This window comes from Halococcus sp. IIIV-5B, from assembly GCF_003602035.1.
Taxonomy (GTDB): Archaea; Halobacteriota; Halobacteria; order Halobacteriales; family Halococcaceae; genus Halococcus; species Halococcus salsus.
The window spans coordinates 1-55115 of the sequence record NZ_QZWE01000009.1 but is presented as its reverse complement, the minus strand read 5'-3'; the positions used below and the strand labels follow the sequence as shown (position 1 = coordinate 55115).

Below are 55115 nucleotides of genomic sequence, written 5' to 3'. Positions count from 1 at the left end.
TCACTGGGCGCACCACGATGGGCGCGGCGCTGTGTGTCGTCGCCGGGCTGATGATCCTGCTCAAGCAGTACGTCACGACCCCCGACGACGTGCCGACGGCGGCGGCCGAGAAGGCGGTCGGTGCGGTGGCGAAAGAGGAGGAGAAGGACTAGTCGGCGGCGGGGACTTCGGCCTCGGCGAGGACGTCCTCGACGGTGGTTCCCGAGGGTTCGTTGTCGAGGAGGACGTCGACCGGGAGCGTCGGCGCGCCGCTCACGAGGTTTTCGAGTATCACGAGCCGTTCGCGCGCCCGGCTCATCCCGACGTAGAACACCCGGCGCTCGTTGTCCGTCAGTAGGGGCACCGGGTCGGTGGTCTCGGCGAACGCCGCGGCGTCGGCCGAGCCCTCCTCGACGGAGGCGGCCATCTGTTCGACCACCTTCTCGGTGAGGTCGGTCGCCACGAAGACGTGGTCGGCCTCGCGACCCTTCGCGGAGTGGATCGTCCCCACTCGAACCCGGTCGCGGTCGACGTCCTGGTAGTCGCCCCCGAAGTAGGCCTTCACCGACTTCTTCTGGAACTGCGAGGTCTTCCTGAGCATGTCCTCGGCGGAGGCGGGACCGGGCATGAACGGTGCGTGCTCCTTGATGAGGTCGGGTTCGATCGTGAGGTCGACGAACTCCTCGGCCCCGGCCTCCTCCTTCAGGTCGTCGAGCGTCTCGTAGAGCGCGTCGCGGCTGTTGGTCCCGAAGGCGGTGTTCATCAGCATGTCCGCGAGCCGGCGGGCTTCGAGCCCGGTGATGGACTCGCCGGCGGCGACCTTCTCGACGGCGTTGACGTAGTCGTTGAGTCGGTCGGTCCACATCCGCTGGTCGGTGAGCGCCTGGAACGGGATCCCCTCGCCGATGAACTCGTCCATGAACTGGAAGAGCTGGTAGCGCGCCCGGAAGAGCACCATCACGGTCTCGTCGGTGTTCTCGACCGTGGCCCGGACGTTGCGCACGAGGTCGAGCATCGTGGGGCTCTCGACGGCCTCGACGCTCCCGCCCTCGGTTCGGGGTCGGAGGTTCTTCTCCTGGCGTTTCTCGATGTGGCGAACCTCCCGATTCACGACCGAGAGCACCCGGGACGGCAGCCGATAGGAGGTGTCGAGGATCACGTCCTCGCCGCCCTCGTCGAGGAGGAGCTGCGGGTCGGCACCCTGCCAGGCGTAGACCACCTGGTCGTCGTCGCCCGCGATCAGGACGCGCTCGACGTGGGGTTTCCACTCCTCGTAGACGCGGTACTGGAGCGTGGTGATGTCCTGAAACTCGTCGATCACGAGGTAGTCGACGCTCGGGATCAGCGAGCGCTGCTCGACGCGTTCGAGCATGTCGGCGAAGCCCACGAGCCCCTCGTCGCCCTTGTAGGCGCGCCAGGCCCGGATCGCCTCGGGGATGTCGAGGCGGTCGTCGTCGCTCGGCCACGTCGGGGTGTACTTGTTGCCCTGCTGGGCGTTGTCGTCGATCTCCGGCGGCAACCGGACCTCCTCGTCGTTCCACTGGAAGGGGACGTCGTACCAGTCGGCCACGTCCCTGGTGGTGCGCTGGAGCCACTGGCTCGTCGCGATGACCTTGTTGCCGATGGTGGTCGAGCGCGCGCTCCGACGGCGCGACCCCTCGTACTCGTCCTCGAACTCGAGCCCGAAGTCCTCGCAGAACCCCTCCTTGTCGCGTTCGCCGACGACGTCACCGCGCGAGAGGTCGAGGAGTTCGTAGGCCTTCGCGTGCATCGTGGCGACGTTGCCCCGGAGCGAACGCGGGCTGACGTCGAGGCGCTCGGCCAGTCGCTCGCGGATCTCGGTGGCCGCCGCCCGGGTGTACGAGACGACGAGGACGTCGTTGACGTCGACGCCCGGCTGGTCGAGGATCTCCTCGACCCGGTCGAGCAACGCCGTCGTCTTCCCGCTTCCCGGGCCGCCGAACAGCCGCGTCACGTGGGAATCCGTGGACATTGCCCACAGCAGGGACCGGTCCACTATAAACGACGTGGCTCCCGGGCGCGAACGCCAGCCTCATTCGACGAGCGCCCGTACGACGACTATGTTCACCGGCATCGTCGAGACCACGGGGGAAGTCACGACCGTTCGCGACGAGGAGGGCGGGCGGCGAATCGTCGTCGAGTGCGATCTCGAAGGGCTCACTCACGGCGCGAGCATCGCGGTCGACGGCGCGTGTCTCACCGTCGAGGAAGTCCGAGAAACGGGTTTCGAGCTGTTCTGCTCGACCGAGACGCTCGACCGGACGACGCTCTCGGAGATCGAGGAGGGTGTCGAAGTGAACCTCGAACGGGCGCTCCCCGCCGACGGCCGGCTCGACGGCCACTTCGTGCAGGGGCACGTCGACGCCACGGCGGAGGTCGTGGGAGTCGAGCAGGTGGACGACGACTGGGAGTTCGAGTTCTCGGTGCCCGAGAGCGTCGCGCGCTACGTGGTCGAGAAGGGGTCGATAGCCCTCGATGGAGTGAGCCTCACGGTCGCCGAACGGCGGGAGGACACGATCACCGTGGCGGTGATCCCGACGACCTACGAGCTGACGACGATGCACGACCTCGACCCCGGCGACGGGGTGAACGTCGAGGTCGACGTGATCGCGAAGTACGTCGAACGGCTGCTCGACGGCCATCGGTGACGGCGAATGTGAATCTGATGTGGCGGTCGTGGCTGTGCAGTACAGTTGCGGTCGTGGCCGTGCAGTGCGGTTGCGGTCGGAGCGGTTGGCGCGCGCTGGCGAGCGGTGACGAGCGACAGCGAGCACCGCTCGCGAACATTGTGCGAGGGATGAGCACCGGAGTGAGCCGAAGGCGAGCGAGGAGCGCAGTCGGTTGGGGAGGCGTGTGGCGGTTGCGGGATGGAGGCGGCGCTGGGTGGGATATGAGTGATTGTACTGCGAGCGAACGGAGTGAGCGAGCAGCCCTTTTTAGTCCACCGGAAGACGCGAAGCGTCTTCCGAGCCTTGCTTCGTTGCACTCAGCAAGACAGGTTTTTGGGCGGGGGTTGAGCGCGAGCGAAGCGAGCGCGATTCCCCCGCCCAAAAAAGTGGGTTAGCAAGATTCTTTGACGCCCACCGACAGGACTCACCAATGTACGATTTCGTCGTCAGCGGGGCGGGCCCCGCGGGCTGTCGGTTCTCCCGGCGCGCCGCGGAGGCGGGTCACGACGTGCTGGTGCTCGAACGCGGCGAGGTCGGCACGCCGCTCGCGTGCTCGGGCCACGTCAGCACCGACATCTGGCAGTTCACGCCCGAGGGCGCGCGCGAGGAGCTGCTCCAGAACGAGATCTCGGGCGCGCGATTCCACGTCGGCGGGCCGGGCGGCGACGGCCACCTGTTCTACAAGGACGAGACCATCTCGAACGTCATCAATCGCGTCGAGCTCGACCGGACGCTCGCCCGCGCCGCACGCGAGGCCGGGGCCGATATTCGGGAGAATCACAGCGTGACCGGCGTCGAGGAGGGCGCGCGTTCGGCGACGGTGACCGCCCGAACGCCCGAGGGAACCGAGGTATTCGAGACCCGGCTGGTGGCGGGCTGTGACGGACCTGTTTCACGAGTTCGGCGCGAACTCGGGATGCCCGAACCGGGCGAGAAGCTCCAGGGTGTGCTCGGTTTCTCGACGGAGGACGACCCCGGTGACCACGTCGACGTCCACCTGACGGTTCCGGAGTTCTTCGCGTGGCGCATCCCTCGGGGATCGGCGGGCGTCGAGTACGGGCTGGCGGCCGCACCGGGCGAGAACGCGACCCAGCTGTTCGAGGCGTTCGTGAACGACTACGGGGTCGAGACCGGCGAGACCCACGCCGGGATGATCCCGATCGGGCCGGCCGACCGCGTCACGAGCTACCGTGGCTTCCTCGTGGGGGATGCGGCCGCCCAGACCAAGCCGTTCACCGGCGGCGGGCTCGTCTACGGGATGACCGCCGCCGACCACGCCGTTCGCGAGATCGACCCCCACGACCCAGGGACGCTGAAGGACTACGAGAAGGCGTGGCGGGCTGACCTCGCGCGCGACATCCAGCTGGGTCACTGGGTTCGTCGGGCGTACTCGCTGCCCGAACCCGTCAAGCAGGCTGGCCTCGCGGCGTTTTCGGGCGAGATCGGGGTTCACATGGACAAACCCACCACGCTGTTCTCGCCGGAGAGCCTGAAGACGCTCCTCTCGCGCTCCTGAACGGACTTACTCGTAGGTCGGCAGTCGGGCCGACCGGTCGCTGCCCTCGACGAACGGGAGCGACTCGACACGCGCCGCCCGTTCCTCGCCGTCGATCCTGACCGTCAGGTCGTCGGTATCGAGGTCGAACTCGACCAGCGCGAGCGCCAGCGGTTCGTCGCGGGTCGGGCTCTCGACCGCGCGGGTGACCTCACCGACCGTCGAATCGCCGGCGAAGACCGCCGCGCCGGCATCGGGGAGCGTCTCACAGGCAAGCCCGACCAACCGGCGGCTCGGCTGCCCTCGGTTCTCGACGCGCGAGACGACCTCCTGACCGACGTAACAGCCCTTCTCGAAGTCCAGCGCGTTTCGGAGCCCGAGGACGTTCGGGATCTCGTCACGGAGTTCGGAATCGAATAGCGGCGTCCCCGCCTCTAGGGTGAGGCTCTCCCAGGTTCGCACGCCGAAGGGGGCGGCGTTGAGCCCGTTGTTGATCAGGGCGTCGAACACCGATTCGGCGACGTCCGCAGCGCAGACCACCTCGTAGCCTTCCTCGCCGGTCAATCCGTCGCCTCGGATCACGGTGACGCCGGCCTCGTCGATCGAGCCCCGGACGAACGAGAGGTGGGCCTCGGACGGCGTCGCGTTCGTGAGCACGCTCGCGACCTTCTCGGTCGCCTGCGCACCGTGGACGCCGAAGACGCCGAACGACTCGGTCGCGTTCTCGATTTCGACGTCCTGGATGAACGTCCTCTCGGACCACTCGCTCGCGACCGCCGCGGCGCGGTCCGGTGGGGTGAACACCAGCAGGCGGTCGGTGGTCGTGTAGATGTAGAGGTCGGTCTCCACCCGGCCCTGCGGGTCGAGGAGGAGCGCGTAGCAGCCCCGGCCATCCTCGGCGGGTACCCGGTTGGTGACGGCGTTGTCGACGAACTCTATCCTGTCCTCGCCGGTGATCGTGAGTACGCCGTAGGCCATCTCGGTGACGCCGGCGACGTTCCTGACCGCCCGGTGGGCGGTCTCGGGGCGGCCGTAGTGGTCGGCGACGCGCGTGCCGCCGCGCTCTGCGAACGTCGCGCCGTGGGTCTCGTGGACGGCTTCGACCAACGTCATTGTGGAATTTCGGGCGCGGCGGCGGATAAAGCGTGTCCTCTACGGATTCGATCTTCAGAGAAGATCGAAACCATCACTGCGTTCCCTCAGAACACACCCTCGTTGCAGTCGTAAACCGAACCGGACCCGGAGTAGCGACTCTCGACCTCCACGTACGTCAGGTCTCCACCGCAAGTCGCCGTCACTAACGAGACGATACCGTCGCTACGGTGAACGCTAACGACGACTGCGAAGTCCTCCAGCGGACTGCTGATGTTGCTTGCGTTCGTCTCTCCAGGCTTTAGCGTGTAGCGGCCGTGAAGTCGAGCTGAGTCTGGGAGTTTGACTTTTGTATAAACTCCTTGAATACCGGGATCAGATGTGCTTAAGCCCGGACCGATCTCACCACGGCCTATTCGCCCATCCGGTAATTCGAACGAGGTATTTGCTGGTAACTCGACGACGGATACTTCGAATATTTGTGTGACGTTCGCCCCGTTGGTGACGTTGAGATGAACCGGGCCACCCTGACCGGACGGTTCGGTGAGCGTTCCAGCTGAACAGCCCGCCGAGACGACAAGAGAGATGACAACGAGTGCCGAGAGCGTCTTCACAGTGGCCGAGCAGTGGACGCTACGGGGTGACATAGAGGTAATTTCGAACCTATCTATGTTTTATTTTCGACTCGGTTGACGTCGCACTCTTTCTTCGACGAACCGTGAGTCGGTTGAACCCGAAGTGGTGTGCGGATAGTACTTGGATGTGTTACAATCCGAGCCGTTCGCGAACACTGTCGAAGAACGACTCGTCGGTCTCGTTCTCGGGTTCGTCGGGCACGACACGGTCGTCGGGGAGGATATGCAGTCGTCCGCTCTCGGTTTCGGTTTCGATGAGGTCGTCCTCCTTGAGCGCTGCGAGGGCGTCTTCGAGGGCGTCGATGCCGATGTCGGCGTGGGTCCGGAGTTCGAACACCGTCATCCCGTCGGGATGCTCCACCAGCGCGTCGAGCACCGCCACCTCCGTGGGGTTGCGGTCCCGGAACGCCCGCTTCGCTTTCATGTTTGCCCGTTCGCTCGGATCGGTCTTATACTGTCGGTCGGGGTCCGTGGTACCTGGTCGTTCGGGCAAGTATCGCCGCTCGAACACGGACGTTTATATCGACCGCTATAGAAGTACGTCCCGATGGGAGTCATGTGTTCGTTGCTCGGGCACGATTACGACGACCCCGAGGTCGAGCGCGAGCGCGTCGAGAACGGCGACGAAGTGGTGTTGACCGCCAAACGCGTCGAGCGGTGTCGGAGCTGCGGACACGAACGCGTCATCTCCGAGAACACCGAGGTCACGGCGCTCTCGGCCGCCGCCGGCGTGGTTCGGGAACCCGACGGCACCGTCGTCATCGCGCCGGACGGCTCGGACGAGGGGGCCGACGACCCCTCCGACGCACCGGACCGGACGGTGACGGCCGTCGAAACGATGGAGGACGACCCCGCCGACGCGGAGCCCGAACCGACCGTGCGAAACGGTGGCCCACGGGAGGTCGTCGAGGCCGAGCCCGACGAAATCGAGCCAGCCGACGCCACGGAACCAACGGACGGGACCGAACGAGCGATCCGTGACGACGGGGCCGCCGCCGACGACCCCGCGCCCGATCCGGCCGGCTCGGGGAGCGTGGAGATCGCGGAGTCGGTGGTGGCCACGAGCGCGCTCGACCGGTCGACGGGCGGGGGCGAACCGGCGGACGACCAAGGCGACGATACCGGATCGATCGACCGCATCGGCGACGAGCCGACGCGCCGCGACCCCTCGGAGCGCGCGCCCGGTGAGTGGCCGTCCGAGCCGTCCGGCCCGGTGACCACCGAGGCGGCACGGTCGGACGGGAGCGCCGCTTCGACGGCTCAGTGGCCCGACGGTTCCGGTCGCGACGGCGAATCGGCGAGCGAGGGTTCGGATGAGGAGCCCGACCGGCTCACCGGTGGCTCGTTCGTCTGCACGTCGTGTGGGTTCGACGCCGCGGTCATCGACTCGCCCCACCGGGCGGGTGACATCTGTCCGAACTGTCACCGCGGCTATCTGGCGTGGGAAACGCGAAAGGGCTAACCCTTCGGCTCGCAAACGAGCGCCCCATGCGCGAATACAAGATGCGCCGTGGAGAGCACTTGGAGGACCGGATCCCCGACATGGAGGGCACCATCGAGTCCTACTTCGGGTCGCCGACCGCGACCGAGAGCTACAACGGGAGCGACCTCTACGTCGTCGAGGAACCCGAGAACCCGGTCTTCGAGCGCGTGGTCGCCGGCGCGGTCGACTACGGTTCGAAGAAGGACACCTTGGCTGTGGACTTCACCGAGCGCCCCGCCGAGGAGGTCATCGCCGAGGGCAACGCCGACGCCGCTGCCGACGCGGTCGACGCGAAGAACGAGTTCCTGCTCGAAGCCACGGGCCGCGACGCCAAGAGCCGTCGTGAGTCGATGAAGCGCACTGTCGAAGACGACGCCGAAACGCCCGACGGCGTCTGAGAACTACTGCCCGAGTTTGGTGCGGCTGATGCCGACCGAACCGGGGGTGATGATGAGCTGGTCGTCGGCCTTCTGAACGATGTCCCCACCGACCTCGCGGACGATCCCCTGGAGGTCCTGGGTGATGCGCTCCATCGTGCGGTCGGTCGTCGAGTGGCGGGTGATATCGGCGACCACGATGTCGCCGTCGTAGATCGCGTTCTTGATGTCTATCACGTCGCGCTGGCCCTCGATTTGGGCGATATGTACCTTCGTCGCCGGCTCGTCCGCCGAGGCCTCGATGTCGTCGGGGCCGAGTTCGACGTAGTCGCCGCCGGGCCCCGGTCGGCGGCTGCGCGACCCGCCACCACCGAGGATGTCGTCCATCAATCCCATGCGGCCACGCCGGTCGGACCCGGTATATCTCTTACGGCAAGGCCGCCGCGTGGGGTGGCTTTTTCCGCTCACCGCCCGATGTGGGGACATGGCAGACGACGTACTCATCTACGGGTCGTACGGCTACACCGGTGCGCTGATCACCGAACGCGCCGCCGAGGAAGGACTGTCGCCGACGCTTGCGGGTCGACGCGCCGAACCGCTCGAACGCCAGGCCACCGACCGCGACCTCGACTATCGCGTCTTCACCCTCGACCATCCCTCGGTCGTCGCGAACCGGATCGAGGCGTTCGACGCCGTGTTGAACTGCGCGGGGCCGTTCTCCGCGACCGCCGACGCGTTGGTGGCGGCCTGTCTCGAAACGGGAACCGACTACCTCGACATCACCGGCGAGATCGACGCCTTCGAGGCGACCGCCGAGCGCGACCGCGACGCCGAGAAGGCCGACGTGACCCTCCTGCCGGGGGTCGGCTTCGACGTGGTTCCCACCGACTGCCTCGCGGCGCATCTCGCTGGCAAACTCCACGACGCGACCCACCTCCGGCTCGCGATCGACGGGCTCAGCACGTTCTCGCCCGGCACGCTGAAGTCCGTCGTCGAGGGGCTCTCGGAGGGTGGAGCGGCCCGGATCGATGGCCAGATCGAGACCGTACCGCCGGCGTGGAAGACCCGCCGGATCGACCTCGGGACGGGCCCGAAACCCGCGGTGACGATCCCGTGGGGTGACGTCTCGACCGCCTACTACTCGACCGGGATCGGGAACATCGAGACCTACGCCGCTGTGCCGGGGTTCGCGGCGCGGGTGATGCGCCGGACCGACCGTCTCGCGCCGCTGCTCGGAACCCAACCGATTCAGACCCTCCTGAAGGAGCTCGTGGACGCGACCGTCACCGGACCCACCGCCGCCCAGCGCGCCCTGAGCACCACTCGGGTCTGGGGCGAAGTGGAGAACGACGACGGCGACCGAGCGGCGGCACGGCTCGAACTCCCCGACACCTACGACTTCACCGCGCGGACGGCCTGTGAAGTCGTCCGGCGGGTGCTCGACGGCGACGTCGAGTCGGGATTCCAGACGCCGGCGTCGGCCTTCGGGGCGGATTTCGTGCTCGACTTCGACGGGGTCCTCCGGACGGATATCGACGGCTGACGAAGCCGGCGGCCAGTCAAAAGACCCATGCTCCTCCTCCGAAAAGTCCGAGGAGATCATCGATGGCTTCGCGTTCCGGCAGCCGACCGAACACCGACAGACGGTCGTTTCTGGTAGCCACCGGCGCGACGCTCGCCGGCGGCGCGCTCGCGACCGGCACGGCCAGCGCGGTGGAGTCGGCTCCGTACCACCTCTCACAGGGCGACCAGTGCGTTCCGCTCCAGCCGCTCCAGGGCGACGACCCGGTGGAGGCCTTCTACGACTACCGGCGGGACCGCGACAGCTCGTACGGGACCCGCTCGCTCCAGCAGCCGAACACCAGCGTTCTGTTCCTCTACGAGGGTCCTGACGGCGTGAGCCTCGTGGCCGTCCACGGCGCGCTCGGCGGCAACGGCGACGGCGGGTCGATCACCTTCGATATCTCGGGGTTGCCCTCGTCGGGCGACTGGATCGTCCGGGACGACAGCTACGACGGCCCGAACCGCTACGATCGGTGGGAGATCGACGGGGACTCGGCCACGGTGGACTGGACCTGGGACGGCCGGCGGGCCGACGGCGCGGTCTACGGCCCGCTCGGCGACGACGTCTCGGTCGGGATCGACCCGGCCTTCAACGAACGGGCCGCGCTCTACGGCGACCACTACGAGGGCAACGTTTCGGACTGGCAGGCGCTCTCGGGCGACCTCGACGACCCGACGCGGACCTCGCTCGACCGCTCGACACCCCTCCGGATCGAGTCCGGGTCGTGCCCGACGACGAACACTACGGCGACGTCCAGCACCACCAACGAGACCACGACGGCGCGCTCGTCGTCGGGGGAGTCGACGACCGCCGCAGGGACGGACACGACGGGGGGCGAGAGTTCGGGGAACGGAGACGATCTTCAGCGGATCCTCGACGGCCTCGCGCGTCTGTTCGACCGGCTCTCTCAGCTCTTCGATCGACTCGCGCGATTCGTCGAACGCTACCTCTGACGGCCGTCTCGGACGGATTCGAGCGGCGACGCGGCTCGCCGCGTGCCGCGTGGTTTTATGCCCTTGGTCACGTATCAGGTGTATGGATTTCGACCTGCCGGACGAGCACCGGATGATGCGCGAGACGGTGCGGGAGTTCTGTGAGGCGGAGATCGCGCCGCTCGCCCAGGATATCGAGGACGAGCACCGCTACCCCGCCGAGGTCTTCGACCAGCTCGCCGGCCTCGATATGATGGGTGTGCCGGTGACGGAGGAGTACGGCGGGCTCGGCGGGGATCAGTTGCTCTACGCGCTCGTCACCGAGGAGCTCGGCCGGGTCTCGGGCTCGATCGGGCTCTCCTACGCCGCCCACATCAGCCTCGCCTCGAAACCCATCGAGAACTTCGGCACGCACGAGCAGAAGGAGGAGTGGCTCCGGCCGCTCGCGGAGGGCGAACACATCGGAGCATGGGCGCTCACGGAGCCCGGTAGCGGCTCCGACGCCTCGCACATGGACACCACGGCCGAGAAGGACGGCGACGAGTGGGTGCTCAACGGGACGAAGCAGTTCATCACCAACGCCAGCGAGGCGGGGTCGGTGCTCGTGAAGGCCGTCACTGATCCGGACGCGGGCTACGGCGGGATCTCGACCTTCATCGTCGACCCCGCGGACGACGGCTTCGAGATCTCGACGATCTGGGAGAAGATGGGGCTCAACGCCTCGCCGACGTGTGAGATACAGCTCGACGACGTTCGACTATCCGAGGACCGACTGCTCGGCAACGAGGGTGAGGGCTGGGAGCAGACGAAGAAGACGCTCGACGGGGGTCGGATCTCGATCGCGGCGCTCTCGGTTGGGCTCGGACAGGGAGCCTACGAGGCCGCCAAATCCTACGCGACCGAGCGCGAGCAGTTCGGTCAGCCCATCTCGGAGTTCGACGCGGTGCGGAACAAGATCGTCGACATGGACCGGAAGCTGGAGCGGGCCCGCCTCCTGACCCACAAGGCCGCGACGACCTACGACGCGGGCGAGGACGTCACTCGACTGAGCGCGCTCGCGAAGCTCGACGCCAGCGAAGCCAGCCGCGAGATCGCAGAGGACGCGGTGCAGGTCTTGGGTGGTTACGGCTACACCACCGACTTCGCGCCCCAGCGCTTCTACCGCGACGCGAAGCTGATGGAGATCGGTGAGGGAACGAGTGAAATTCAGCACCTCGTGATCGGGCGAGAACTAGGCTTGTAATTCACGCCACTCGTCTTCGAGCAGGCCGTAGCGGTGGACGTCGACGTACTCGCCGTCGACGAACGCTTCCTCACGGTCGACGCCTTCCCCGGTGAAGCCAACTTTTTCGAGCACGCGCTGTGAGCCCGTGTTGTAGTCGAAGACCTTCGCGCTGACCTTGTGGAGGCGGCGCTGGTCGAAGGCGTGCCCCACGAGGAGTCGCGTCGCCGTGGTGGCGTAGCCCTCGCCCCACGCGTCGGGCGCTATCCAGTAGCCGAGTTCGCCGAAGCCGTGGTCCGCGTTGATGTCCATGAGGCTGATGGTCCCCACGGTATCGCCGTCGGCACAGATCAGGAGCGAGACGTCGTCGCCCTCGCTCATCGACTCGAACCACTCGCGTTCGTCGGTCGCGTTGACCGGGGTCGTCGCGCCGATCGGTGTGCGGACGGCCGGATCGTTGATGTGGCGCTGGAGGAAGTCGAGGTCCTCCTCTTCGATGGTTCTGAGCGTGACGTCTTCGCCGTCGAGGAAGACTGAACCGGGCATGAAACGACCAATTCCACGCGCCGTAATCAGGATTGTGTCGTCGCGGCGGTGCGGTCGCGGTGCGGCGCGGCCGCCGCGCGGTTGCGGTACGGATGCGGGGCGGTGGCGGTAGCAGTGTAGTCCTGGCGGATGAAGGGCGAGGTCCGAACGAAGTGAGTGGCCGAGGGCTTCAGCGGAGGCGGTGCTGTGCGGGGCGGTAGAGGTAGTGATGTACCGTGAGCGAGGCGGGGCCGAGCGAGCGGGCCAAGGAACCCCCGAGCGAAGCGAGTGGGGTGACGCAGGCTTTTGATCCACATTTTGCCAGCGAGCGACCAACGGGAGCGAGCGCAGCAAAAGGTGGGATCTTAGTACTGATACCGCCGGACGTCGTCCTGGTTCGCCTGGGGCTGGTAGCTCCCACCGGTCATCTCGTCGTAGGTCATTCCTGAGAGGTACTCGTCGTAGGTCACGTCGTAGCCGCTCCGGAGGTGGAAGTCCAGTCGACCGGTCTCGACGGTGGTCTGGAAGAACTGGTGGAGCGCCCGCCGGAGGATCTCACCTGTCTCGTCGGGGTCGAGCGCGCTCTGGAGGAGCGCCAGTTCGTTGCGGCTCTCGCGGTCGAGCGCGAGGGTGAGCTCGTCGCCGAGGTCGGCGTAGCGCGCGTCGACGTCGTCCGAGAGGTCGTCGAGGCTCATGGCGCGGGGTCTGGGACGTGCGCGCAAACCCCTTTCGGCTCCGCGACCGCCACGCGTATGGTCCGCAGGTGGTTCCCTCCGGCAATGAGTTCCCCCGAGTCCAGTACCGATGTCCCGCTCCCCGAGGACCTCGATACCGAGGCGGTTCGCCGGGCGCTCGTCGAGTGGTACGAGGCCGACCATCGCGCCTATCCGTGGCGCGAGACCACCGACCCCTACGCGATCTGGGTCTCGGAGGTGATGAGCCAGCAGACCCAGCTCGACCGGGTGGTCCGGGCGTTCGAGGCGTTCGTCGAACGCTGGCCCGACGTCGACACGCTCGCGGCGGCCGACCGCTCGGACGTGGTGGGGTTCTGGAGTTCTCACAGTCTGGGCTACAACAACCGCGCGCGCTACCTCCACGAGGCGGCGGGGCAGGTCGTCGAGGAGTTCGACGGGAGCTTTCCCGAAACCCCCGACGAGCTTCAGGAACTCCAGGGCGTCGGGCCGTACACCGCGAACGCGGTGGCGAGCTTCGCGTTCAACAACGGCGACGCGGTCGTCGACACCAACGTCAAGCGCGTGCTCTACCGGGCCTTCTCGGTGCCCGACAACGACGCGGCCTTCGAGGATGTGGCGACCGAACTCATGCCGGACGGCGAGTCGCGGGTTTGGAACAACGCGGTGATGGAACTCGGCGGCGTGGCCTGCGAGAAGACGCCCGCGTGCGATACGGCCGAGTGCCCGTGGCGCGAGTGGTGTGACGCCTACGCGACCGGCGACTTCAGCGCGCCCGACGTCCCAGTCCAGTCGGCCTTCGAGGGCAGTCGCCGGCAGTTCCGGGGTCGGGTGGTCCGGGTGCTCGGCGAGTACGACTCCCTCCCGCTCTCGGAGCTCGGCCCCCGGGTCCGCGTCGATTACGCCCCCGACGGCGAGCACGGCCGCGAGTGGCTCTCGGGTCTCCTGTCGGACCTCGCGGACGACGGTCTCGTGACGCTCGACACCGACGGCGAGACCACCGCTCGACTCCGGCGGTAACTCGTTTTTCGGACGCCGAACCAGCGCGACTTTGGCTTCCGAACGTCTCCGGGTCACCAATGACCGAGCCCCCACACGTCGTCGCGCTCTGCGGCAGCCTCCGGGAGGCGAGCTACACCCGGATCGCGCTCGAACACGCGCTCGCGGAGGCCGACCGCCTCGGCGCGACCACGGACCTCGTCGACCTCCGAGCACTCGACCTCCCGATCTTCGACGCCGACGACCGCGAGGCCGGCGACGCGCTCGCGATGAAGGAACGGATCCGCCGGGCCGACACCGTGCTCCTCGGGACCCCCTCTTACCACGGCTCGTACTCCTCGGTGCTGAAGGCCGCCCTCGATTACTGTGGCTTCGACGAGTTCGAACACACAACAGTAGGATTGCTGAGCGTCGCCGGCGGCGCGTTCCCGATCACGCCGCTCGACCACCTCCGGTCGGTGGCGCGGGCGCTCAACGCGTGGGTCATTCCGCACCACGCCGCGGTGCCGAAGGCCCGCACCAAATTCGAGAACGGCGAACTCGTCGACGAGTCCTCACGCGAGCGCGTGGCGACGCTCGGCCGGCGGGCGGTGGAGTACGCGACCATCGAACCCGACCCGCCGAGCATCGAGAGCACCGAGAACCCCGGCGCGGACGACTGATCGTGAACCTACGTCGTGTGCCACGCCGACCGAAGCATCCAGCTGGAGTGTCCGAAACACGGTGATTCGGTCCACCTACCGAGTCTCCGAGGGGAAGAAAAGCGACTACGACATCTCGGAACGAAGACAGATATATGAACACGTCACCTCGTTTGATACCCATCGGGTATGCCCGAATTCGAGTTCCAGAATGGGTTTGTTTCGATCGGTGAACAGGAACTAGATATCACCGCAAGACCGACTACCGGTATCAAGCAGTGGTATCGGGAGAGAAAATCGACGCTCATACTCTTGACAGTAGCGTTTCTCTTCTACGTTGTAATTGCTCTATACGACATTGGACCGGCAAGGTCGTTCCTCGCTGCGATACTCAGCGGTACCGCGGTCCTACTCTTCCTCTGGTCGCTCGTCTACTTCGATATCGTTGAAGGACAACCAACGACCATCCCTCGGGAAGCAATAAAAGAAGCTCACTACCGTTCCAAGGATCGATTCGGTTGGTCGAAGGTGACGATCGTTTATATTGAGGAAAAGGGCGATGAAGAGCAGATCAAAGAGCGAGATATCCAGACTTCGTTTCCCCTCTTGGGGGGGAACAATAGGCTGGAACCAGCCATCGAGGCGCTCGAAAAAGCGGGCATAGAAACCCGACGAAATCCGGACTGAAGCCGTGTTTTCGTCCTTTTTGAAACGGTCGCGTTTAGAAATCCCTCGTCGCCCGGTCGCAGGTCGTGAGCGTGTCGAAACCTGAATAATCCCCGGTGTGGTAGTCCGTGTGTGACGCAGTGGGTCGAGAACCCGACCGGCGGGCGCGACAGGGGGCCGGGAGCGCTCGCGCGCGCGTGGCTCGAAGTCCTCGTCCGTCCTCGGCGGTTCTTCTCGACGGGGGTCGCGCCGGGCGACCAGGCCCCCGGACTCGTCTTCGTCGGCGCGGTCGTCGCGGTCGAAGAATGTTCGCGATTCCTCCTCGTTCCCGGTGCGCTCCCGGTGATCGCGGACCAGCGACTCGCCTCGCTCGTGCTCGTCCTCGTGCTCGCCGTGGGCCTGATCGCGCCGCTCGCCCTCCACTTTGCGGCCGCGCTCTGTACCCTCGGGCTCGCGCTCCTCGTCTCCGAGCGCGGCGGGATCAGCGAGACGGTGCAGGTCATCGCCTACGCCACCGCTCCCTGTCTCCTCGCGGGACCACCGATCCCTGCCCTCAGAGTCGTCTGTGCGGTCTACGGTGCGGTGTTGCTCGTCGTCGGCATCAGTGAGATCCACGGGACGAGCCTTGTCCGGGCCGCACTCGCCGCGGCGGTCCCTGCGGCCTTCGTTTTCGGCTACGCCTTCCGCGGCTTCGCGGCCGCTGGAACCGTGCTCGGACTCAGTTGATAGAAATCAGTCGAGCGCGCTGCCGACCCCGCCGCTCGACTGCGCACGCCAGAGCTGCGCGTACGACCCCTCGGCGTCGAGGAGGTCGTCGTGACTCCCACGTTCTTCGATCCGCCCGTCACGGAGCACGAACACCCGGTCGGCGTTCGTCACGGTCGAGAGCCGGTGGGCGATCACGAACGTGGTTCGGTCCTCCGTGAGGCGTTCGAGCGAGCGCTGGATCGCGGCCTCCGTCTCGGTGTCGACGTCGGAGGTCGCCTCGTCGAGCACGAGCACCGGCGGGTCCTGGAGCATCGCCCGCGCGATCGCGAGGCGTTGGCGCTGTCCACCCGAGAGTTTGACCCCGCGCTCGCCTACACGTGTGTCGTAACCCTCCGGGAGCGCGGTGATGAACGCGTGTGACTCGGCGGCTTTGGCGGCCTCGACCATCTCTTCCTCGGTAGCGTCGAACGCGCCATATCGGAGGTTCTCGGCGATGGTGCCGTCGAAGAGGTAGGTGTCCTGGGCGACGTAACCGATCGCCTCGCGGAGCGATTCGAGGGTCAGGTCCCGAATATCGTGGCCGTCGAGCGCTATCGAACCCTCGTCCACGTCGTAGAGCCGCAGCAGGAGTTTGAGCAGGGTGGACTTGCCCGCACCCGTCGGGCCGACGAGCGCGATGGTCTCGCCGGGGTCGGCACTGAACGAGACGTCGTCGATCACGACCTCCTCGTCGTAGCCGAAGGTGACGTCCTCGTAGCTCACTTCGCCCGCCGGATCGCGGAGAGTGGTCGCATCGTCGGCGTTGGTGATGCTTGCGGGGATGCGCATGAGGCCGAAGACGCGCTCGCTCGACGCCCGCGCGTTCTCGTACTGGTCGATGATCGTCGAGACCTCCGAGAGGGGCGTGACGAACCGCTGGCTCATCAGGAGGAAGGTCACGAAGGTCCCGGTCGTCAGACTTCCCGTCAGGAAGAGGGGCGCTTCGCCCGTGGCGAGCCACCACCCGCCGACGACGAACGTCGCGCTGAAGGAGAGGCCGGCGAGGAGCTCCATTCCCGGCCGATAGAGGTAGTTGAGCCGGAGCATCGCCATCGTCCGCTCGAAGTAGGTGTAGGAGGCGTCGGTGACGCGCTCGGTCTCGTAGTCCTCGGTACCGGTGGTCTTGACGAGGCCGATGCCGCTCAGACTGTTCTCGAGTCGGGTGTTGAGCGCGCCGACGGCCTTTCGCTGGGCGACGTAGCGGGGTTCGACCGCGCGCATGAACCACCGGGTGAGCAGCGCCATCGCGGGCACCGCCACGAGGGTGACGAGCGCGAGCTGGGGGTTCATCCAGACCAATATCGCGGCGATACCGCCGATCATCACTACCAATCGAGCGGAATCGTGGAGCGCGTCGTCGAGGAAGCGTTCGAGGTTGGTGGCGTCGTTGTTGAGTATCGCCATCACCTCGCCCGTCTGCTTGTCGTCGAAGAAGGGCATATCGAGGTTCTGCATCTTCGCGTAGCAGTCGGTCCGGACGTCGTGCATCACGCGGTGGGCGAAGTTGTTCGCCGTCACGCCGTAGACCCAGGTGAACACCGCCGTCACGAGGAAGGCCCCGACGATCAGGCCGACCGAGAGCGCGAACTGGCCGCCGTCGGTGGTCGGCAGCCACGTCTGGGGCACGAACGGGAGTTCGTAGGGCGCGCCGGAGCCCGCGGTCGGGAACACCGCGTCGATGGCGACCCCGAGCACCAGTGGGGGCAGGAGGCTCGCACCGCGGGCGATCACGTTCGCGGTCATGCCCGTTGCGAACCAGCGACGGTGGTCGAGACCGTAGTCGGCGAACAACCGATAGATCGGCCGGTCGACGGCCTCGCGATACTCGTCGAAGACGCTCTCCCCACCCGTCGACATTCGTCGGTCCCTACCCACCGAACGAGCAAAAACACCCGACATTCACCCCGTTCGGCCGACCCCTCGAAACGGGACGCACGGACGTCTATGTAGCACAATATATAGTCGAGAGGAAGAATTGATAGTCCCCCGTGAATTCCGAGCCGATATGGAACGCGGTCCCGCCGAGCGAGTCCCTCCGACGACGCAGCGCTCGGACGACCTCCTCTCGATCGCCCACCGAGGCTTCGCGGGCGTCGCCCCGGAGAACACCCTCACCGCGATGCGGGCGGCCTGTGAGAACCCGGGAACCGACATGGTCGAGATCGACGTCCAGCCCGCGGCGAACGGCGAGCCGGTGGTCTTCCACGACCTCACGCTGGGCCGACTCACCGACGTCCCGCCCGCCGAACGACGCCGGCGAGTGTCCGAGACCCCGCTCGAAACGCTTCGCGACTGTTCGGTGCTCGGCAGCGACGAGCGGGTGGCGACGTTCGCCGAGGTGCTCGACGCCATTCCCCCGAACGTCGGGGTCAACGTCGAACTCAAACACCCCGGGACCGGGCAGCCGCGCCGCGAACTCGACCCCCGCAACCGGAGCCGGGGCCGCGACCGCTGGAGTCCGCTGGTCGAACGGGTCGTTCGGGCGCTCGACGACCAGGGCAACAGGGCGCTCGTCTCGTCGTCCTACGAGGGCGCGCTCGCCGCGATGCGGGAGGTCGCCCCGGAGATCCCGCTCGCCTATCTCTTCTGGAACTCGATCGAGGGCGGGCTCGAAATAACCGACCGCTACGACTGTGAGGCCGTCCACCCCTCGCTGGACATGGTTCGGGGGGCGGACCTCTTCAACTCGGGCTACGTCCCGACCGGGCCGTTCGCCGACATCGACCTCGTCGAGCGGGCGCACGAGACCGGCCGGCCGGTCAACGTCTGGACCGTCACGGACTGGCACCAGGCCAGCCAGCTCCGCGCCGCCGGCGTCGACGGTCTCATCGCCGACTACCCGGGGCTCGCGCGGGTCACGCCACCCCGAACCGCGGCCGACGCCGGCCCGTCGGCCGCCGACGCGTCGGCAGCGGTGTCGGACGACTGATCACAGGAAGTCGTCGAGGTCGGCGACGCTTTCGGCGACCAGCGTCGGTGAAAGCGGGCTCTCCTCGACCGCCTCCCGCGTGGCGTCGCCGGTGAGCACGCAGACCGACTCGCAGCCGAGGCGGTCGGCGAGGCGGATCTCGGTTTCGAGCCGGTCGCCGACCACCGCGACGTCCTCGGGTGCGAGGTCGTGTTCGTCGAGCACGTGATCGAGCATTCTCGGGTCGGGTTTCCCGAACACCCGGTCGGGCTCCTCGCCGGTCGCGGCGGCGACGAACGCGCCGATCGAGCCGCAGTCGGGGATCGGCCCCTCCGGTGTCGGACAGACCATGTCCGGGTGGGCGAGCAGGAACTCCGCGCCGTCCTGTATCGCGAGCGAGGCGCGCTCCGCCTTCTCGTAGGTGAGTTCGGTGTCGAAGCCCACCACCACCGCGTCCGGGTCGTCGGCCTCGGTCGCGAGACCGGCATCGGTCATCGCGCCGCGCATCGCGCGCGTGCCGACGACGTAGGCGTTCGCGTCCTCCTCGTCGAGGTATTCGATCACGCCGTCGGTCGAGAGCACGATGTCGGCCTCCTCGGCGGGGATCCCGAGGTCGTCCAGCTTCTCGGCGTAGGCGGTCTTCCAGCCCGAGGAGTTGTTCGAGAGGAAGTAGACGGCGACGCCGGCCTCGCGAAGCGACTCGACGACCGCTTTCGCGCCCGGCAGGAGGTCGTCGCCGAGGTAGAGCGTGCCATCGAGGTCGAAGAAGACCGCGCCCTTCTCGGAGAGGGATGACAGGGGCGAGAACACCCGATCGGCCCGGTGGAGGTCGTCGAAGTCGTCGACCTCGACCCACCGCGCGCCCGCGATGTCGAGGGGTTCGACGTCGTGGTCGCCGGGCGCGAGGAGCGCGTCGATGGCGACCTCGGTCCAGTCGCCGGTCTCGGCCGCGAGTCGGTCCTCGATCTCCGCGAAGAGCCGGGTCGAGAAGTCGGCGGAGAACCGGTAGACGTCGATGCTCGTGGCATCGGCCTCGGCCGCGGCGACGTCCTTCGAGAGATGTTCGACCCGATCCCGACCGTCGAGGGTGAGCTTCATCGACTCTTCGTCGTAGGTCTCCATGTCGCACGCGACGGCGCTGCCGGAGCCCGTGGCGAGTTCGGCGGCGACGCGCGGGTCGAACACCACGTCGCCGTTCGAGAGGCAGAACGCCTCGCCGTCGACCGCCTCGCGGGCGAGCGACAGCGAGTACATGTTGTTGGTGGTGTCGTAGTCCTCGTTCTCGATCACCGTGATCTCGAGTTCGGGGCGCTCCGCCGCGACCGCCGAACACAGTTCGCGGACGTCGTCGGCGAGGTAGCCCGCGACGACGACTATCTCGACGATGCCGGCGTCGGCGTAGGCGTGGAGCTGGTGGGCGAGGATCGGTCGCGATCCGACCGTCACGCAGGGTTTCGGCTGGTCGGCGGTCACGGGGCGGAGCCGGGAACCGACCCCGGCCGCGAGCACCACTGCCGTGCCTATCGGGGTGGATACTGCAGCAGTCATACCGACGATTTCGGGTCATTCGTTGTAGCTGTTCGCCCTGAGAGTGAAAGCAATGGATTTTTCGACCGTTCTATGGAGATATTCGAACCTTTTTGTTTTCGTGGTCTCGGATGGTTCGGAAAACCCGTTCCGCGCGGTCGGGGCGAGTATCACAGAACCGTTCGCGGACTCGGGTGCGCTCGGCGGCGAACTTGTCCGCCTCGGGCCCGAGGATCCGGTCGAGGGCCGCGAGGAGTTCCGGGTTCGTTCGGGCGACCGGGCCGGGTGTGACCTCGTCGTAGTCGAAGTAGAAACCCCGCTCGGCCCGGTAGCGTTCGAGGTCGGGTGCATAGAACAGGACGGGTCTATCGAGCAGGAGGTAATCGAAGAACACCGAGGAGTAGTCGGTGAGCAGCGCGTCGGCGAGCGGCAACAGCGCGTGGCTGTCGACGGACGCGGGGAGCCCGCGGATCCGGTCACCGGCGAGCGCACCGGATTCGAGCGGTTCGTTCGGATGGGGTTTGACGAGGAGGTACGCGTCGTGACGTTCGAGGAGCTCGTCGAGGGCGGCGGTGTCGAGCGTTTCGAGCACGCTCTCACCCGCGTCCCGAAAGGTCGGGAGCGAGAGAACGAGCCGGTGATCGGCGGCGAGCTCCTCGACCGCCCGGAGGCTGGCACCGTCGAGACCGATGTCGCCGTCGGCTATCGATCCGACCAGTGCGTCGTTGCGCGGATAGCCCGTGATGGCGAGGACGTCGGGGTCGACGCGGAGCCCCGAGACGAAGGCAGGGGTCATGGCCTCCGCGGGGATCGTGATGTGATCGAGCACGTCGTGGGCGTAGGCGTGGGCGAGGCGAACGGGGAGGGGTTCCCCGGGGAAGTGCGAATCCCACGAGATGTGCTTCAGCGGCGTGCCGTGCCAGAGCAACACCGCACGCGCGCCGCCCGAGAGCCAGAGGTTCACGTCCCGGAGGCCGTGGGTGAAGAGCACGACGCCCGCCCGGAGGTTCGCCCGGAGGCCGCGCAACGAACGGGTGTGGTGGGCCTCGTAGCCCCGGGCGCGAAGCGTGTCGACGACCTCGGGGTCAGTCGAGAGCCAGACCGCTCGCACCTCGGGGTGGTTCGCCGCGACGTGGAGGAAGAGGTACTTCGCGTTGTCCGCGAACCCCTGACCGCTCCGGGTGCCGAACACCCACAGGTCCGGGTCGCGGGCGAGCGGGAGGCGTGCGACGAGCCAGTGGAGGAGACAGCCGGCGACGAGAAACGCGCGGTCGAGAACCCCACGGAGACGTTGCTGCATCGTGTAAATCCGTGGCGGTCCAGCCCAAAGCCCCACCGATCGGGGCTTGCGGGTGGTCCGTTCGGCGCGGCGCTTCTCAGGCGATCCGGGATCCGCCGTCGACCCAGACCTGCTCGCCGGTGACGTAGTCGGCCGCCTCGCTCGCGAGGTAGAGATACGCGCCCGCCAGGTCCGCCGGGCGGCCCGCCCGCGTCGGTGGGGACCGACCGTCGCCGCCCACCGCCTCCTCGGCGCGCTCGGACCAGCCCTCGGTGATCTCGGTGGCGACCGGGCCCGGCGCGACGCTGTTGACCCGGATGTCGTGTTGGGCGAGTTCCAGTGCCGCGCTTCTCGTTATCATCCGGATCGCACCCTTCGTCGCGGCGTAGTGCGAGTGTTCCCAGTCGGGCATGGTCGAGGTCGAGGAGGCGGTGTTGACGATGACCCCCGGCTCGCCGCGCTCGATCATGTCGTTCGCGGCGGCCTGGGTCCCGAAGAAGGTCCCCACGGTGTTGACCTGCTGGACCCGTTCGAGGTCCTCGGGAGTCACCTCGCGGAAGCGCCGGCTGACGTGGACCCCGGCGTTGTTGACCATTACGTCCACGCCGCCGAACTCGCGGGCGGCCTCGACGACCGATTCGATCTCCGCGGGATTCGAGACGTCGGTCTCGACGTATTCGCCCTCGCCGCCGGCCTCACGGATCGCCTCGTGGGTCGGCCGTTCGGCGTCGCGGTCCTTCGGTTCGGATCGGACGTCGGCGTTGACGACGGTCGCGCCGGCCTCGCCGAACGCGAGCGCCACCGCGCGGCCGATGCCCGAACTCGCGCCGGTGACGATGACCGTCTCGTCGGTGAAGTCGCCGGTGATAGTACCCATACCTGAACCAGCGGGTCCGACGGGTTAAGCGGCCGCGTTGGGGTTGGTGGGTCGGTGTGGGTGTCGAGTTGCCGGTAGCTTGGGGCTTTTAGCCCGGGGTCCATCACTCCGCGGTGATGCACGCAGCAATCTACCACGGGCCGGGCGACATCCGCGTCGAGGAGGTCGCCGACCCTGAGATCGAGGAACCGACGGACGCCGTAGTCCGGATCACTCATACGGCAGTCTGTGGCTCCGACCTTTGGTTCTACCGTGGCCATCGCGAGGAGATGCCCGAGGGCGCGGGGGTCGGCCACGAACCGATGGGGATCGTCGAGGCGGTCGGCGACGCGGTCCGGAACGTCGAACCCGGCGACCGGGTGCTCTCGCCGTTCTCGATCTCCTGTGGCGAGTGCGAGTTCTGCCGGAAGGGCCTCCAGACCTCCTGTGTCAACGGCTACGGCTGGGGTGGCGATCTGACTGGGGCGCAGGGCGAGAAGGTCCGCGCGCCGCACGCCAACGGCACGCTCGTGAAGGTCCCCGAACGCTACGCCGACGATGAGGACGTCCTCGAATCGCTCCTCCCACTGACGGACGTGATGTGTACGGGCCACCACGCGGCCGTCAGCGCGGGCGTCGAGGCGGGCGAGACGGCCATCGTCGTTGGCGACGGCGCGGTCGGGCTGTGTAGCGTGCTCGCCGCGAAACGCCTCGGGGCCGAGCGCGTCATCGCGATGGGCCACCACGAGGACAGGTTGGAAATCGCCGAGGAGTTCGGCGCGACGGAGGTCATCTCCGCGGAGGGCGAGGAAGCCATCGAGGCGGCCCGCGAGACGACCTACGGCGGCGCGAACCACGTCCTCGAATGCGTGGGGATGGAGTCCTCGATGGAGACCGCGGCGGAGGTCGCGCGTCCGGGTGGGACCATCGGCTACGTCGGCGTGCCCGCCGGCGTGGAGACCACCGACTTCGTCGCCACAATGTTCGGCAAGAACGTGGGCCTCGAAGGCGGCGTCGCGCCGGTGCGCCACTACGTCGACGACCTCATGGCCGACGTGCTCCAGGGAACCCTCGACCCCTCGCCGGTGTTCACGAAGACCGTCGATATCGAGGGCGTGCCCGAGGGCTACGAAGCGATGGACGAGCGCGAAGCGGTGAAGGTGCTAGTCAAGAACGAATAGAGCCAGAAAGTCGTTTATCTATCTCCAGACATTGATTTATTGATGTTAGCACAGCATGAACCTTCAGCGGATAGCCGACGAAGTTATCTCGTGGCTCATCGCCCACGGTTTTCAGCCTAACAATCGAGAGTGGGTGGGACTAATCCTACTCGCGACGTTTGCAGCATTCATTATCTGGAACACTCAATCACGTTCAGCACTGCTTTCGGCAATTAAGACGGCCACTGGCCGCAAATTGCTCGCTCTTTGGGTGATCTACACTCTGTGGATAGTATTGTTCGTGCTGGTAGCAGATGTGGTTGGTATCTGGGATCCAGCATTGACAAAGGATACCTTTGTCTGGGGAGTGTCCTCTGGTCTTGTACTACTGGGGAGTTTTACCGACGCTACAAAGGTTAGCTATCTCAAGGCCAAAGCCACGGAAATTGTCGGAGGAATCGTGGCAATCGAATATTTCATGAATTTGTCGCCCTTCTCGATACCGATCGAGCTTGTTCTGCAAGTTGTACTGCTAATCGCCATTGCTCTTCCGGCCGGTGCAAGCAATTCTCAGGAAGAAGAGATCGCATCTAAAGTAAGACTATGGACTTTGACCATCGCATCGGCTGTCGTGGTGATCCATACCTTACGAACTGTCGACGTGTCGTGGGGTGCGGTAGATTGGCAGCTATCTGTCGTCAAGATGGTTCTGCCTATGTTGTTGGGTCTGTGGATCTTGATACTCACATTTCCACTCTCGATCTACGCAGCCTACGAAGAAGTATTTCTTCGGATAGATATCTGTAGGAGTGACAACTCAAAAGCGTGGAGAGCAAAAATTGGCGTCGTGTTAGCGTTAGGTATCCGGCTCAGCTCAATACGAGAAGCAGCGAAGGGAGGGGGTATGGCGTACGATGTAGCTCATACGAATTCTGTTGGTGCTGCTTACGAGGAGGCTAAACGCCACAGGTTAGAAAATAAGCGCTGAGAAAGAATCCACTCGAAGAGAGAGAGTCGCTCTGGTCAGTCGGCGTGCCCGTCGAGCGCCTTGTCCACCAGCGCGGCAACTTCGTCAACAACATCCTCGTCCACAGCTCGGTGCGGAAAGCGAACGTGCCCAGCCGGGACGTCACGGTGAGCCATCGCGGCCTTGAGACCCGGAACCCCGTGCTTCGCGGTGATCGCCTGGTTGAGCGCGACCAAGTCCGAATTGAGCGCGCGGGCGGCGGGGCCGTCGTCTCGCTGGCGATAGACCTCGGCAAGAAGGTCGGGGACCACGTTGGCGAGCGCCATGACACCGCCGTCGCCGCCGGCGTCGAGTGCCGGTGCGAGGAGCGCGCCAGTCCCGACGAGGAGGTCGAAGTCCGGCCCCGCGAGACGGCGCTCGCGCTGGAACGCGATCATGTCGCCGGTCGAGTCCTTCATCCCGGCGACGTTCTCGTGGTCGGCCACCGCCCCGACCGTTTCCGGGTCGAGCGAGACGCCGGTCTTCGCCGGCACGTTGTAGAGGTAGATCGGGAGCGGGCTCTCGTCCGCGAGTCGGCGGTAGTACGCCGCGAGCGCCGCCTGGTCGTGCTCGAAGTAGTAGGGTGTGACGACCAGCGCGGCGTCGGCTCCAGCCTCGGCCGCCCGCCGTGTCTGTTCGCGCGTCTCCTCGAAGCCCGGATGGCCGGTCCCGGCGAGCACGGGCACCGAGACCTCGTCGGCGACGATTTCGGTCACCTCCGCCCGTTCTTCGAGGGTCATGAGCTCCGATTCGCCGTTCGAGCCACACGGCACGACGAAGTCCACGCCGCACTCGACCACCCACGACGCGACCGCTCGAAGTTTCGATTCATCGATCCCTCCGTCCTCGTCGAACGGCGTCACCAGCGGGACACCTACACCTTCCATATTTCACCCCTCGTCCGCCCCCGCTATAGCACTCTTGGCTGATCCACCCTCGAAATCACTCCCCGTCGTCGTCGTTCTGCTCTACGGCCGGATCGTGCTTCTCGTACCACTCGGTGAGCTGTTCGAGCCGGTGGAGCGCGCGGTCCGGGTGGGTGACGTTGTGGTGTTCGTCGGGGTAGACCACGAGCTTCGCGTCGACGCCCTGCTTGCGGGCGCTGACGTAGAGCTGTTCGGACTGGCTGGGCGGACACCGCCAGTCCTGCCCGCCGGCCATCACCAGCAGGGGTGTGTCGATGTTTCCGGCGTCCCTGATGGCCGAGGCGGCGTCGTAGGTCTCCTTGGCCTCCCACGGCAGCCCGAACTCGTTGACGAGCCCGACCTGGGTGTCGTCGGTCCCGAAGACCGACCGGAGGTCGTAGATACCGTGTTCCGGCGCGGCGGCGGTCAGGCAGTCGGTCTGGGTCACGAGGAACCCCTGCGCGATGCCCCCGTAGGAGACTCCGCGGCCGAACACGCGCTCGGGGTCGGCCCAGCCCCGCCCGCAGAGCGCCTCGATACCGGCCGCGATGTCCTCGACTTCGACGGTGCCCCACTGCCCACGGAGCTCCTCGGCGAACGCCCGCCCGTAGGAGGCCCCGCCGCGATAGTTCGGACAGACCACGACGTAGCCCCGGCTCGTCCACGCCGTGTACTCGAAGCTGAACTCCGGCGTGTCGTAGTGGACCGGTCCACCGTGGATCGAGACGACCAGCGGATGGGGCTCCGGGTCCTCGGGATCGAAATCCGATGGCAGGTAGGTGATCGCGTCGATCTCGTGCCCGGCGCTCTCGTAGCGAACCCGCTCGCAGTCGGGGAGCGGGTGTTCGTCGAGCAGCTCCTCGTTCACCGCGGTGAGCGCCTCGAAGGCGTCTCCACCATCGCTTTCGAGGGCCGAGAGGCTCGCGGCGTGGAGATCCGCGCCCTGGGAGGGATGTGTCGACAGCGCGACCAGCGTTCCCGCGGCGAGGTCGAACGTCCGGAGGGTCCGGTGCTCGACCGGGTCGGGGAAGACTCGTTCGGCGGGCGTACCGTCGGGGTGGGCTCGAACGAATCGGACGTCGGCCTCGTCGGCGATGGCCGCCAGCACCGTCCCGTCGTCCCACCGGAGCGGCGCTCGTCGGGTGGGCCGCCGGTCCAGGTCGGTGGTCAGCGACTCGTAGTCGTCGCCGTCCCACACGTAGACCTGGCCGGGAACGGCGCTGTTCTCGGGGTCGCCCCCGACGAACGCGAGCCGGTCGCCGTCGGGGTGCCACTCCGCGCCGCCGACGACCAGGTCACGGTCGGTGAGGCGGGCGAGGTCGGTGCCGTCGGGCGCGACGGTGTAGAGGTCCAGCACCGCGTTGTCGTCGGGCCGTTCGGTCCGATTCGAGAGGAAGGCGATCCGGTCGCCCGCGGGGCTCCACGTCGGCTGGAGGCCGCTCATGGGTTCGAAGGCCCCACCGCCGTAGGTGTCGTCGAGGCGCGTCGACTCGCGGGTCTCGACGTCGACCACGAAGAGGTAGCTCCGCACCGAATCCAGCCAGCCCGCGCCGTCGGCTTTGTGCTGGAGGCGTTCGGTCTCGATCGGTCCGTCCCCCTCTCGGTGGGCGTCGAGATACTCGCGTTCCTCGTCGGTCGGGTCGCGCGCCGAGACCACGACCCGCTCGCCGTCGGGCCCCCAGTCGAACTCCCGAACCCCCTCGTCGCGGTCGGTGACCTGCCGCGCGTCGCCACCGAGTTCGAGGTCGAAGACCCAGACCTGCGACTTCGGTTCGTCGCCGTTCTCGCTCGACTCCGTCCCGTCCTCGTCTTCGTCCGAATCGTCCGCCGCGACCGTCAGTTCGACGTCGCGCTCGCGCGCCGCGATCACCCCGATTTTCGTACCGTCGGGGCTCCACTGCGGCGATCCCGCGTCCGAAGCGCGGGTCAGTCGGTGGGGCGGTCGGTTCCCGTCGGTCGGCACCACGAAGACCGAGCTGTGACGTTCGTCGTCGGCCCGACTCGGCTCCGCCGCGACGAACGCGACCCGGTCGCCGTCCGGCGAGAGCGCGACTTCCGTGATCGTCGTCACGTCGTAGACCGCATCGAGCGGTATCGGGTCCGTCATCGTGGATCGTCACCACACCACGGATATCACGCTGTCCCTTCGCCGACACCCTCCGTCGACGCGTCACGACGATTCGACGTCGATCCCGCGACATCTCGGCAACCGCTCCGGAGCCGACCCGAGTCCACAGTAGCCCTCCCGAGAGAAGGGAGCGTAGCTTCAAGTCGCGGGCATCGAACGGTCGGCTGTAATGGCCCAGTCCTTCCACCTACGGGTCCGTCGACCCGTCACTCGCGCTCTCACTCCCCATGTCTCGGTCTGAACCCTCCCCATCGGCCGACGGCGAATCGCTCCACCAGGCGTACATTCTGGGTGTTCGGATCGTCGAGTGTCACCCGACCGACGCCGACGGGGTTCGATACCGGTTCGAGGCTCCACATCACACGGGGATCACCTTCGAGAACCCGGAGACGGCCGAACTCTACGCCGACGTCTACTTCGACGTCAACGGCTTCGAGGAGGACGGCACCGGTGACCGAGGTGTTCCGCCCGAGATCATCCAGGCCGGCCGCGACACCCTCGTGGCGTACTTCCTGACCCAGCCCGGCGTCGACGTCAACTGGGTGGCGTCGTTCTACGGGGTGAAACCGGAGAAGGTCCGGCGGTACGCCTCCCGGGTCGAAAAGCGCGCGGCTGGGATCCGGGAGGGTGCGAAAGAGCGCGGTATGGAGTAGTCGACGGCCGGTTTTCGTTCTCGACGTACTGATTCACGTGCTCGTCGTCCGATGCCGAGTCTCGACCGTCGCACTCGGGAGCGAACGGACCACTATGTAGCCCTCATAGCCGTTCGTTCGGAGAGGTATGTCTCCGGTGTTTATGCCGCGAAGCTACTTCCCTCGGGCCTTTGCGTGGTCATCTGCATGGTCGAATTCACGCGACGGAAGCTGATGGCGACGTCAGTCGCGGCCACGCTCGGTGCCAGTGTGGTCGGCACGGCGAGCGCCGCGCACTCTGAAGAAGTGGAGGAGACGGATACGCCGGGGGCCCCGAGCGTCAAGGGCGAGCTCAAGCGTTTCTCGACGACCGCCTTCGGTGCCGAGGTGACGGGTCCCTTCGTGTTCGACGACGGTGGACTGCTCTATAGCCTCCAGCACCCGAGCGAGGAGAACCCCGAGCCGTTCAACCGGGCCGGCATCGGCTACTTCAGCGGTTTCAACTTCGATCTGGACGGCGACAACGACGACTTCGAGGAGGTCTCGACACCCCAGACCGAGGACGAGCAGGGACGCGTCCGGTCGGGTAACGGCGAGTACACGCTGCTCGCACAGGGCCGCGAGCCGATCAACGGCGGCACGGAACGCCTCGGCGTGACCCAGACGCCCGACGGGACCGATATCGTCCGGGCGGACGCCGCCGACGCCGAACCCAACCGGTCGAACCGCCCCTACTTCGCAGGTACCCAGTACGGGCTGGCCGCGAGCAACCCCGACTGCAACCAGTTCGTCCCCACGGACGACGGTACTGGAGGGTATCTCTTCACCAACTGGGAGAACAGTCCCGGGAACATCTCCCGGATACCGATCGACCAGGACGACGACGGCGAGTGGACGGCCGACCTGGAGAACGCGATCAACCTCGCGAACACCGACGCCCTCCGCGACCTCGGCGGCACGCGCATCAACTGCTACGGCGACCTCAGTCCGTGGAACACGATGCTCTCCTCCGAGGAGAACTACGCCCACCCGCGCGTCTCGCTCACCCACACGGTGGGCGACATCGTCGAGGCCGGCAGCGGGAAGGACCTCATCGGCGGCTGTCAGTTCTGGAACCGGCCGAACCCCAACGGGATCGGCGAGGCGATCGTCGAGTACTACGGTGAGGACGAGGCGTTCGAACCGCAGGGCTACTGGGCGCTGACGGGCGTCGAGTTCCTGGCGTACTACTTGGGTGCCGAGCAGGTCGACCAGCCCGACGCCGACCAGCCCGACGAGGAGACGCTCAGCGACACGACGCCGATCGGCGACGTCTACCCCAACCCGTACCGCTACGGCTACCACGTCGACGTTCGCGAGCCGACGGCCGACGAACCCCAGCCGGTCAAATACCACGTGATGGGCCGGGCGGCGTGGGAATCGCCGAACGTCCAAGCCGACGAGCGAACCGTCTACGGCTGCTCCGACGGCGACAGCAAGGGTATCTACAAGTTCGTCGCCGACGAGCCGATCCCGAGCTACGAGGACCCGATGGACGTCGCGGGCACCCTGTACGCCCCGAAGATCACCAACGACGCCGCCTCCGCAGCCGAGGCCGGCGAGCGGAACTCCCCGGCGGACGTCGACCTCGAAGTCGAGTGGATCGAACTCGGCCACGCGACCAACGCCGAGGCCGAGGCGTGGATCGCCGAGTACGACGACGTGACCCAGGAGGACTACCTCGCGCACGCCGAGACCGACTGGGAGGACGACCCCGAAGCGGCGCTCGAAGAGGCCGACAAGGAAGTCATCGAGAACGGCAATCAGAACTACATCACCAACAAGGAGATCGTCGAGTGGGCCGAACAGTACGAGGCGAACGGTCCGGACGGGGTCGACGAGGACCTCCGGAAGGTCCCCTTCCTGGAGATGCGAGCGGCCGCCAAGGAGATCGGTGCGTCCATCGAGTTCAACAAGGCGGAGGGCGTCGACAGCGTCGACGGGGCGCAACCGGGCGACTACGTCTACTTCGGCATCTCCGAGTTCAACGACGACATGGCCGACGACACGGGCGATATCCGGATGGACCGCGTCGACGGCGGCGTGGTCTACCGCGCGGAACTCGAGGACGACTACAACGTCTCGACGCTCGAACCGGTCATCGTCGGGCCCGACTTCACCGACCCGCCCGCGGACGCCGACGACGCGCTCCGCAACGTCGACAACGTCTACGCGATGGACGACGGCCGGCTGATCTGCTGTGAGGACGGCTTCGGCGGTCCCGCCCGCTCGTACCCCAACGACGGACTCTACGTCTACGACCCCGACCCCGACGGCGAGAGCGGCGACGACGACGCGGGCTTCCACACCCCGCCGGCGGACGACCCGCTGAACGCCCGCTTCCGGGACTGCTGTGCCAACACCGTCAGCTCGCCGCCGGAGAACGGCATCCTCAACCTCGACCTCGTCTACGGAGCGTACGAAGGCCCGTACGACGTCGAGATCACCTCGCCGGAGCTCTCCGACGTGCGGATCGACGAGATCGTCTTCGACAACGCCGACGACGACACGTCCGACCTCACCCGCGACGACATCGTCGGGATGGACTTCTCCGACGTGTCGGCCGGCGAGTACGAGTTCACCGTCAGCGTCGTCGACGCGGACGCGACGGCCACGGTCTCCCTCGAAATCGAGGACTGAGCGCCAGCCCGTCGACCAACACCGACTCTCGCTTTTTTCACTCCGAGCGTTTCGACGACAGCGACGAGCCGAGCCCGACGTCGAACGCTGCCGGGTCGATGTCGTTCATCGCCGGGAGGCGGCGCAAGCGCGGCAACGCGGCGTAGAGAGCGCACACGACCCCGAGCGTCGCTCCGCCGAGGGCCATCGTGCTCACTGCCCCGACCACGCTCCCGAGAACGCCGCCGAACAGCGCCCCGACCGGTAGCGAGACGGTCGACGCGCTTGCGGTCACCGAGGCGACCCGACCGAGCAGGTGGGTCGGCGTCACCGCCTGTTCCAGCGTGTTCCCCATCACGCCCGCAACCCCGTTCGGGACCCACGCGAGCGCGAACAGCCCGACGGCCAGCGGTGGCCACGGTGCGTACACCGCGCCGAGCCACAGCAGACAGCTCCCGGCGGCGGTGACGGCCCGGAGTCGACCGAACCGAACGGCTTCGAGCCGTGGTGTGAGCGCCGCCCCGACGGCACGACCGACGCCGAGCGCGCCGAGCATCGCTCCGAAGAGCGCCGGACCGGCGCGGAGGTCCGCGAAGCTCGGCAACACGGCGAGCGTCATCCCGGTGCCCAAGTTCACGACGACCGTCGCGAGCGTCATCTCGACGAAGACCGAGCCACGAACGGCTCTGGCCCCATCGACGAGGTCGTCGAGATAGCTGGTCACGTCGACCGCTGCCGTGGGCTGGCTCCCGTGATCTGCCGCCGGAACCCGAACCCCGAGAAACGCGAGCGCCGCGACGACGAACGTCACCGCGTCGAGGAGGAACAGCGACACCGCGCCGACGACGGCGATGAGCACGCCGCCGAGCGCCTCGAAGAGCATGTCCAGCCCGCGAAGCGTAAACGAGAACGCCGAGTTGGCGCGCGTCAACTGCTCGTCGGCGACGATCCGGGGGAGCGCCGCACTCTGTGCGGGATAGACGAACTGGTTCACCAACGCGAGCAGCGGTATCGTCACCAGGAGGAGTTCGACGGTCAGGTTCCCGGTGACGACGGCGACGGGCAGCGAGAGCACCGCGACGGCCTGGAAGAGCTGTATCGCCACGAGCGCGTGGACGATGGGCCACCGGTCGACGAGCGGCCCGAAGAGGAACTGGAGCGCCATCGGGAGGAGCAACAACGACTCGGCGACGCCAGTGTAGAGCGTCGAGCCGGTAGTCTCGTGGACGAGCCACATCGCCGCGACGGCGTAGAGGCTGTCGCCCGCGTTCGTGACGAGCCGTCCGAAGAGTAGCCGCAGGAAATCCAGGTTCCTCCACAGCGACGGATGGTTTCCATCGGTGGAGACGGGCACTTCGCGCTCGCTCATCGCCATCCCCCCGACGGACGGTCGGGTGGTCGTTCGTTTCGGTCGGCGAAACGGAGGGTCGGACACCAACCCTCGTCGGTGCCCCCGCTCCGGTCGTTGGTCGCGTTCGACGCCCGCTGTACATCGATCGGTCTCGATTCGAGTCGTGGGTCGACCGGGCTTTCGTCCAAAGCCTGGCCGTGGGCCACGAACTCGCTTGCTGTCGGCATTTGCGTGTTTGTTCTCTCTCAGAAAGTGCGACTACGGAACACGTAGTGAAGCGACCCGGGTGCTGTAGCTAGCCGACCAATTTGGAGGCCGGGTGCGAGAAAGGGGCGAAAACCGGACGGGAGGTGAGCAAGCGAGTCATTCGCCGTTACGACCTACTTTCATGCAATCAATTGTATATAACTATCGGTGGTGAGTCCGAATCTCCGCTACGAGACACACGCGCTTTGGTCGGTTCTACGAGCGGTCTTTCTCATCGAGAACTCCGCTGCATCGGACAACTTCGGGGGGAGATCCGAGACCGCTGGGGCAAGATTGGAATCGCCAGTGAGAGCGATCCCCCAGCGATGGATTCCGACAACCGTTTTAGTCACCGGCCGTTGCCTCCGGTAATGGGTAGCTGTATCATCTGCGGCACCTCCACCGAGGGCTACATCTGTGAGAGCCACCAGGAGGACGTCGTCTTTGACTTCGAAGGATCGCACGCCAACCAACTCACCCCCGGACGCTTCTACCGCGGCTCGGTCGACGGCTTCGCCGACTTCGGCGTCTTCATCGACATCGGCGACAGCGTCACCGGGCTCCTCCACCGGAGCGAGCTCGACAGCCGGCTCGAAAGCCTCGATTGGGACTCCGGCGACGAGGTCTACGTCCAAGTTACGGATGTTCACGACAACGGTAACGTCGACCTCACGTGGTCGATCCGCCAGTCCGACCGCGAGTTCCGGGGCGCGCTCGTCGACACCCCGGAGGGCGACGAACTCCCCGCGGAGGCCGACGACCCAAATGAAGACGCGGCTGCCGGGCGTCCGGTAGCCGACACCGCCGACGAAACCACGGAGACGTCGACCGCCGACGCGGGATCGACGACCACCGAGACGGAATCGACGACCGACCGGACCCGCGCCGACGGCGACAGCCCGGTCGAGACGACGTCGACCACCGATACAGTCGGTTCGACGGCCGATGCCGACGGCTCGACCGCCGATGCGGGCGGCGCACAGCTCGTCGACCCCGAACCGGAATCGACCTCGGAGACCGACTACGAGACGGTTCGTACCGACGTCCTCGACGAGCACGTCGACGACCCGGTCCGTATCGAGGGCGAAGTCGCGAGCGTTCGCCAGACGGGCGGTCCGACGGTGTTCACCCTCCGCGACGAGGCGGGAACCGTCGAGTGTGCAGCCTTCGAGGAGGCGGGCGTTCGAGCGTACCCTGGCATCGAGGCCGGCGCGTTCGTCGCGGTCGAGGGCCACGTCGAGCGCCACCGGGGCGGTCTGCAGGTCGAATCCGACGACCTCTCGGTGCTCGACGAGTCGGGGCGCGAGGCGGTCGAGACGCGGATGGCGGACGCGCTCGCCGCGGAAGCCGAGGTCGAGTCGGTCGACCTTCTCGCCGAGGACGGCGTGGTGGCGGACCTCGCCAACGAGATCCGCGACCTCGCGGGGACGATCCGACGTGCGGTGTTGGAGTCCCGACCCGTCGTGGTGCGCCACGACGCGAGCGCCGACGGCTACCTCGCCGCGGCGGCCATCGAGCGCGCGACGTTGCCGCTCGTGGAAGCCGAACACGCCCGGAGCGACGCCGCCTACCACTACTTCGACCGGCGGCCGCTCGCCGAGGGCGTCTACGACATGGATTCGGCGACGCGCGACGTCACCACGATGCTCGACGCCCGCGAGCGCCACGACGAAGCGATCCCGCTGTTCGTCTTCTGCGGCGTCGGCGGGACGAGCGCCTCGGCCGACGGCCTCTCGCTGCTCTCGGTCTACGACGCCGAGCGCGCGGTGCTCGACGTCGGTGTCGAGAAGCGGGCGGACGTGGACGCGTTCGTCGGGACGGACGGGGACGGGACCACGACGGCCGCGCTCGCGGCGAACGTCGCGGTCCACATCGACCCCGAGGTCCGCGAGGACCTCGCGCACCTGCCGGCGGTGAGCTTCTGGGAGCACACCCCGGCGGCCTACGCCGATCTCGCGAACGAGGCGGGCTACGACGCCGAGCGCGCGCGGGAGGTCCGCGAGGCGGTCGCGCTGGTCGCGAACTACCAGTCCTACGAGGACAAACGCGAACTCGTTCGCGACCTCGTCTTCGAGGGTGGCGAGGCGCTCGCGGCGGCCTTCGCCTCGCGCTTCCGAACCAAGCGCGACGCCGCTATCGAGACCGCGCGCGCCCATCTCGACTACCGCGAGACCGACGCGGGGACGATCGGCGTGCTCGACACCGACGCGTTCACCCACCGTTACGACTTCCCGCCGACCGCGCTGCTCTGTGACGAACTCTATCGTCGAACTCGCGAGGCGGCTTCGGTCCTCGTCGGCGTCGGCGAGGACGAGCTGTTCGTCCGCGGCGACGTGGACATCCACGCCATCGCCGAGGAAACCGCCGAGCGCGTCCCCGACGCCGACGTCTCCGTCGGCGCGGCGCGCGACGACCGGTTGGAGTTCCTGCTCGGCGAGCGCGATGCGGTCCAGGAAGCGGTCATCGACGTCGTCGCCGAGCAGATCTGATTCGAGCGGACTCTTCTTCCGAACACGCTGCTTTCGACGGCGACCCGTTCGAGTTCTCGACTCTCGTGCTTAGATCGAATACGGATCGGTATCTCCATCGCTAAACATCGATGTGAATCGTCACTGCTACCCAATGACTTATACTGAAAAGCGCCCGTACCTCTACCCACGTTCGACGAGACACGACACCGTGTAAGCAAGGCAGGGGATACTCTACAAATGGACTCTCTCAGGTCGAAGTTGTGGCGCGAGATCAGGAAACAGGAGCGACGGCAGATTCGAGAATACCGGCGGCTACTTCGGGAGTACGAGGTGGTTTCGGATGAACTGGACGAGTACGTGGCGAAGCTCGAAAAGGAACTGCAGAAACAGCGGTGCAATGTGGTTGGACGGTTCCCCGGTGATGAAGCCGAGGATCGGTCTATCGCCGTCTCCGGTGAATATTACGACTATCTCGAAGCGCAGAACCGGGCCGACGAGACGATGGAGGAGACCCTTCGCCGGCTGACGGGGGGTCCGGACCCGGACGTCGTTGCCGGAGTTCTCTCGGAGGAGACAGCGACGGACATACGTGAACGCTTGGAGGCGAAACACGAGACCGAGATCGACGGGAAGGACGAACTCCGAGAGCGCTTTGTGTGACCCTCGACACATCGTATCTCCTCGACCTGTTCGCGGGTGACGAAGCGGCGTTCGAACGTGGAACGACCCTTCAGGAGCACGGCACACTTCAGCGCGTTCCAGTGCCGGTCGTGATGGAACTCCAGTACGGCGTCGATATCAGTGGGTCGGCCGAGGAGCTCCGGAACGTCCGGAACGCGCTCCGTCTCTATCCGATGGTTCGTCTCGACGCGGAGATGGCTCGGTACGCCGGGAGCCTGCTCGCGCGAGCCGACCGCGACGCCGGTGGCGAGAGCGGTGTCGAGAAACTCGATGCGATGATCGCCGCGGTCGCCGAAGTCCTCGACGAACCCGTTCTTACCGACAATACGAGGGATTTCCGCACGCTCGGGACCGCCGTTGAGACGTACTGACCGCTGACGTTACGGGTGACGAAGTCCCGGCTACGAAACTTCGAAAACACGCAACGTATCGCGTTTCGTACGTTCGGAAAACCGCTGGACGAGTCCGAGGTCGGTGAATATCCCCTTCCAGTTCCGGTAGTAGAGCGGGAAGTCGTCGTTGACGTAGTTCACGTCGCCGTGGTCGTCTGAATCGTCCCCCTCGTTCTCGACGGTGACGAGCAGGTCCGCCGTGACGCGGGCCACCTCCTCGAAGACACCAGTGTTCTCCGGTGGGACGTGTTGGAGGGTCTCGACCGAGTAGACCACGTCGAAGGCGTCGTCGGGGAACTCGGGGAGGACGTCTTCGATCGCGCCGGTGTGGAACGTGCCCGCCGCGGCCAAGTCGGGGTACCCGTCGGCCATCGCCGCGAAGGATTCGTCGTTGATGTCGATGCCCGCGAGGTTCGAAAAGCCCGCCTCCTGGAGGTGGGCGAGGTGTCGACCGGCGCTACAGCCGAGTTCGAGGATCGACGCGTCTTCGGGAACGGCAGCCGTACAGACTTCGGCGAGGCGTTCGCTCGTCGCGTTCGGGCCCAGGTGTGCGTAGTACGCGGGTGAGAACTCCCCGGAACGGCCGGCCCAGCAACGGTGGTTCTCGGCCGGATCCATACCCCGCCCTTCGGCGAGGGTGGTTAAATACTCGTCAGGATCGAGTGGTGTCGGCGGCGGTCGAGATCACCAGAACTTCAGGTTGTCCTTCACGGCCTCGCGCTTCAGCTCCTGGATGTGCTCGGTCAGCGGGATGTCCTTCGGGCAGACCTCCGTACACGAGAACTGGGTCTGGCACCGCCAGACGCCGTGTTCCTGTTCGAGGATGTTGAGGCGGTGTTCCTTCAGGTCGTCCTCCTCGCGCTCGTCCATCGCGAAGCGGTAGGCCTTGTTGATCGCCGCTGGGCCGAGGTACTTGTTGTCGCCCGCCGCGATGTTGCACGAGGACTGGCAGGCACCACACCAGATACAGCGCGTGCTCATCTTGATCTTCTCGCGGTTCTCGCGGCTCTGGAGCTGCTCCTCGCCGTCGGGGGTCTCGCCCTGGAAGTAGGGTTCGACCGCGTGCATCTGGTCGTAGAAGTGCTCCATATCGACCACGAGGTCCTTCTCGACGTCCTGGTGGGGTAGGGGTTCGACCCGTACGGTCTCGGCGTCGAGGTCCGCGATCTGGGTCTGACAGCCGAGGCGCTGTGAACCGTTGATGAACAGCGCGTCGGAGCCACAGACGGCCTGGCGGCAGGAGTGCCGGAAGGTCAGCGTCGAGTCGTAGCGGTCGCGGGCGTAGATCAGGGCGTCGAGCACCGTCATGCCCTGCTTGAGCGGGACGCGGAACTCGTCGAACCGGGGTTTCGTCTTGCCCTCGACCTCGGGGTCGTAGCGGTAGACGACGAGGCTGACGTGCTCACCTTCCTCGTCGGCCGCCGACTCCGCGCGCGCCTCGCGCTCCTCGGCGTCGACCCGCTTGCGTTCGAGCCGGCGTTCCTGCGGGGAGTCGCCCTGTTCGCTCTCGGCGTCCGATTGCTGTATCTGTGTACTCATTGGTTGTGTCGGTTAGCTCATTCCCGTCATCGCGAGCGCGAGCCGAACGCCCTGGATTATCAGTGCCGCGCTGGCGACCACCAGCACGCCGGCGACGACCTTCTTCTGGGTCCCGTCGAGGCCCTGGTTCACGAGCGCGTTGTAGACCCCGTTGACACCGTGGAAGGTCGCGGTGATCAAGAACAGGATCATCGTCGCGAAGTAGCCCACCTGGCTCATCCGGGCGCTCGACCCCATGAGGGTGATCTCGTAGGCGTGGTTCACGAAGTGGAGGAGCATGAAGTGGAAGGCGAGCACGACGATCAGGAACGCCGCCGTGACCCGCTGGAGGAACCACCGCCAGCCCCGTCGGTCGAACGAGGAGTACTGTTCGGCCATCTAGAAGGCCCCCGAGAGGAAGGTCGGGACGCTGGCTACGGCGATGATCCCGGTCAGGACCAACGACGCGTAGAAGCTCTTGTCCTGGGATTCGAGCCCGACCCCCAGGTCGACGAACAGTAGTCGAATGCCGTTCAGGATGTGGAAGGCGGCCACCGCGAGCAGACCGACCTCGAGGATACGAACCAACAACAGCCCTTCGAGACTCTGGAGGGTCGTGTTGTAGGTGTTCGCCCCCGACATCGCCGTGCTCAGAACCGAGATGTGGACGAAGAGATAGCCGATCAGCACCCAGCCCGTAAACTTATGAAAAACCCAGGCCCACATCCCGGCGGAGAACTCCCGCCACCGGCCGAAGTCCTCCACGAGGCCCCGTTTGTACGACTGACTCATGCGTTCGGACTCTCGTACCCGCCGGGTTTAGTCGTTACGTACCCGGCACACGTTCCGTCGGGGTCGCGTTCGCAACCACTAAACCCGACTCGATCCTGATCCACGCAATGGACTGGACCGAGACGTACCGCCCGTCGACCCTCTCCGAGGTCCGGGGCAACAACAAGGCCCGCGACGCCCTCCGGGAGTGGGCCGAGACCTGGGAGGACCACCGCGAGGCGGTCATCGTCCACGGCGCACCGGGCGTCGGCAAGACCAGCGCCGCCCACGCGCTCGCGAACGACATGGGCTGGCCAACCATCGAGCTCAACGCCTCGAATCAACGGACGAAAGCCATCATCGAGCGGGTCGCGGGCGAGGCCGCCAAATCCGGCACCCTCTCGGGCGGCAGTGCGGGCCGGCGGCTCGTCGTGATGGACGAGGCCGACAACCTCCACGGGAACGTCGACCGCGGCGGCTCACGCGCGATCACGAGCCTCGTGAAGGAGGCGGGCCAGCCGATGATACTCATCGCCAACGAGTTCTACGACATGTCGAACGCGCTCCGGAACGCCTGCGAGACCATCGAGTTCCGCGACGTCTCCGCGCGTTCGATCCTCCCCGTGCTCCGGGACATCTGCCGTCAGGAGAGCGTCGAGTACGAGGACGACGCCCTCGAAGCCATCGCCGAACAGAACTCGGGGGATCTTCGCGGCGCAGTCAACGACCTCCAAGCGCTCGCCGAATCCACCGAGAGACTCACCGTCGACGACGTGGTGACCAGCGACCGCGACCAGACGACGGGGATCTTCGACTTCCTCGACGCGCTGATCAAGGAGGAGGACGCCGAGGGCGCGCTCCGGATGTCCTACGACGTCGACGAGACCCCCGACGACCTCATCAACTGGATCGAGGACAACGTCCCGAAGGACTTTCGTGGAGCGGAACTCGCCGACGCCTACGACAACCTCGCGAACGCCGACCGCTGGCTCGGTCGGGTGCGCGCGACGCAGAACTACTCCTACTGGCGCTACGCGGGCGACGCGATGACCGCCGGCGTGGCCGCCTCGCGCCGCGAGCCGAAAGGTGGCTGGACGCGCTACGGCCCGCCGAGCTACTGGTCGAAGCTCGGGCGCTCGCGCGGCACGCGCGACAAACGCGACTACATCGCCCAGCGGATCGCCGAGACCGCCGGCGTGAGTATGGCGAGCGCACGCCGCGAGGTCATGCCCTACCTCGCGACGATGACCCACCACTGCACCAACCGGGAGCTGACCGTGGCGATGACGGCCCGCTACGACCTGGAGGCGAAACACGTCTCGTTCATCACCGGCAGCGGCGAGAGCACCAACAAAGTCCAGTCGATCGTCGAGGACGCGGCCCGGCTCCGCGAGGAGGCCGCCGTCGAGGGCTCACAGGGCGCGTTCGAGGGCGCGACCAGAACGGACGACGACCCGCTCGCCGACGACCCGAACGAGGGTGACGAACCGGACGACGTCGACGAGCCGGAAGCCGAGGACCCCGCCGAGACCGAAGCGGACGACTCTCAATCCGGCCTCGCGGATTTCTACTGACCCCGCCACCTGCGAGCTTTTTCCCTCCTCCACGCGATGTCCGGCCATGCGCGCCGCAGTCCTCACCGAGTACGGCGAACCGCTCGACATCCAGGAGATAGACGACCCCGAATCGGCGAGCCACGGCGTCGTCGTCGACGTCGACGCCTGCGGGATCTGCCGGAGCGACTGGCACGCCTGGCACGGCCACGGCGAGTGGGCCGACGACCGGGTCCCGCTGGGGCAGGTCCTCGGCCACGAACCAGCAGGCGAAATCGTCGCGGTCGGCGACGAGGTCACGGCGCGCGCGGTCGGCGAGCGGGTCGCGGTGCCGTTCAGCCTCGGCTGTGGCTCCTGTCCCACCTGCCACAACGGTCACGGCAACGTCTGTGCGAACGACCGCGCGCTCGGGTTCGAGGCGAGTACCCCCGGAGCGTTCGCCGAGCGGGTCCACGTCCCGAACGCCGAGTACAACGTCACGCCGCTTCCCGACGGTGTTTCACCGGTGGCGATGGCGGCGCTCGGCTGTCGGTACGTCACGGCCTACAACGCGCTCGCGCGCCGGGCCGACCTGGAGGCCGGCGAGTGGCTCGCGGTCGTGGGCTGTGGCGGGGTCGGCCTCTCGGCGGTCCAGCTTGGCGCGGCGATGGGCGCGCGGGTGCTCGCGGTGGACCTCGACGGGGCCGCGCTCGACCTCGCTGCGGACCTCGGGGCGCGGGCGACGGTCGACGCGACCGACGATCCAGTGAAAGCGATCCGCGACCTGACGGACGGCGGCGCACACGTCGCGCTCGACGCCCTCGGGAGCGCGGAGACCTTCCGCACGACCATCGACTGCCTCCGGCGGCGCGGTCGACACGTCCAGGTCGGGCTCACGGGTGAGGCCGAACGCGGTGAAGTCTCACTCCCGGTCGACGAACTCACGCGCAACGAGATCGATCTCCTCGGGGCCCGCGGCCTCTCACCGACGCGCTACGGCGACCTCTTCGACCTGCTCGCAGGTGGTGAGATCGATCCCGGCGCGCTCGTCACTCGCGAGGTGAGTCTCGACGAGGTTTCGGACCGACTGGCGGCGATGGACGAGTATGGGGTGACGGGGATCGAGGTCGTCACCGACTTCTAGAGGATCTTCGAGAGGAACTGCTGGGCGCGGTCGGTGTCGGGGTCGGCGAAGAAGCGCTCGGGCTCGGCGGTCTCGACCACGCGACCTTCGGACATCAACACGACCCGGTCCCCGACCTCGCGTGCGAACCCCATCTGGTGGGTCACCACCAGCATCGTCATCCCCTCCTCGGCGAGCTCGCCCATGACGTCGAGTACTTCCCCGACCAACTCGGGGTCGAGCGCGCTCGTCACCTCGTCGAACAACATGACATCGGGCTCCATCGCGAGCGCGCGGGCGATGGCGACGCGCTGTTGCTGGCCGCCCGAGAGCTGACTCGGATACGAGCCGGTCTGGTCCGAGAGCCCGACGCTGGCGAGGAGCTCCTCGGCGCGTTCGGTGGCTTCGTTCTTCGAGATCCCCTTCACCTTCCGCGGCCCGAGCGTGACGTTTTCGAGTGCGGTCTTGTGGGGGAAGAGGTTGAAGCTCTGGAAGACCATCCCGATGCGCTGGCGGAGCCGGTTGATGTCGGCGTCTGGGGCCGAGATCGCCTCGCCCTCCAATCTGATCTCGCCCGACTGGATCTCCTCCAATCTGTTCGCACACCGCAGCAGCGTCGACTTCCCGCTGCCGCTCGGACCGATCACCACACAGACCTCCCGGTCCTCGACGTCGAGGTCGACGTCCCGCAGGACGTGGGCGTCGCCGAAGTACTTGTTCACGCCGTCGAACTCGAGGATCGGCGTCGACGGGGTGCTCACGAGTTCCCTCCGGCGGGGTCGGCACGGCGTTCGAGGTAGCTCACGACCCGTCCGAGCGGGATGGTGATCATGAGGTAGGCGACCGCGACGATCACGATCGGGGTCCAGGGGTCGAAGGTATTGCTGTTGACGTTCCGGAAGGCGCTGATGAGTTCGGGAACCGCGAGCACGGTGAGGAGGGAGGTGTCCTTCACGAGGATGACCTGGTCGTTGCCGATGGCGGCGAGCGCGTTACGCCAGGCTTGCGGCAGGACCACCTCGCGCATCGACTGGATGTACGAGAGCCCGAGCGACCGCGCGGCCTCCATCTGTCCGCCGGGCACCGACTCGATCCCGCCGCGGATCGCCTCCCCGATGTAGGCCGCGTGGTTCAGCGTCAGCCCGATGATGGCGGCCGGAACCGAGAAGTCGGAGACGGGGAACTGGCCGGCCGGCCAGAGCGTCGGCACCCCGAAGTAGATCACGAACAACTGGAACAGGAGGGGTGTCCCGCGGAAGAACTCGATGTACCCCCGCGCGACGTTCCGCGTGAAGCCGGTCCGCGAGACCCGCCCGAGACCGACGAAGACCCCGGCGACCACCGACAGCACCGAACTGATGACCACGATCTTGAGCACCGTGACGAAGGCGTCCGTGAACTGCGGGTAGACCACCTCGATCAGGAGCCCGAGGTCGACCTGGAAGACGACGATGTAGCCGATGAACACCGCGATCAGGAGCGTGAACAGCCCCGTGACCGCCATCCCGACCCACTTCAGGGTCGTGTCGTTGAACAGCCGGCTCTCGGCGGCCCCGTGCGTCGCGTTCGTTTGCGTGTCGGCCATTGCGGGGAGTTAGCAGGAGACAGTGATAGGTGTAGGTGGTTTAACTGTCGAAGTACTCGTTGTAGATCTCGTCGTAGGTGCCGTCGTCGCGGATGGTCGAGAGCGCCTCGTTCACCCGCTTTCGGAGCTCGTCGTCGTTCTGCCGGAACGCGATACCGTACTCCTCGACGGTGAGGGTGAGGTACGACGGCGCGTTCTTGCCTTGGTTCGCGGCCTCGCCGTCGCCCTCGACGAACCGGACCGCGTCGGAGTTCTCGTTGACGAACCCGGCGTTGACGGTGTTGTCGTTGATGACCGCGGCGACCTGGTTGTTCATCAGCGCGCTGAACGCGTCGGGGATCTGGTCGTAGCTCTCGATCGAGAGGTCGCCGCCGAACTCCTCCTTCAGCCCCGCGGCGGCGTCGGCCCCGGTCGTCCCCTTCTGGACGCCGACCGTCTGCCCCTTGAGGTCGGATTTCCCCGAGATATCGCTGTTCTGGAGGGTGATGATCGTCTGGTAGGCCGTGAAGTAGGGGTCCGAGAAGTCCACCTTCTCCGCGCGGTCGTCGTTGATCGTCATCGCGCTCATGATCACGCGGAAGTTGTTGTTGTTGAGCGAGGGGATGATGCTGTCGAACGAGGTGGCCTGGAACTGCGGGGTCATCCCCAGCTGCTCGCCGAACACCGCCTTCGCGATGTCGACGTCGAACCCGACGAGCTCGTCCTCGTTCGTCCGGTACTCGAACGGTTTGTAGGGGATGTCCGAACCGATGGCGATGCGCTGCTGGTTGTTCGACCCGCCGCTCTCGTTCCCGCTCGCCGTCCCGCCGGATCCGTTCCCCGCCGCGCCGCTGCCGTTCCCAGCGCTGCCACTTCCGTTTCCACCACCGCCGCCGCTCCCGCCCTCGCTGCTGTTGTTTCCGCCGTCGCCACCACCGATACACCCCGCAAGGGAGAGCGCCGCGACCCCCGCACCGGTCGCCTTCAGATAGCCGCGCCGCGTCGCCGAGCGATCCTTTGCCATACCCCGTCTGGGTAGATGAGGCTTTTCACTCTTTCGTCACGGACCGGCTTTCGACCGGATTCCTCGTGTTCCCCGCCGAAAGAACGAACGAACCCACACGGCGGGCGGGTCTTTCCGGATGAACGGTCGGTCGGGCGTCGACGGACGACTCGGATCGAAGGTCGGGTCGCGCGAAGCGCCGCTCGGCGGTCGAACGTCGATGGCGGGTCGATGAAAAGCGGAGGTGGTTAGGCGACCGTGTAGCCCTTCTCGCGAAGGAACTCCTCGATCCGGCCGGTGTGGTTGCCCTGAAGTTCGATGGCGTCGTCCTCGATGGTGCCGCCACAGGCGAACTTGGATTTCAGGTCCGAGGACAGACTCGACATGTCGACGTCCTGTGGGTCGAACCCTTCGACTATCGTTACCTCCTTTCCGTATCTGCGCTCGTCGATGCGGATGGTGATCTGCTGGGACTCTCGCGCCACGTCTTCGCAGACGCAGAGTTCCTGAGGCAGGCCGCACGTCGAGCAGACTTCCGACATTACACTGGGAAATATGAAGTCATCATATTAAATACTGTCGGGACCTCGCTCGCGCCGGTTTCGGCGGAACCGACCCACCACCGGGGTGCGCTCGGCCACGAGCTGGTCGACCAGCCCGGCGGCCTCGTCGGCGTCGGCCCGGCTCACCTCGCCGGCGTAGTGGGCGCGCTCGAAGATCTCGCCGATCCGCTCGACCCGCTCGTCGGTGCTCACGACCGCGAGGTACTCCCGTGGGGTCTCGCCGGCCCGGCGCGGTCGGTGGTCGCGCGCGAGGAGGTACTCGAGCCGGTCGAACGACCGCTCGACCGCCGCCGCCGGTGTGCCACTCGGGTGGACCCGGAGCCAGAGCTCGCGGTAGAGCCGCTCGAGCACGCCGGTCCGGTGGGCGGCGGCCGCCAGCCCGACGAGCACGACCAGCACGAAGAGGAGTTCGCGCGGCGACGGCGAGGGGAGTTCCAGGTCGAAGCTCGCTGCCCCGTCACCGGAATCGGCCGCACCGCCCGCGGTCGTGGTGTTCGTCGCGTTCGCCCCGTCCGGCCCGTCCTGGTTCGCGGCCTGTTGGAGCTGGTCGTCGACCCCGGCTGGAGCGCCGTCGCTCGCGTTCGAGTCGTTCGGGGTGGTCGTCTCGGTCGGCGTCGCGCCGACCGGTGTGGGTGTCGGCGTCGGCGTCCACTCGCCCGCTTCGGAGCCGTTGACGTCGACGTTCGAGTCGTTCCCCGCGCGGGCACCCTCGAGGCTCGACTGTTCGACGGCGCTTCGCGGCGCGGCCGGCGTCGGGTCGAACTTGACCCAGCCGGTCTCGGGGAAGTAGACCTCGACCCAGGCGTGGCTGTCGTAGCCACGGACCACCCACTCGTCCTGGGCGACCTGCTGGCCCTCGGTGTAGCCCGTCACGAACCGCGCCGGGATGTCCTGACTCCGGAGCATCGTCACCATCGTGGTGGCGAAGTACGTACAGTAGCCCGCGTCCATCTCGAAGAGGAACGCGTCCGCGATGTCGCCGTCGGGCCGGTCGACGTCGAGCGAGTAGTTCTTGGTGGTCTCCAGCCACCGCTCGACCGTCCGGGCGGTGTCGTAGGGGTTGTCGGCGTTCGCGGTGACGCGGTCCGTTCGGGTCGTGACCCGGTCGGGCGTGCTCTCGGGGAGCTGGGTGTACTGGCTCGCGACCTCGTCCGGGTAGGCCGTCCCGGCCGCCCGGAGCTGGGCCGGCGTCGCGTTCGGGCGCTGGCTCTCGACCGCGTAGGTCGTCCCGTTTCCGAGCTCGCCGTCGGGCTGGAGCCCGCCGAGCGCGGTCACGCTGGCGTTGTCGGCGACGTCGCCCGAGAGCTCTGTCGGCTTCCACGCCGCCGGCAACACACCGACCTCGGACCTGAGCTCGTAGGTCTGGTCCACCTCGGTGGCGTTGCCCGGCGGGCCGGCGAGCGAGCCGTCGTAGGGGTCGCTGCTCCCTGTCCTGACCCATCCCTGTCCGGTATAGCGGTCGTAGCCCGCGACGCGCCAGTAGTCCTCCCGGTCGCTCTCGACGGTGAAGCGGACCTTCGGCGAGAGGGTGATCGCGCCCTGGACGTTCACCTCGTCGCCCGCCGAGAGCAGCCCACCCTCGATGGTCGAGGCCCCGCTGCCGTCGCCGGCCCCGGAGGTGACGAGCGGCTGGGAGGTCCCGCCGGGGACCACGCTCAGGAACGGCGCGACCACGACCATCGCCGCGAGCACCACCACGAGCGTCTCGGCCTGTCGCGCGCTCCCGCCGTTGCGGTCGAGTTCACCGAAGCCGACCACACCGGCCGCGCCGGCGGTCCCCGCGAGCACCGCCCCGATGCCCGCGTCGCCGGTCAGGACGAAGAAGCCGAGCGCCGCGCTCCCCACGACCGCCGCGCTCACGTAGTGTCGCCGGAGCGAGAGATACCAGACGAGGAACGTTGGCGTGGGCGCGAAGCCGACCGCCCACGTCCCGGCCGCCATTATCCGGAGCACCGAGAGCCCGGTCAGCAGCGCGAGGATGTCGGTCTTCACCGCGTCGAGCGACTGGAGCAAAAGCGCGCCGTTCGGCACCGCCTGGATGTAGCTCCAGATCCCGGCCCCGAACAGCACGGCCGCGAGCACGACCGCGCCGGCCGTCGGCAGGAAGCGGGCGAGCACCGTCGCCGCCACCAGACTCCCGGCGACGAACAACCAGAGCGTGTCGGTGCCGCCGGCGACGTCGGTGACGGCCGTGAGCACCCGGAGGATCGACCCGATGAGGACGAGGGTCGCGGCGAGCGCGAGCGCGCGACGCGAGCGCGGCCCGAACCCGACCGACAGCCGACGACCCGAGCGCTCGTCGGTTCGGTTCTCGAGCGTGCTCACGAGACCACCCCGGCGTCGGCCGTGGGTTCGATCCGAGGGCCGGCGAGTTCGCTGAAGGCTATCTCGCGGTTCTCGACGGTCACGCGCGTGCCGCCGGCGTCGGCGACCACCCGGACGTCGGCGTCGCGCTCGACCCGCCCCGGCCCGGTTCTGGCGAGCGCGGCGAGGACGCGTTCGCGCTGTGTTTCGCCGCCGTCGCGGTCGACCTCGGTCCCGGGGAGCGCGAGGCCGACCGCGAGCCCCGCGTCGAGCAGCGCGGTGACGACGCTCGCGGTCGCCGCCGCCATCTCGTCGTCGTAGCCCGCGACCGCCTCGGCCGCGACCGTCAGCCCCGTGACGTCGCTCGCGGTGTCGAACTCCATCACCACGAGGTCGTCGCGTTTCGCGCTCGACGCCCAGTGGATATCCCGAAGACTGTCGCCCGGGACGTACTCCCGGAGTTCGTCGAACTCGTCGCGCTGGTCGATGGGATCGGGCGCGCCGAGCGCGCCGCCGGCCCCCGCGACCTCGAAGAGCGGTGGATACACCAAAAGGGGTGTCCGTTTCGGGTAGTCGTACGTCGTCGTCCAGAGCCCGAGCACGTCCGTCACTTTCAGCGTCGCCGGACCGAGCCGCCGTTCGCCGCGGGAGCCGAGCCGGACGTCGTACTCGATGGTGGCCGGCAGCCCGCGTTTCGCGCTCGAAAACGAGCTTTCGAGCCCGTCACCCACGGTCTCGGTGACTCGCCCCGATAGCGCGTCGCCCCCCTCGACGGTGAGCTCGACGGACCGAATCTCGTCCGGAAACCCGGGTGCGGGTCGGCTCCGGCGGACCGTCGGCCGGTCGGCGAGAACTAACTGTATCGCCCCCGCGACGAGCGCGACAAGTGCCGGTACCACCACCGCGTTGAGCGAGCGCGCGCCGAAGCGGACCGCGAGCCAGACCGCGAGGCCGCACAGCCCCGCCACCGCGACCGCCCGGCGGGTGGGTCTCATTCGACGCGAACCGTCGAGAGCGCCGTCCGTACGACCTCGCGACCGGTCTCGTCGGTGCTGGAGACCGGTCGGATCCGGTGGGCGAGCGTGACCTCGGCCTCGCGCTGGACGTCGTCGGGGGTGACGTACTCCCGACCGTCGAGCGCCGCCCGGGCCTGACCGGCGCGCAACAGCGCCAGCGACCCGCGGGGGCTCACCCCGAGCTGGGCGTGTTCGCGGGTGTAGTTCGCCAGCCGCGTGACGTACTGTCTGACGGGGGCTTCGACGGTGATCTCAGCGACCGTGGCGCGCGCCCCGCGGAGCTGGCCGAGGCTGGCGACGGGGTCGAGGGTCTCGATCGGGTGGGTGCCGGCGACCTGTCCGAGCATCGCGGCCTCGGCGTCGGGCGAGGGGTAGCCGAGCCGGAGGCGCTTCATGAACCGGTCGACCTCGGCGATCGGGAGTTCGTAGGTCCGGTTCCGTTCGACGGAGTTCTGTGTGGCGATCACCGTGAAGGGCTCGTCGAGTCGGTGGGTGGTGCCGTCGACCGTGACCTGGGTCTCCTCCATCACTTCGAGCAGCGCGCTCTGGGTCTTGGGTGGGGCACGGTTGATCTCGTCGGCCAGCACGACGTTCGCGAACACCGGCCCGGGTCGGAACTCGAACTCGCGCGACTGCTGGTTGAAGACGTTCACTCCCGTCACGTCGGCGGGCAGGAGGTCGGGCGTGAACTGCACCCGGGAGAAGGAGGACTCGAACGAGCGGGCGACCGCACGTGCGAGCATCGTCTTGCCGACCCCGGGGACGTCCTCCAGCAGGACGTGCCCGCGCGCGAGCATCGTGGTCACGATGTGTTCGATTGCGTCGTGGCTCCCGACGATCACGTCCTCGACGTTCTCGATCACGGTCCGCGCGAGGTCGCCGACCTCCTCGACCGAGAGCTGGCGGGTCGGTTCGGCGCGGGCGGTTCGCGGGCGGCTGGTATCGGTGTCGATGTTCGCGTCCGTCATGGATTGAGAGAGCGGGCCGAGGACGGGCGTTCGCGCCGACCCATTGACACGTTCGTGGGGTTGAGCGCTTGTAACGTTACTGTTTCCGTGTGTCACTGCCGCATGGAGGGCTATAGAGCGCTCCCGAGTCGGCGTCGACGGCGACCGCACTGTTCGGTCCCACGGCCGGTCGATCGATTCCAGAAGGTCGATATAGCCGGTTTCCCTACCGCCGCGCGATGGCCCTCTCCGACGAGGCGACCGACCGCCTCGCAGACGTGGTCGCCCTCCAACCGACCAAGAACAGCGAACTCGAGGACCGATGGGACATGGACAGCGGCAGCGAGGTCCACCAGTACCTCGAAGCCGAACTCAAGGAGTACTACTACCGCGACGAGAACAGCCTGATCCGTGCGACCGCCGACGCCGCCGAACTCGTCGGGGCCGAACCCGACGACGACGGCCCGCGCACCGTTCGCGTGCCCGCGCTCGAAGTCTCGGTGTTCGACGTCGTCGCCGGTCAGGACGACGACCCCGAGAGCGTGGTCTCCGTGCTCCACAAACTCCGTGAGACCCACGACCTCGACCCCGAGCCCGACGACGTCCGGTCGGCGCTTCGCGGGCTCGAACGCCGCGGCGTGGTCGAGGTCGTTCAACGAACCGTCCCGGTCTTCCGGCTCGCGGTCGAGCGCGACGCGGTGGTCGTCGAGTCGATCGACGAGGACTAATCGAGATCGGGTCGATTGCGTTCGCGCTGGTCGGCGAGCAGCCGCTTGATGGCCTTTCCCGGCCCGCCCTCGATCGGCCAGCCTCGCGAGCGCCAGGCGGGCGGTTCGGGTTCGAACGACCCGCACGACCACGCGCACTCGGTGGCGCTCTGGTGGTATCCCTTCGCCGCACACCAGGGGAGGGTGGTTCCGTTCTCCGCACGGAGCTCGAAGTGCCGGCAGTCGGGTCGCATCGTGTCGACGTACGACCGCCAGCCGCGTTCGTAGGCGCGCTCGGCTATCCCGAGGCGTTTCTCGGCCTTCCACTCCCGGCTCGCGTACTCGAACTCGGCGGCGTTCCCGCTCGTCGCGCGTTCGGTGATCCGGGTTCCGGGTTCGCGGGCCGGGAGGGTTCGCGGGTGCCAGATGACCTCGGCGTCCGTTCCGCTCTCTCCATCGGTATCGACCACCAGCACGCCCGCCTCGACCGGGAAGTCCCGGAGGAGGACGGGTTCGACGGCGTCGTCGGTGCGGGCGGTGGCGACCCAGACCTCGTCACAGAGCCCGAGCGCGACGTCGCGTTCGATCTGGCCGGCGAGCGCGCGGGCGGCGCTCGCGGTGAGGTCGGGTTTGTTCTCGATCGCGACCACCCGCTCGACCCAGTCGGGGTAGGCCCACTTCCGACGGAGCTCGATCCGGTTGTTCCGGCGGCGGGTTTCGATAACTCCACGACCCGCCGCGCGGTGGACCGCCTCCCGAACGTATCTCCAAGGATAGTCGGGCTCGGGGAGGCACTCCCGGTACCACGCCCACTCGGCCGGCGCGTTTCGAACCACGCCCAGCAGGTCGCTATCGAGCCGCTTCGTGCCGAACCGCGCCCGCTCGGTGAGCTTTCGGGTGTTCGCCTCCACGACCACCGTGTCCCACCGGCGATACTTCGTCCCGAGCTGGCGCGCGACGATGGCGGTGGTGTCGGGCGGCAGCGTCCCCTCGGGCGGCCAGTTTCGCTCGGCCCACGCGCACACCCCGAGTTCGAAGACGAACTCGCTGTCGACGTTCACGTTCTGCGTCCCCCTTCGACCGGCTAATCGGTTCGGTTTTTGGGTGATTCCACCCGACGAGCCTTTATCTGAACCACAACCCACGCTCCACCCGATGGTCGTTCTCGAAGCCTTAGTCGTCGGTGCGGTCACCGCGTTCGTCGTCCGTCGCTTCACCCACGACGGCCCTGACGACCGGGGAGACGGTCTCAGCCTCCTGAAGTTCTGGTTCTTCTGGCCGTTACAGCTCGTCGAACTGGCTGGCAAAGCCCTCGTGTGGTTCGTTCGCGGGTCGGTGCGGCTCGTCCGGCGGTGGCGGTCCGATTCGGAGACGGAGTGAACCGCCCGTCGACCGTCATCGGTCTCGGTCGCGACGACCGTGCCGGAACCCGGCCGGTTTAGTATCGACTGCCCGACCGTTCGGTCATGCAGGCCGACGAGATCCACCCCCAGGCGAAGGCGGCGGTCGAACGGCAGGACCGATTCTCGCTTCCGCACAGTCGCCGTGCGACGACGGTCCTCCGCTTCGTCTCGCGCGTGACGATGCGGATTCAGAACCGCCACAACCCGCGCGTCGGGACGGCCACGGACCTCACGATCCCCGGTCCCGCGGGCGACCTCGACGCCCGCCTCTACCGACCGGACGCGGACGGTCCGTCCCCCACGGTCGTCTTCTTCCACGGCGGCGGGTTCGTCTTCGGCGACATCGCCACCCACGACTGGCTCTGTCGCCACCTGGTTCGCGAGAGCGGCTGTGCCGTCCTCTCGGTCGACTACCGGCTCGCGCCCGAACATCCGTTCCCGGCGGCGGTCGAGGACGCCTACGCCGCGACGGAGTGGGCCGCCGCGAACCCCGAGGCGCTCGACGGTACCGGCGAACTCGCGGTGGCGGGCGATTCGGCCGGCGGGAACCTCGCGGCCGTCGTCGCCCTCCTCGCCGCCGACCGCGACGGCCCCGAGATCGACCACCAGACCCTCCTCTACCCCGGCGTCGGATTCGACGACGACCATCCCTCGATGCAGGATCACGCCGGCATCGTGCTCTCAGAGGCAGACATGGCGTGGTTCAACGAGTGTTACTTCGTGAACGACATCCACATGCGAAACCCCTACGCCGACCCGATCAACGCCGCCGACCTCTCCGGGGTCGCGCCCGCGACGGTCGTCACCGCGGGCTTCGACCCGCTTCGGGACGGCGGGCGGGCCTACGCCGAGAAACTCGTCCGTGATGGGGTCTCGACACGCTACGAAAACTACCCGGACATGGTCCACGGCTTCATGACGATGCGCGAGGTCGACCGGGCTCGCGAGGCCATCGCCGCCGTCGCCGACGACCTCGCGGGCGCGCTCGCCGGGAACTGATCCGCGAACGATCCGTCCCTCGAGTCGCCGACTCAGTAGCCCTTCTCGTTGAGGAAGTCGTGGGCCTCGACGAAGATGTCGCGCGGGCCGTCCTGGGTGATGGTGTTCACCGCCTGTTCGTAGTCGCGCCACTGGTGGTCGTGGTGTTCGTTCGAGAGCTCGGCGCTCGCCTCGTTCGACTCCGCGACGAACAGGTGGACGGTCTTGTGGATGGTGTCGCCACCGGCCTGGAAGACGTAGTCGTACTCGCGCCGAAACCCGTCGATCAATCTGAAATCCTGAATCCCGGATTCCTCCGTTACCTCTCGAATCGCCGTCTGCTGGAGTTCCTCGTCCCCCTCGACGCCGCCTTTGGGGAACTCCCAGTCCCCGGGACGGCTCTTCAGGAGGAGGTACTCGCGGCGGCCCCTCGTGTCGCGAAAGAGGATAGCCCCCGCACTCGTCGCTTCGACTGCCATTACCCGGGATATTCGGGCCGCCTTTAATTGGGTGTTGTTTCAACTCCCACCTTTTGCTGCGCTCAGTCGCTTCGCTCCTTCGCTGGCAAAATGTGGATCAAAAGCCTCCTCCTTCCCACCGGAAGAGCTCCGCTCTTCCGTGCTCTCGCTCGCCTTCGGCTCGCGAGAACTGCGGTCAGTCGTCGGCCCGCTCGCTCCCGCTGGTCGCTCACGGTACAATCACTACCGACTCCCGCTCCGCCCCGCGACGGCCACATGCCTCCCCAGCCGACTGCGCTCCTCGCTCGCGTCGCTCCGCTTCGCTCGCTGCGGTGCTCATCCCTCGCACAGTGTCTGCAACCGGCCCTCACTGTCGCTCGGACCGGTCGCGAGCGCGCGCCACAGCATCCGTACCGCTACCCCACCCGCACCGCCACAGCATCCGCATCACCCGCACCGCCCTCACAATCGAGCCACCCGTGCTCGACACACATACCGACTCCACACGGGTGCGTTTTTGGTGCGTGGCCTCCCAGACCGGACACCAATGCCTTTCGTCACGACACTCGAACTCACGAGCGGCGACCGGGGCGCGCTCGACCGCGTTGTCGAGGACATCAAGGAGAGCGCCTCACGGAAGGGCGTCGAGTTCGGCGGCCCGCACCCGGGTCAGCCTCACGAGCAACACGCCCCGCAGTCCAAACGCCTCTCGGCGACCGGCGACCGGTTCGCCGACTGGACCTACACCGTCTACTCGCGCACCATCGAGATCGTGGGCCACGACGAGTTCGCCCGGAGCGTCGCCGGCGGGGAGTTCCCCGCGGGCGTCCACGTCGAGGTCGCCATCGACCAGGTCCGACAGGCCGGTCACTGACCGAAAGGTTACGTCACCGGCGGTCGCCACACCCCTCATGCAACGGACCCGCCACGACCGACTCGTCGACCTCCGCCGCGACCTCCACCGTCACCCCGAACCCGCCTGGCGCGAGTTCTACACCACCAGCCGGATCGTCGAGGAGTGCGAACGCATCGGCGTCGACGACCTCTTCGTCGGACCCGCGATCCTCGCCGACGGCGAACGCACCGCCGTTCCGGACGACGAGGAACTCACGTCGTGGTACGAACGGGCCCGCGCCGCCGGCGCGCGCGAGGACGTTCTCGATGAATTGGAGGGGGGCTACACCGGCGCGATAGCGGTCCTCGAACGCGGCGAGGGCCCGACCGTCGCGCTCCGGGTCGACATCGACGGCCTGCTCCGCGAGGAGTCAGACTCCGACGAACACGTCCCCGCGAAGGAGGGCTTTCGCTCGGAGACCGGCGCGATGCACGCCTGCGGCCACGACTCACACGTAACCATGGGCATCGGCGTGCTCGAAGCGGTCGCCGAGAGCGACTTCCAGGGGACGTTCAAGGTCGTCTTCCAGCCCGGCGAGGAGATGGTCGCGGGCGCGAAGCCGATCGCCGAGAGCGGCCACCTCGACGACGTGGACTACCTCCTGGCCACTCACATCGGCCTCGATCATCCCACCGGCGAGGTCGTGGCGGGCATCGACGACTTCCTCGCGGTGCACCACTTCCGAGCCGACTTCTCGGGCGAACCCGCCCACGCCGGGGCCGACCCCCAGGAGGGGAAGAACGCCGTCCAGGCGATGGCGGCGGCGATCCAGAACCTCTACGCCATCCCGCGCCACGACGACGGCCCGACCCGGATCAACGCCGGGATGGTCGGCGGCGGGAGCGCGACCAACATCATCCCCGAGGCGGCGTTCATCGAGGGCGAAGTCCGGGGCCAGACGACGGCGCTCATGGAGTACATGCGCGAACGCGCCGAGCAGGTGGTCGAATCCGCCGCCGAGATGCACGGCTGCTCGGTCGACCTTTCGACCGTGGGCGGCGCGCCGAGCGCGACCAGCGACGCCGAACTCGTCGAGATCGTTCACGAGGTGTCGACCGAAGTGGAGGGGGTCGACACCCCCACCGAACGCGACGGCCTCGGCGGGAGCGAGGACGCGACCTATCTGATGCACCGGGTGCAGGAGCGCGGCGGCCACGCGGCCTACGTCTGCATCGGCACCGACCACCCCGGCGGCCACCACACCGCGACCTTCGACGTCGACGAACGCTCGATCGACATCGGCGTCGACGTGCTGACCGAATCGGTGCTCCGGATCGCCCGGGAAACCCCGTAGCCGCCGACCCCACGTCGTCGGCCGGCGAACATCGAAGGCGAGTTTCGTATCGTCTACCGGCCGAAACGCTTGGCGACCGTCTCGCCGATCCGTTCGCCCACGTAGAAGCCGTAGAGGCGGGACAGTCCGAGCCAGATCAGTATCACGCCCAGCACGAGCCCGACGAGCCCGGTCCGAGCCACGATATCGAATATTCCCACGAGGACGAACAGTACCGAGACCGTGAGATACACGATGTCCCGCTGGAAGAACGCCCGCACGCTGTCGAGTGTGCCCATCGTTCGGGCTTACACCCCCTCCCTCATAAGGAATGCACAAACGACCGGTCGAGGGGTGGTCCCGACCGGAACGGAGCCCCGGGCCCTACTTGGATTTCGACGTCTCGAACTCCTCCTCGCAGTCGAGGCACTCGTAGTGCGATTCGTCGGCGTCGGCGGTGGTGTCGGCTATCTGGACGTTGTTGGACTCACAGCTCGGACAGGTGACGTCGCTCGATGTCGGTGTGGAGCTCACGTTCGGCCGTGTTCGTCGTCGTCTATAAGCTCCCACCACGCTGCTGCCTGCTCGTCCGCTCGGACGGACCGGTGTGTCGGCGTGCTCGAAGGGCGTGCGGTCCTCGACCCCTCATTCTCGACTACGGCGAGACACCGGCGGGGAGCGTACATTCCGTCCCACACCGCGAACACCGCCAGCGCATCCGGAGCGGATAGCGGTCGTCGCCGAGGCCGATCGCGTCCATCCTGACGACGTACTGGGGTTCGTAGTCGTGGTGGCCGAACCGACAGAGGGGGACGAGGAGCGACCCGAGGAGTTCCGTTCCCGTCTTATTCATGCGACACCACTGTTGGTTTCACCTCGGCACGCGTTCGCAAAAGCGTTCGTACCCCGCCCCCGGTGTGACCTGACCGATTCCGGTCCGACCACGACCGCCTCGGGCGCGTGCGACGGGCTTATTGGCGGCGGTTGCCGTGTTGGAACCGTATGCGTATTAACGAATCTTCGTCTTTTGTTAATTCCGGGGGGCCGCCGTGGGTCGGGGTCGGGGCGACGGCCGCGTTCGTCGTGTTGAGCGGGATCGGGGCGGTCGCAGGGCTGTGGAA

At 67.1% G+C, this 55115-nt stretch carries 57 protein-coding genes (1 of these 57 running past the window's edge); 27 read left to right on the top strand and 30 right to left on the bottom strand.

Features of this window, described 5'->3' with window-relative positions; genetic code table 11:
- A protein-coding gene (locus D3261_RS08420; RefSeq protein WP_120071371.1) for a hypothetical protein crosses the window boundary here: on the top strand, window positions 1–152 show its 3' portion. It extends 82 nt beyond the left edge of the window; only the last 152 of its 234 coding nucleotides appear in the window; its start codon lies beyond the left edge, outside the window; the stop codon is at window positions 150–152.
- Here the strand turns inward: D3261_RS08420 and D3261_RS08415 are convergent.
- Entirely contained in the window at window positions 149–1972 is a 1824-nt protein-coding gene (locus D3261_RS08415) for a UvrD-helicase domain-containing protein (protein ID WP_120071369.1), read from the bottom strand. The genes D3261_RS08420 and D3261_RS08415 overlap by 4 nt on opposite strands.
- Before the next feature lie 88 nt (window positions 1973–2060).
- Between D3261_RS08415 and D3261_RS08410 the strand changes: the two genes are divergently transcribed.
- Entirely contained in the window at window positions 2061–2648 is a 588-nt protein-coding gene (locus D3261_RS08410) for a riboflavin synthase (protein WP_120071367.1), read from the top strand.
- A gap of 451 nt (window positions 2649–3099) precedes the next feature.
- On the top strand, window positions 3100–4185 hold the full coding sequence (locus D3261_RS08405; RefSeq protein WP_120071365.1) for a geranylgeranyl reductase family protein: 1086 nt from the start codon (window positions 3100–3102) through the stop codon (window positions 4183–4185).
- Window positions 4186–4191: 6 nt separating this feature from the next.
- On the opposite strand, the gene D3261_RS08400 is transcribed toward D3261_RS08405, so the two are convergent.
- The 3 genes from D3261_RS08400 to D3261_RS08395 form a co-directional block, all read right to left on the bottom strand.
- The gene (locus tag D3261_RS08400; RefSeq protein ID WP_120071363.1) at window positions 4192–5277 is read right to left on the bottom strand and encodes an aminomethyltransferase family protein; all 1086 of its coding nucleotides are present in this window, start codon (window positions 5275–5277) and stop codon (window positions 4192–4194) included.
- 86 nt (window positions 5278–5363) lie between these two features.
- On the bottom strand, window positions 5364–5903 hold the full coding sequence (locus D3261_RS19705) for a hypothetical protein (RefSeq protein ID WP_147464938.1): 540 nt from the start codon (window positions 5901–5903) through the stop codon (window positions 5364–5366).
- Window positions 5904–6021: 118 nt separating this feature from the next.
- On the bottom strand, window positions 6022–6315 hold the full coding sequence (locus tag D3261_RS08395) for a DUF6432 family protein (RefSeq protein ID WP_120071361.1): 294 nt from the start codon (window positions 6313–6315) through the stop codon (window positions 6022–6024).
- A gap of 123 nt (window positions 6316–6438) precedes the next feature.
- On the opposite strand from D3261_RS08395, the gene D3261_RS08390 reads away from it, so the two are divergent.
- Both D3261_RS08390 and D3261_RS08385 read left to right on the top strand, forming a co-directional pair.
- The gene (locus D3261_RS08390; RefSeq protein WP_120071359.1) at window positions 6439–7353 is read left to right on the top strand and encodes a hypothetical protein; all 915 of its coding nucleotides are present in this window, start codon (window positions 6439–6441) and stop codon (window positions 7351–7353) included.
- Between the two features lie 26 nt (window positions 7354–7379).
- Window positions 7380–7772 (top strand): DUF5611 family protein, encoded by a 393-nt coding sequence (locus D3261_RS08385; protein ID WP_120071357.1) that lies wholly within the window; start codon window positions 7380–7382, stop codon window positions 7770–7772.
- A 3-nt stretch (window positions 7773–7775) separates the two neighbouring features.
- On the opposite strand, the gene sepF is transcribed toward D3261_RS08385, so the two are convergent.
- Window positions 7776–8147: a cell division protein SepF gene (gene sepF / locus D3261_RS08380; protein ID WP_120071356.1), complete on the bottom strand. Its 372-nt coding sequence runs from the start codon at window positions 8145–8147 to the stop codon at window positions 7776–7778.
- Between the two features lie 88 nt (window positions 8148–8235).
- Here sepF and D3261_RS08375 point away from each other — a divergent pair, with 88 nt between their 5' ends.
- The 3 genes from D3261_RS08375 (at window position 8236) to D3261_RS08365 (ending at window position 11490) form a co-directional block, all read left to right on the top strand.
- Window positions 8236–9294: a trans-acting enoyl reductase family protein gene (locus D3261_RS08375; protein WP_120071354.1), complete on the top strand. Its 1059-nt coding sequence runs from the start codon at window positions 8236–8238 to the stop codon at window positions 9292–9294.
- 62 nt (window positions 9295–9356) lie between these two features.
- Window positions 9357–10268 carry a hypothetical protein gene (locus tag D3261_RS08370; protein ID WP_120071352.1) on the top strand — a complete coding sequence of 304 codons (912 nt, stop codon included), beginning with the start codon at window positions 9357–9359 and terminating at the stop codon, window positions 10266–10268.
- 82 nt (window positions 10269–10350) lie between these two features.
- A complete protein-coding gene (locus D3261_RS08365) occupies window positions 10351–11490 on the top strand; it encodes an acyl-CoA dehydrogenase family protein (protein ID WP_120071350.1) in 1140 nt (379 codons plus the stop codon).
- Here the strand turns inward: D3261_RS08365 and D3261_RS08360 are convergent.
- A complete protein-coding gene (locus D3261_RS08360; protein ID WP_120071348.1) occupies window positions 11479–12015 on the bottom strand; it encodes a GNAT family N-acetyltransferase in 537 nt (178 codons plus the stop codon). The genes D3261_RS08365 and D3261_RS08360 overlap by 12 nt on opposite strands.
- 344 nt (window positions 12016–12359) lie before the next feature.
- Window positions 12360–12689, bottom strand: coding sequence for a hypothetical protein (locus D3261_RS08355; protein WP_120071346.1), 330 nt, complete (start codon window positions 12687–12689; stop codon window positions 12360–12362).
- A gap of 84 nt (window positions 12690–12773) precedes the next feature.
- Between D3261_RS08355 and D3261_RS08350 the strand changes: the two genes are divergently transcribed.
- The 4 genes from D3261_RS08350 to D3261_RS08335 all read left to right on the top strand — a co-directional run bounded on the left by D3261_RS08350 (window position 12774) and on the right by D3261_RS08335 (window position 15718).
- A complete protein-coding gene (locus D3261_RS08350; protein WP_120071345.1) occupies window positions 12774–13706 on the top strand; it encodes an A/G-specific adenine glycosylase in 933 nt (310 codons plus the stop codon).
- A 59-nt stretch (window positions 13707–13765) separates the two neighbouring features.
- Entirely contained in the window at window positions 13766–14347 is a 582-nt protein-coding gene (locus D3261_RS08345) for an NADPH-dependent FMN reductase (protein ID WP_120071343.1), read from the top strand.
- A 168-nt stretch (window positions 14348–14515) separates the two neighbouring features.
- Window positions 14516–15013 (top strand): hypothetical protein, encoded by a 498-nt coding sequence (locus D3261_RS08340; protein ID WP_120071341.1) that lies wholly within the window; start codon window positions 14516–14518, stop codon window positions 15011–15013.
- A gap of 111 nt (window positions 15014–15124) precedes the next feature.
- Window positions 15125–15718: a YIP1 family protein gene (locus tag D3261_RS08335; protein ID WP_120071339.1), complete on the top strand. Its 594-nt coding sequence runs from the start codon at window positions 15125–15127 to the stop codon at window positions 15716–15718.
- A 6-nt stretch (window positions 15719–15724) separates the two neighbouring features.
- Here the strand turns inward: D3261_RS08335 and D3261_RS08330 are convergent, their stop codons facing one another.
- A complete protein-coding gene (locus tag D3261_RS08330; RefSeq protein ID WP_120071337.1) occupies window positions 15725–17596 on the bottom strand; it encodes an ABC transporter ATP-binding protein in 1872 nt (623 codons plus the stop codon).
- A gap of 148 nt (window positions 17597–17744) precedes the next feature.
- On the opposite strand from D3261_RS08330, the gene D3261_RS08325 reads away from it, so the two are divergent.
- Window positions 17745–18668 (top strand): glycerophosphodiester phosphodiesterase family protein, encoded by a 924-nt coding sequence (locus D3261_RS08325; RefSeq protein ID WP_120071335.1) that lies wholly within the window; start codon window positions 17745–17747, stop codon window positions 18666–18668.
- Here the strand turns inward: D3261_RS08325 and D3261_RS08320 are convergent, their stop codons facing one another.
- The 3 genes from D3261_RS08320 to D3261_RS08310 all read right to left on the bottom strand — a co-directional run bounded on the left by D3261_RS08320 (window position 18669) and on the right by D3261_RS08310 (window position 22330).
- A complete protein-coding gene (locus D3261_RS08320) occupies window positions 18669–20195 on the bottom strand; it encodes an HAD-IIA family hydrolase (protein WP_304999777.1) in 1527 nt (508 codons plus the stop codon).
- 70 nt (window positions 20196–20265) lie between these two features.
- Complete coding sequence (locus tag D3261_RS08315) at window positions 20266–21474, bottom strand: CDP-glycerol glycerophosphotransferase family protein (protein WP_120071331.1); 1209 nt, start codon at window positions 21472–21474, stop codon at window positions 20266–20268.
- A 76-nt stretch (window positions 21475–21550) separates the two neighbouring features.
- Window positions 21551–22330: an SDR family NAD(P)-dependent oxidoreductase gene (locus D3261_RS08310; RefSeq protein ID WP_120071329.1), complete on the bottom strand. Its 780-nt coding sequence runs from the start codon at window positions 22328–22330 to the stop codon at window positions 21551–21553.
- A gap of 116 nt (window positions 22331–22446) precedes the next feature.
- On the opposite strand from D3261_RS08310, the gene D3261_RS08305 reads away from it, so the two are divergent.
- Both D3261_RS08305 and D3261_RS08300 read left to right on the top strand, forming a co-directional pair.
- Window positions 22447–23490, top strand: a complete 1044-nt coding sequence (locus D3261_RS08305) for a zinc-binding dehydrogenase (protein ID WP_120071327.1) — start codon at window positions 22447–22449, stop codon at window positions 23488–23490.
- 55 nt (window positions 23491–23545) lie between these two features.
- Entirely contained in the window at window positions 23546–24457 is a 912-nt protein-coding gene (locus tag D3261_RS08300) for a hypothetical protein (RefSeq protein ID WP_120071326.1), read from the top strand.
- A gap of 35 nt (window positions 24458–24492) precedes the next feature.
- On the opposite strand, the gene D3261_RS08295 is transcribed toward D3261_RS08300, so the two are convergent.
- Both D3261_RS08295 and D3261_RS08290 read right to left on the bottom strand, forming a co-directional pair.
- Window positions 24493–25362: a dihydrodipicolinate synthase family protein gene (locus D3261_RS08295; protein WP_120071324.1), complete on the bottom strand. Its 870-nt coding sequence runs from the start codon at window positions 25360–25362 to the stop codon at window positions 24493–24495.
- Between the two features lie 55 nt (window positions 25363–25417).
- Window positions 25418–27487 (bottom strand): S9 family peptidase, encoded by a 2070-nt coding sequence (locus tag D3261_RS08290; protein ID WP_120071322.1) that lies wholly within the window; start codon window positions 27485–27487, stop codon window positions 25418–25420.
- Between the two features lie 248 nt (window positions 27488–27735).
- Between D3261_RS08290 and D3261_RS08285 the strand changes: the two genes are divergently transcribed.
- Both D3261_RS08285 and D3261_RS08280 read left to right on the top strand, forming a co-directional pair.
- Window positions 27736–28161, top strand: a complete 426-nt coding sequence (locus D3261_RS08285) for a hypothetical protein (RefSeq protein ID WP_199693961.1) — start codon at window positions 27736–27738, stop codon at window positions 28159–28161.
- A 186-nt stretch (window positions 28162–28347) separates the two neighbouring features.
- Window positions 28348–30819: an alkaline phosphatase PhoX gene (locus D3261_RS08280; protein WP_199693960.1), complete on the top strand. Its 2472-nt coding sequence runs from the start codon at window positions 28348–28350 to the stop codon at window positions 30817–30819.
- 37 nt (window positions 30820–30856) lie between these two features.
- On the opposite strand, the gene D3261_RS08275 is transcribed toward D3261_RS08280, so the two are convergent.
- Window positions 30857–32167: an MFS transporter gene (locus D3261_RS08275; RefSeq protein WP_120071462.1), complete on the bottom strand. Its 1311-nt coding sequence runs from the start codon at window positions 32165–32167 to the stop codon at window positions 30857–30859.
- A gap of 599 nt (window positions 32168–32766) precedes the next feature.
- Between D3261_RS08275 and D3261_RS08265 the strand changes: the two genes are divergently transcribed.
- The 3 genes from D3261_RS08265 (at window position 32767) to D3261_RS08255 (ending at window position 35918) form a co-directional block, all read left to right on the top strand.
- Window positions 32767–34884, top strand: a complete 2118-nt coding sequence (locus tag D3261_RS08265) for an OB-fold nucleic acid binding domain-containing protein (protein ID WP_120071319.1) — start codon at window positions 32767–32769, stop codon at window positions 34882–34884.
- A gap of 219 nt (window positions 34885–35103) precedes the next feature.
- A complete protein-coding gene (locus D3261_RS20680; protein WP_233553941.1) occupies window positions 35104–35526 on the top strand; it encodes a hypothetical protein in 423 nt (140 codons plus the stop codon).
- On the top strand, window positions 35523–35918 hold the full coding sequence (locus D3261_RS08255; RefSeq protein ID WP_120071317.1) for a PIN domain-containing protein: 396 nt from the start codon (window positions 35523–35525) through the stop codon (window positions 35916–35918). The genes D3261_RS20680 and D3261_RS08255 overlap by 4 nt, the downstream gene beginning before the upstream one ends.
- 30 nt (window positions 35919–35948) lie before the next feature.
- On the opposite strand, the gene D3261_RS08250 is transcribed toward D3261_RS08255, so the two are convergent.
- From D3261_RS08250 to sdhC, 4 genes are all read right to left on the bottom strand, one after another.
- Window positions 35949–36557, bottom strand: a complete 609-nt coding sequence (locus D3261_RS08250; protein WP_120071316.1) for a bifunctional 2-polyprenyl-6-hydroxyphenol methylase/3-demethylubiquinol 3-O-methyltransferase UbiG — start codon at window positions 36555–36557, stop codon at window positions 35949–35951.
- A 66-nt stretch (window positions 36558–36623) separates the two neighbouring features.
- Window positions 36624–37478, bottom strand: a complete 855-nt coding sequence (locus D3261_RS08245) for a succinate dehydrogenase/fumarate reductase iron-sulfur subunit (protein WP_120071314.1) — start codon at window positions 37476–37478, stop codon at window positions 36624–36626.
- Between the two features lie 12 nt (window positions 37479–37490).
- The gene (locus D3261_RS08240) at window positions 37491–37856 is read right to left on the bottom strand and encodes a succinate dehydrogenase hydrophobic membrane anchor subunit (RefSeq protein WP_120071312.1); all 366 of its coding nucleotides are present in this window, start codon (window positions 37854–37856) and stop codon (window positions 37491–37493) included.
- Entirely contained in the window at window positions 37857–38249 is a 393-nt protein-coding gene (gene sdhC / locus D3261_RS08235; RefSeq protein ID WP_120071311.1) for a succinate dehydrogenase, cytochrome b556 subunit, read from the bottom strand.
- Between the two features lie 107 nt (window positions 38250–38356).
- Between sdhC and D3261_RS08230 the strand changes: the two genes are divergently transcribed.
- Window positions 38357–39802: a replication factor C large subunit gene (locus D3261_RS08230; protein WP_120071309.1), complete on the top strand. Its 1446-nt coding sequence runs from the start codon at window positions 38357–38359 to the stop codon at window positions 39800–39802.
- A gap of 46 nt (window positions 39803–39848) precedes the next feature.
- The gene (locus D3261_RS08225; protein WP_120071307.1) at window positions 39849–40904 is read left to right on the top strand and encodes a zinc-binding dehydrogenase; all 1056 of its coding nucleotides are present in this window, start codon (window positions 39849–39851) and stop codon (window positions 40902–40904) included.
- Here the strand turns inward: D3261_RS08225 and D3261_RS08220 are convergent.
- The 7 genes from D3261_RS08220 to D3261_RS08190 all read right to left on the bottom strand — a co-directional run bounded on the left by D3261_RS08220 (window position 40901) and on the right by D3261_RS08190 (window position 48301).
- Window positions 40901–41644, bottom strand: a complete 744-nt coding sequence (locus D3261_RS08220) for an amino acid ABC transporter ATP-binding protein (RefSeq protein ID WP_120071305.1) — start codon at window positions 41642–41644, stop codon at window positions 40901–40903. The two genes, D3261_RS08225 and D3261_RS08220, sit on opposite strands and share 4 nt — an antisense overlap.
- Window positions 41641–42468, bottom strand: coding sequence for an amino acid ABC transporter permease (locus tag D3261_RS08215; protein WP_120071303.1), 828 nt, complete (start codon window positions 42466–42468; stop codon window positions 41641–41643). The genes D3261_RS08220 and D3261_RS08215 overlap by 4 nt, the downstream gene beginning before the upstream one ends.
- A gap of 40 nt (window positions 42469–42508) precedes the next feature.
- Complete coding sequence (locus D3261_RS08210) at window positions 42509–43471, bottom strand: basic amino acid ABC transporter substrate-binding protein (RefSeq protein WP_120071301.1); 963 nt, start codon at window positions 43469–43471, stop codon at window positions 42509–42511.
- A gap of 227 nt (window positions 43472–43698) precedes the next feature.
- Window positions 43699–43992, bottom strand: coding sequence for a stress response translation initiation inhibitor YciH (gene yciH / locus D3261_RS08205; protein ID WP_007691839.1), 294 nt, complete (start codon window positions 43990–43992; stop codon window positions 43699–43701).
- Window positions 43993–44019: 27 nt separating this feature from the next.
- Complete coding sequence (locus tag D3261_RS08200; RefSeq protein WP_233553940.1) at window positions 44020–46338, bottom strand: DUF3488 and transglutaminase-like domain-containing protein; 2319 nt, start codon at window positions 46336–46338, stop codon at window positions 44020–44022.
- The gene (locus tag D3261_RS08195; protein ID WP_120071299.1) at window positions 46335–47312 is read right to left on the bottom strand and encodes a DUF58 domain-containing protein; all 978 of its coding nucleotides are present in this window, start codon (window positions 47310–47312) and stop codon (window positions 46335–46337) included. The genes D3261_RS08200 and D3261_RS08195 overlap by 4 nt, the downstream gene beginning before the upstream one ends.
- Window positions 47309–48301, bottom strand: coding sequence for a MoxR family ATPase (locus tag D3261_RS08190; RefSeq protein ID WP_120071298.1), 993 nt, complete (start codon window positions 48299–48301; stop codon window positions 47309–47311). Before D3261_RS08190 ends, D3261_RS08195 begins: the two co-directional genes overlap by 4 nt.
- Before the next feature lie 218 nt (window positions 48302–48519).
- Between D3261_RS08190 and D3261_RS08185 the strand changes: the two genes are divergently transcribed.
- Entirely contained in the window at window positions 48520–49008 is a 489-nt protein-coding gene (locus D3261_RS08185) for a DUF5797 family protein (protein ID WP_120071296.1), read from the top strand.
- Here D3261_RS08185 and D3261_RS08180 read toward each other — a convergent pair.
- The gene (locus tag D3261_RS08180; protein ID WP_120071294.1) at window positions 49005–50048 is read right to left on the bottom strand and encodes a DUF5787 family protein; all 1044 of its coding nucleotides are present in this window, start codon (window positions 50046–50048) and stop codon (window positions 49005–49007) included. The genes D3261_RS08185 and D3261_RS08180 overlap by 4 nt on opposite strands.
- 94 nt (window positions 50049–50142) lie before the next feature.
- Here D3261_RS08180 and D3261_RS08175 point away from each other — a divergent pair, with 94 nt between their 5' ends.
- Both D3261_RS08175 and D3261_RS08170 read left to right on the top strand, forming a co-directional pair.
- The gene (locus D3261_RS08175; protein WP_120071292.1) at window positions 50143–50367 is read left to right on the top strand and encodes a hypothetical protein; all 225 of its coding nucleotides are present in this window, start codon (window positions 50143–50145) and stop codon (window positions 50365–50367) included.
- Between the two features lie 86 nt (window positions 50368–50453).
- Window positions 50454–51389 (top strand): alpha/beta hydrolase, encoded by a 936-nt coding sequence (locus D3261_RS08170; protein WP_120071290.1) that lies wholly within the window; start codon window positions 50454–50456, stop codon window positions 51387–51389.
- A 32-nt stretch (window positions 51390–51421) separates the two neighbouring features.
- On the opposite strand, the gene D3261_RS08165 is transcribed toward D3261_RS08170, so the two are convergent.
- A complete protein-coding gene (locus D3261_RS08165; protein ID WP_120071288.1) occupies window positions 51422–51847 on the bottom strand; it encodes a bis(5'-nucleosyl)-tetraphosphatase in 426 nt (141 codons plus the stop codon).
- 526 nt (window positions 51848–52373) lie between these two features.
- Here D3261_RS08165 and D3261_RS08160 point away from each other — a divergent pair.
- Both D3261_RS08160 and D3261_RS08155 read left to right on the top strand, forming a co-directional pair.
- Complete coding sequence (locus tag D3261_RS08160) at window positions 52374–52700, top strand: uS10/mL48 family ribosomal protein (protein ID WP_120071286.1); 327 nt, start codon at window positions 52374–52376, stop codon at window positions 52698–52700.
- Between the two features lie 37 nt (window positions 52701–52737).
- Entirely contained in the window at window positions 52738–54015 is a 1278-nt protein-coding gene (locus tag D3261_RS08155) for an amidohydrolase (protein ID WP_120071284.1), read from the top strand.
- A gap of 53 nt (window positions 54016–54068) precedes the next feature.
- On the opposite strand, the gene D3261_RS08150 is transcribed toward D3261_RS08155, so the two are convergent.
- The 3 genes from D3261_RS08150 to D3261_RS08145 all read right to left on the bottom strand — a co-directional run bounded on the left by D3261_RS08150 (window position 54069) and on the right by D3261_RS08145 (window position 54847).
- Entirely contained in the window at window positions 54069–54293 is a 225-nt protein-coding gene (locus tag D3261_RS08150; protein WP_120071282.1) for a hypothetical protein, read from the bottom strand.
- Between the two features lie 85 nt (window positions 54294–54378).
- Window positions 54379–54528, bottom strand: a complete 150-nt coding sequence (locus tag D3261_RS19985) for a hypothetical protein (RefSeq protein ID WP_158589364.1) — start codon at window positions 54526–54528, stop codon at window positions 54379–54381.
- A gap of 121 nt (window positions 54529–54649) precedes the next feature.
- Window positions 54650–54847: a hypothetical protein gene (locus tag D3261_RS08145; RefSeq protein WP_120071280.1), complete on the bottom strand. Its 198-nt coding sequence runs from the start codon at window positions 54845–54847 to the stop codon at window positions 54650–54652.
- Window positions 54848–55115 lie beyond the last annotated feature (268 nt).

Coding starts and splice junctions, on each gene's coding strand:
- sepF (WP_120071356.1), bottom strand. CDS start 8,147: ATGGGATTGATGGACGACATCCTCGGTGGTGGCGGGTCGCGCAGCCGC.
- D3261_RS08265 (WP_120071319.1), top strand. CDS start 32,767: ATGGGTAGCTGTATCATCTGCGGCACCTCCACCGAGGGCTACATCTGT.
- D3261_RS08280 (WP_199693960.1), top strand. CDS start 28,348: ATGGTCGAATTCACGCGACGGAAGCTGATGGCGACGTCAGTCGCGGCC.
- D3261_RS08350 (WP_120071345.1), top strand. CDS start 12,774: ATGAGTTCCCCCGAGTCCAGTACCGATGTCCCGCTCCCCGAGGACCTC.
- D3261_RS08400 (WP_120071363.1), bottom strand. CDS start 5,277: ATGACGTTGGTCGAAGCCGTCCACGAGACCCACGGCGCGACGTTCGCA.
- D3261_RS08355 (WP_120071346.1), bottom strand. CDS start 12,689: ATGAGCCTCGACGACCTCTCGGACGACGTCGACGCGCGCTACGCCGAC.
- D3261_RS08185 (WP_120071296.1), top strand. CDS start 48,520: ATGGCCCTCTCCGACGAGGCGACCGACCGCCTCGCAGACGTGGTCGCC.
- D3261_RS08295 (WP_120071324.1), bottom strand. CDS start 25,362: ATGGAAGGTGTAGGTGTCCCGCTGGTGACGCCGTTCGACGAGGACGGA.
- D3261_RS08275 (WP_120071462.1), bottom strand. CDS start 32,167: ATGAGCGAGCGCGAAGTGCCCGTCTCCACCGATGGAAACCATCCGTCG.
- D3261_RS08230 (WP_120071309.1), top strand. CDS start 38,357: ATGGACTGGACCGAGACGTACCGCCCGTCGACCCTCTCCGAGGTCCGG.
- D3261_RS08215 (WP_120071303.1), bottom strand. CDS start 42,468: ATGGCCGACACGCAAACGAACGCGACGCACGGGGCCGCCGAGAGCCGG.
- D3261_RS08195 (WP_120071299.1), bottom strand. CDS start 47,312: ATGAGACCCACCCGCCGGGCGGTCGCGGTGGCGGGGCTGTGCGGCCTC.
- yciH (WP_007691839.1), bottom strand. CDS start 43,992: ATGTCGGAAGTCTGCTCGACGTGCGGCCTGCCTCAGGAACTCTGCGTC.
- D3261_RS08360 (WP_120071348.1), bottom strand. CDS start 12,015: ATGCCCGGTTCAGTCTTCCTCGACGGCGAAGACGTCACGCTCAGAACC.
- D3261_RS08390 (WP_120071359.1), top strand. CDS start 6,439: ATGGGAGTCATGTGTTCGTTGCTCGGGCACGATTACGACGACCCCGAG.
- D3261_RS08245 (WP_120071314.1), bottom strand. CDS start 37,478: ATGAGTACACAGATACAGCAATCGGACGCCGAGAGCGAACAGGGCGAC.
- sdhC (WP_120071311.1), bottom strand. CDS start 38,249: ATGAGTCAGTCGTACAAACGGGGCCTCGTGGAGGACTTCGGCCGGTGG.
- D3261_RS19705 (WP_147464938.1), bottom strand. CDS start 5,903: ATGTCACCCCGTAGCGTCCACTGCTCGGCCACTGTGAAGACGCTCTCG.
- D3261_RS08240 (WP_120071312.1), bottom strand. CDS start 37,856: ATGGCCGAACAGTACTCCTCGTTCGACCGACGGGGCTGGCGGTGGTTC.
- D3261_RS08305 (WP_120071327.1), top strand. CDS start 22,447: ATGCACGCAGCAATCTACCACGGGCCGGGCGACATCCGCGTCGAGGAG.
- D3261_RS08170 (WP_120071290.1), top strand. CDS start 50,454: ATGCAGGCCGACGAGATCCACCCCCAGGCGAAGGCGGCGGTCGAACGG.
- D3261_RS08150 (WP_120071282.1), bottom strand. CDS start 54,293: ATGGGCACACTCGACAGCGTGCGGGCGTTCTTCCAGCGGGACATCGTG.
- D3261_RS08320 (WP_304999777.1), bottom strand. CDS start 20,195: ATGACTGCTGCAGTATCCACCCCGATAGGCACGGCAGTGGTGCTCGCG.
- D3261_RS08175 (WP_120071292.1), top strand. CDS start 50,143: ATGGTCGTTCTCGAAGCCTTAGTCGTCGGTGCGGTCACCGCGTTCGTC.
- D3261_RS08300 (WP_120071326.1), top strand. CDS start 23,546: ATGAACCTTCAGCGGATAGCCGACGAAGTTATCTCGTGGCTCATCGCC.
- D3261_RS08315 (WP_120071331.1), bottom strand. CDS start 21,474: ATGCAGCAACGTCTCCGTGGGGTTCTCGACCGCGCGTTTCTCGTCGCC.
- D3261_RS08165 (WP_120071288.1), bottom strand. CDS start 51,847: ATGGCAGTCGAAGCGACGAGTGCGGGGGCTATCCTCTTTCGCGACACG.
- D3261_RS08395 (WP_120071361.1), bottom strand. CDS start 6,315: ATGAAAGCGAAGCGGGCGTTCCGGGACCGCAACCCCACGGAGGTGGCG.
- D3261_RS08145 (WP_120071280.1), bottom strand. CDS start 54,847: ATGAATAAGACGGGAACGGAACTCCTCGGGTCGCTCCTCGTCCCCCTC.
- D3261_RS08405 (WP_120071365.1), top strand. CDS start 3,100: ATGTACGATTTCGTCGTCAGCGGGGCGGGCCCCGCGGGCTGTCGGTTC.
- D3261_RS08370 (WP_120071352.1), top strand. CDS start 9,357: ATGGCTTCGCGTTCCGGCAGCCGACCGAACACCGACAGACGGTCGTTT.
- D3261_RS08250 (WP_120071316.1), bottom strand. CDS start 36,557: ATGGATCCGGCCGAGAACCACCGTTGCTGGGCCGGCCGTTCCGGGGAG.
- D3261_RS08410 (WP_120071367.1), top strand. CDS start 2,061: ATGTTCACCGGCATCGTCGAGACCACGGGGGAAGTCACGACCGTTCGC.
- D3261_RS08330 (WP_120071337.1), bottom strand. CDS start 17,596: ATGTCGACGGGTGGGGAGAGCGTCTTCGACGAGTATCGCGAGGCCGTC.
- D3261_RS08285 (WP_199693961.1), top strand. CDS start 27,736: ATGTCTCGGTCTGAACCCTCCCCATCGGCCGACGGCGAATCGCTCCAC.
- D3261_RS08340 (WP_120071341.1), top strand. CDS start 14,516: ATGCCCGAATTCGAGTTCCAGAATGGGTTTGTTTCGATCGGTGAACAG.
- D3261_RS08385 (WP_120071357.1), top strand. CDS start 7,380: ATGCGCGAATACAAGATGCGCCGTGGAGAGCACTTGGAGGACCGGATC.
- D3261_RS08325 (WP_120071335.1), top strand. CDS start 17,745: ATGGAACGCGGTCCCGCCGAGCGAGTCCCTCCGACGACGCAGCGCTCG.
- D3261_RS08190 (WP_120071298.1), bottom strand. CDS start 48,301: ATGACGGACGCGAACATCGACACCGATACCAGCCGCCCGCGAACCGCC.
- D3261_RS08415 (WP_120071369.1), bottom strand. CDS start 1,972: ATGTCCACGGATTCCCACGTGACGCGGCTGTTCGGCGGCCCGGGAAGC.
- D3261_RS08310 (WP_120071329.1), bottom strand. CDS start 22,330: ATGGGTACTATCACCGGCGACTTCACCGACGAGACGGTCATCGTCACC.
- D3261_RS08160 (WP_120071286.1), top strand. CDS start 52,374: ATGCCTTTCGTCACGACACTCGAACTCACGAGCGGCGACCGGGGCGCG.
- D3261_RS20680 (WP_233553941.1), top strand. CDS start 35,104: ATGGACTCTCTCAGGTCGAAGTTGTGGCGCGAGATCAGGAAACAGGAG.
- D3261_RS08210 (WP_120071301.1), bottom strand. CDS start 43,471: ATGGCAAAGGATCGCTCGGCGACGCGGCGCGGCTATCTGAAGGCGACC.
- D3261_RS08290 (WP_120071322.1), bottom strand. CDS start 27,487: ATGACGGACCCGATACCGCTCGATGCGGTCTACGACGTGACGACGATC.
- D3261_RS08155 (WP_120071284.1), top strand. CDS start 52,738: ATGCAACGGACCCGCCACGACCGACTCGTCGACCTCCGCCGCGACCTC.
- D3261_RS08375 (WP_120071354.1), top strand. CDS start 8,236: ATGGCAGACGACGTACTCATCTACGGGTCGTACGGCTACACCGGTGCG.
- D3261_RS08225 (WP_120071307.1), top strand. CDS start 39,849: ATGCGCGCCGCAGTCCTCACCGAGTACGGCGAACCGCTCGACATCCAG.
- D3261_RS08345 (WP_120071343.1), top strand. CDS start 13,766: ATGACCGAGCCCCCACACGTCGTCGCGCTCTGCGGCAGCCTCCGGGAG.
- D3261_RS08365 (WP_120071350.1), top strand. CDS start 10,351: ATGGATTTCGACCTGCCGGACGAGCACCGGATGATGCGCGAGACGGTG.